This window comes from Hymenobacter jejuensis, from assembly GCF_006337165.1.
In the GTDB taxonomy this organism is placed as follows: Bacteria; Bacteroidota; Bacteroidia; order Cytophagales; family Hymenobacteraceae; genus Hymenobacter; species Hymenobacter jejuensis.
On sequence record NZ_CP040896.1, the window covers coordinates 3,167,342 to 3,225,012 of the forward strand.

The following is a 57,671-nucleotide window of genomic DNA, read 5'->3' on the forward strand; positions in this document are numbered from 1 at the left end:
GCTTTGCAGATATTCGAGCAAATTAGTAAGTAATTGACTGTAAAGCACATAGAAAAAGCCCCGGCTGGATGGTCGGGGCTTTTTCTATGTGCTTGATGCAGAAATGCCGGGCGTTATTCGCCGCTGGTGTTCCAGATGTCGCGCTGAATTTTCCAGTCGTTGCCTTCCTTCTTCCACATCACGATGTACTTGCCGTAGTCCATTTGTTGGCCTTCGGCGCCGTTGAGGCGGTATTGGCCCAGCTCAATGGCCGTATCGCCGAAACTTTCTACCTCCATCGAGTGCAACCGCACCTGCTTGATGCCCATGTCCATACCGCCCTTCCAGAAGGACGCAATGGCCTCGCTACCCGTAATCGGGCCGCTGCCGGGGGGCAGCAGCGAGCCTTCTTTGGTGTAGAGGCTGGCAATGGCGACCACGTCGCCGCGGTCGAAAGAGTTTTCGAACTGGTCGTTGGCGTGACGGATTTCGTCAAGCAGGGTGTCGATGATTTCCATGGGCAGGCTGGCGGTTAAGAGGGTGGAAGTAAAAGATGTGGGTCTGGCTAAACCTACTCTTTTTTCGCTTGCCTATCAAGGCGTTAGCTTGGCTTGCGGGAGATGATTTTCGACGCCTTTGTTAGTGATGCACCGTGACCATGCGGAAGCTGATGCCTTGTTTATATTCGAGCTGAAGCACGTACAGGCCATCCGGAATCTTGGTCGTGTCGAAATTGATTTCGGCCAGATTGGACAGGGGCTGGAGCGCATGCGACGCCACTGCACGGCCCTGATACGAGTACAACGTGGCTTGCAGGGCCTCCACCTTTTCGCTGCTGGCGAGCTGGAGCGTAAACCGGCTCTGCACGGGATTGGGGAAAATGCTGACCGTAACCGAAGGCGGCGTGCTGACCTGCGACACGGATTTGATGCTGTAGCGCCCGATGTAGCCTTGCGTGTGCACGCTTTTCAGCGAAACCGGACCAAATCCGCAGCTTCCCGTGAAGGCGCCGGTCGTGTAGAGGTTGTGCTTGGAATCGATGGCCAGCTTGCCCGCCGAACTGGTGCCCGGCCCACTGACGAGCTCGGCAAACTCCTTCTGTCCATCGGGATTGAGCTGCGCCAGAAACGATTGATTAGTAGAGTTATAGGTAAAGTTCATCATGCCCGTCGCAAACACCTTCCCCGACTGCTGATCGACGGCAATGTCGCTGATGTAGTCGCTTTCGGGGCCGCCCAGTGCAGTAGCCCATTTTACGTTTCCCTGCGGGTTGAAGCGAGCCACAAACCCGTCGGTGTTGCCAGCGCTGGTGAGCGTAGTGGTACCGATGGTGGTGGTGCCGGAGAAGTTGCTGGCAATGTATATGTTACCTTTTCGGTCGGTGGCGATGCTGCGGCCGTCGCCGTACGGCAGCTGCCCTTTGGCCCATACCAGTCGCCCTTGCCGAGCGTTAAATTTGGCCAAGAAAACGCTGCCACCCTCGCTGGTCACCGTGGTGCCATCGAGCGTCCAGCCCGCGGTGAAGTTGCCACTTACGTAGCAGCTGCCCGCATTGTCTACGGCCACGCCGCCGCCCTGGCATACGCCATTGTCGCTCTGACTTGACCACACCCGCGCCCACCGCAACGCCCCCTGTGGGGAATAGCTGGCCACAAAGGCCTGCCGGCCGAAGTGCTGGGGAAAGGTGAGCGATTCGAAAGCAATGTTTTCGCCAGATACTGAGCCGGTTACGTAGCTGTTGCCGGCCAGGTCAACCGATACGCCCCAGCCGGAGCTGGAGCCGCTGGGGCTGCCTCCTTGGTTGCCGGCCTGCTTGATCCAGCGCGCCACGCCGTTGGCGCCGCACTTCAGAACAAAAATATCGCTGCCAGACACCGACGTTACCGACCCGGACTTCGGGCCGGTGGCGTAGCTCAGGGTGCCCGAAAAGCTGCCCGTGAGATAGCTGTTGCCTGCTTTGTCGACGGCAATGCTGGTGGGTAACGCATCGCCGGAAGCTGCCAGTTGAATGACCTTGGCTACTTGGCCGTTGGGTTTGCACTTGGCAATGTACACGCACAGGCCCGAACTAGTCAACTGCGTGCCACCCAAGGACATAGAGCCCGTGAAGCGACCGGTAACGTAGAAGTTGTTATCGGCATCCGTTGCCACGTCCATTGCGCCGTTTAGGTCGCTAATGGGGTAGGCAAACGTCCACGCCGATTGAGCGCTGGCCGTAAGTGAGACCAACCAAAAAAGAACCGAGAAGAAGTGTTTCATAACAAAAAGCTCAGGGTATAGAAATTGAGAAAAGGGCCTGTATCAAGGCGCTGAGCGGTACTACAAGACAGATACGCTACTCTGTTTTTGCGTCGGCATCATCCGACATAGCTTCTACACACTCCTCCGCCACACGTTGCTGCCGATGCGCTATTTACCAACAGTCAGTCTCCATCCCGCCTAAAGCGGCTCCATGAACCTCAGCTATAAGGTCCGCGGATTTGATTTACAATTTTAATAATTAAAGTCATAATAAAAATTGATATAATTATATAATATAAAAATGTCCAACTATGATGTGATCATGGTTAGCCTTTAGCAATTTTAAATAAGGGCAGGCGCTCATGTACCGCTTAAACGAAACCGGCCCGCTGGAAGAGCGGGCCGGTTTGAGGTATTTATAAAATGGTAGCTGCGTCGAAAGCGTTTTGCTGGGCGACGGAACTCGGTAGCTGGGTTCGGCGCAGCAGGGTGGCAATGTCCTTGGGCAGCTCCGCCACGGTAAGCGGGCGCTGGGGACGGGCCACTAGGTAGTACCGCGTATCAGCCCGGTCGTGGAGGCGGGTTTTGGTAAAGGAAAACAGACCGCGGCGGGCGTAGCGTGCAAATCCTTGGTAGCTGCCTTCGTCGGCTCTGGCTTCCGCTTCTGTTACCACCGGCGAATCGGCTTCTGGCAGCGTCAGGAAATACTGATGAAGCTCCAGCAGTGCTTCCTGCGAAGTGGCAACTGATTCGGGCAATATCCCGCCGCCAGAGGCAACGTGTAGAATACAGCCGTTGCTGTCCGTAGCGAACCAGTCGATATCCGCGTCTTCTTGGTCTATTTCGTCGATGCGCATTATTAGGCTTCTTGTTGCTCCGTCAGCTTCTTGAGTATCTCCTGCGCGGCTACAGCAATCACAGTCCCTGGCCCGTACACGCCGGCCACGCCCGCATCATACAAAAACTGATAATCCTGGGCCGGAATAACGCCGCCTGCAATCACCAGAATATCAGCACGATCCAGTTTCTTTAACTCCTCAATCAGCTGCGGAATCAAGGTTTTGTGGCCGGCGGCGAGGCTGCTCACGCCCACTACGTGCACGTCGTTTTCGGCGGCTTGGCGGGCTACTTCATCGGGAGTTTGAAACAGCGGCGCAATGTCTACGTCGAAGCCCACATCGGCGAAGGAAGTGGCGATGACTTTGGAGCCGCGGTCGTGGCCGTCTTGGCCCATTTTGGCCACCATGATGCGCGGGCGCCGACCTTCGCGGGCGGCGAAGTCGTCGGTCATCTGCTTGGTGCGGGCAAACTCTTCGTCGTAGTTCATCTCCGAGGAATATACGCCCGAAATGGCGCGAATTGTGGCTTGGTGACGGGTGTATACTTTCTCCAGCGCGTCGGAAATTTCCCCCAGCGTGGCACGCACGCGGGCAGCTTGCACGGCTAGTTCCAGTAGATTGCTGTTGCCGGAGCGGGCGGCTTCGGTCAGGGCGTCGAGGGCTTGCTGCACGGCTTCGGAGTTGCGCTCCGCCTTGATTTGGTTGAGGCGCGCAATCTGCGATTCGCGCACGGCGGCGTTGTCGATGCTGAGTACATCGATTTTCTGCTCCTCGCTGGGGCGGTATTTGTTTACACCCACAATGATTTCCTTGCCCGAGTCGATGCGCGCCTGCTTGCGGGCCGCGGCTTCCTCGATGCGCATTTTGGGCAATCCGGTTTCGATGGCTTTGGCCATGCCGCCGAGCGCTTCCACCTCCTGAATCAGTGCCCATGCCTTGTCGGCGAGCTGGTGGGTGAGGCTTTCGACGTAGTACGAGCCACCCCACGGATCGACGACGCGCGTGATATCGGTTTCATGCTGAAGGTAGAGCTGAGTGTTGCGGGCGATGCGCGCCGAGAAGTCGGTGGGCAGGGCCATGGCTTCATCCAGCGCGTTGGTATGCAGGCTCTGGGTGCCGCCCAGCGCCGCTGCCAGCGCCTCGATGCAGGTGCGGGCCACGTTGTTGAAGGGGTCCTGCTCGGTGAGCGAGTAACCCGACGTCTGGCAATGGGTGCGCAGCGCCAACGACTTGGGCTTCTGGGGGTTAAACTGCTTCATGAGCTTGGCCCACAACAGGCGTCCGGCGCGCATTTTGGCAATCTCCATGAAGTGGTTCATGCCAATGGCCCAGAAGAAGGAGAGGCGCGGCGCAAACTGATCGACATCCATGCCCACGGCTAAGCCAGCGCGTACGTATTCGAGGCCATCGGCCAAGGTGTAAGCCAGCTCCAGATCGGCGGTAGCGCCGGCTTCCTGCATGTGGTAGCCGCTGATGCTGATGGAGTTGAAGCGCGGCATGTGCTTGGCCGTGTAAGCAAAAATATCGGCGATGATGCGCATGCTCGGCTCAGGCGGGTAGATGTAGGTGTTGCGCACCATGAACTCTTTCAGGATGTCGTTCTGAATGGTGCCCGCCAGCTTTTCCGGCGTTACGCCCTGCTCTTCGGCCGCCACAATATAAAAGGCCATAATGGGCAGCACCGCCCCGTTCATGGTCATCGATACCGACATCTGATCCAGCGGAATCTGGTCGAAGAGGATTTTCATATCCTCCACGGTATCAATGGCTACGCCGGCCTTGCCCACGTCGCCCACCACGCGCGGGTGGTCGGAGTCGTAACCGCGGTGCGTGGCCAAGTCAAACGCCACCGACAAGCCTTTTTGCCCGCCCGCGAGGTTGCGCCGATAGAAGGCATTCGACTCTTCCGCCGTTGAAAAGCCCGCGTATTGCCGAATTGTCCAGGGGTTCTGCACGTACATCGTGGCATAGGGCCCGCGCAGATACGGCGCCACGCCCGCCCCAAAACCCAAGTGGTCGAGGCCGGCCACATCGGCGGCCGTGTAGTAGCTTTTTAGCGGAATCTGCTCAGCAGTAGCGGCTTCGGTGGCTTCGGCAGGGGCCGGGGGCAGGGGCGAGGCGTTATAGGCAATGCGGGAAAAGTCGGGCTTCATGGCGGTGGATTGTGAGCTTTATTGTTATTTATAAATTATTGATAATCAACTACTTATGATAATTTCTTTGGTGATTATTAGCAGTGAATAATTTTTGAAGACCGTTTAGCGGCCCTGCAAACGGGCGAGCACGTCTTCGGTGCTGTAGCCTTGCACCGTAAATTCTTCAAACCCAAACAGGGCGATGGCTTCCTGCATGGTGGCCATGTCGGCGGTAAGCAGGTGCGGCGGAATAAAATCGTGGTCTTCCTTCGAGACGTGGCACACGACGCGGGCAAACAGGCCAAACTGATCGGGCGTCGCGTACATCAGCGTCGCAGCTTCGGGTGAGGAAAACAACACTGACAGCTTGCCATCTGGCGTGCGAGCGTCCAGCGCGGCCCGTTCCTCGGCTGGCAACAGCCGCAGAAACGACTCCAGAATCATCTGGTTGGTGTGCGGGCCCAGCAGCACGACTGCCGCCCGCTTATGCTTTTTTTCGCGGCGCTGAAAATGCAGGGCTGTTGCCAAGCGTAAGACTTCGGTAGGGTACGCGGCCCGGGTGGCGTCGAACTCGCGGCTGCGCAACAGCTTTTTGGGGTTGTAATCGAAGGTTTCGTTGGGGTCCTGAAAGCGGTTGGTCCCGACCACTACCTTTTCGCCGGTGGCAATATCTTTAAACTGCTGCTGCGCGACCACCAGCAGCTCTTGCATCATCAGGCCCAGCGCGCTCGGCATTCCGCCTTGCGCTTCGATGCGTTGGAACAAAGCCCACGCTTCCTGCGCCAACTGATCGGTAAGGGTTTCTAAATAATAAGAGCCCGCCGCCGGATCGGTAACCAGATCAAGGTGCGATTCTTCGCGCAGAATGACCGACAGGTTACGGGCCAAACGGTCGGAGAAATCATTGGGCTCGTGAAACAGCTTGTCGAAAGGCGCCACGCTTACGGCATCGGCGCCGCCCAGCACGGCAGCCATGGTTTCGGTCGTGACGCGCAGCAGGTTGGTGTACGGGTCGAGTGTCGTCTGGGACCAAGTAGCGGAACTGGCAAAGATGCGCAGCTGGCCAGCGGCTTCCACGGGCAGCCCGTAGGCGCAAAGTAGTGTGGCCCAGAGCTTTCGAAAGGCCCGCAGCTTCGCGATTTCCAGAAAATAGCTGGGGTTGACGGCTACATTTACTTGCATGGCCGCTGCTACCTCAGCCACGGAGAGCGCGCCGGTCGGTAGGCTGCTTAGGTAAGCCGAAGCCGCCGCCAATGCAAAGGCTATCTGCTGCGTAGCCGTGCCGCCCCGGTTGCCGAAAAACGCGCCGTTTAGCGCCAGGCTGCGAAACTCGGGCATGTCGTGGGTGAGGGAAATGGCTTCCCGCAGCTCCGCCAGCTGATGGTGCAGGTCGGGCGCATGGTTGGTGACGGGGTCGCAGCGCAAAAAGCCGCGCAACACCGTGGCACCGGTAGCCAGCAGGCGTTTCACAAAAGCCCCCGGTGCCGTACGGATGGTATAGCCTACGTAAGCAGTGTCCAGTGGCAGGCGCTCGTGCAGGTATGTTAGGTCGAAGGCCGTGGCGTCCGTCAGCTCGAAATGGGCGCCGTCGGCACCGTTCGCGATTGCTTCCGCTGCCCGATCTATGAATGCACGTCCCGTATCGGATGCCCCTACGAAATGCGTGGGCACGTTCAGCCACGCATTGCCGGCAGCCCCAGTGCGTATTTGGGGCAGCGGCGAGGTGCCTAGGGCTTCCAGGGCTTCGCGGTGGTAGAAAGGCTGCACGATGAGGCCATCCGGCAGTCGCCATTCCAACTCCGCCGGATCAGCGCCTTTCAGGTCGCGGCGGATGCGCTCCTGCCAGGCCGCGGTCGTCACGGGTTCGAACTCAGAAAAAGAAACGGGCACGGTGGGCGGCGTATCAGCCATAGCGATAGGGGGTGGAAACCTAGCAAATCGAAGAACAGACTGCCCTAAAGATACCAGATTGGCCTTAGACAGCCGAAACGGGCTTGCTGATTCGAAACGCAGGCAGCAATTCCGCGCCGACTTTTGCATCCAACGCACCAGTTCTGAACCAAATAATCTGAGCTGGGCTTACCTTTGCCAACTACCCAGCCCGTTTTTCAATGCAATTCTTTCGTACCCGCGTCGCAGCTCTGAGCTTATTGGCTGCTGTAGCGCTCACCCCAGCCTGTCAGCGGGGTAGCTATGTAGCTAAGCCTGAGCTGGCTCCGGTTACGGCCCAGCCCGTCGGCAAATCCTACGCCGAGGACCCCAAAGTGGCCGCCGTCATCGAGCCCTATAAGCAGCGCGTAACCCAGCAGATGACCGAAGTAATCGGGACGGCACCCGTGGCCATCACCAAAAACAACGGCGAATCACCCTTGGCCAACTTTGTGGCGGACATTCAGCGCGAACGGGCTTCCAAAGCGCTGGGCCAGCCTGTTGACGTTGGCGTGATGACCAACGGCGGCCTGCGCGCGGCCTTGCCCGCCGGCAACATCACGTTGGGCTCAGTATTTGAGTTGATGCCGTTCGAAAATGAGTTGGTAGTCCTTGATACGCCCGGCCCGGTTATGCAGCAGCTTTTTGACTACGCGGCGCATCTCAAAATGGCGCTTTCCAACGTTACCTATAGCGTAGGCCCGGATGGCAAGCCGGTCAACGTTCGCGTGGGTGGCAAGCCCTTCGAGCCGGCCCGTACGTACACCGTCGCCATCTCCGATTACTTGGCCGGTGGCGGCGATAACATGGTGTTCTTCAAGGCGATAAAGCCCCGTAGCACTGGCGTATTGTTGCGCAATGCCATCGCTGACCACATCCGCAGCCTGACCAAGCAAGGCAAGCCGATCGAAGCCAAAGTGGAGGGCCGCGTGAAAGTTATGTAATCAGGTTTGGAAAGAAAGGATAATATTTTATAAATAATTGATTGTTAATAACTTATAAACTAATCTACTGAATACGAAACATTGGCTAACCGCCACCATTTCAACAACATGAACCGTCGCGACTTCCTTAAAAATACTGCTCTTGGTGCCGCCAGTGTAAGCCTGCTCGGGGTGAGCCTGCCCGCAATGGCCCGCGATTCCAAGGGCGCCCGGCTTACCATCCTGCACACCAACGACATGCACTCGCGCATCGAACCCTTCCCGGAGGGTAGCGGGCAGTGGGCGGGCTTGGGTGGCATGGCCCGACGTGCCGCGCTGATTGAGCAGATCCGGCAGCAGGAGCCAAACGTGCTACTGCTCGATTCGGGCGATATTTTTCAGGGCACGCCGTATTTCAACTTTTTCGGCGGCGAGCTGGAGTACAAACTCATGACCCAGATGGGCTACGACGCCAGTACCCTCGGCAACCACGATTTCGATAATGGTTTGGAGGGCTTGCAGAAGCAGCTGCCCAACGCCGGCTTTCCCTTTTTGATCGCCAACTACGATTTTTCTCAAACTATTTTGGCCGGCCGTTTTCAGCCCTACAAAGTATTTGAGAAAGCCGGGCATCGCATCGGTGTGTTCGGCCTCGGCATTGAGATGGCAGGCCTGGTATCCGACCGCAACTTTGGCGCTACCAAATACCTTGATCCTGTGGCCACGGCCACGGACATGGTAGCCAAGCTTCGCGGCCCAGAGCGCTGTGACATGGTTATTTGCCTTTCGCACCTCGGCTACAAGTACGAAAGCGCCAAGATCGACGACCGCAAACTGGCGGCACAGGTAAGCGGCATCGACCTGATTTTGGGTGGTCACACCCATACTTTTATGGATGCGCCCGAGCCCATAGTCGGCCCCAATGCGCATCGCACGCTCATCAACCAAGTGGGCTGGTCGGGAATTAACCTGGGCCGTTTGGATTATTCTTTTGCCCATGGCACCCGGCAACCGACTGTAGCAAGCTCAGCAGTCATGCCCGTGCGCGCCGCCTGACAAAAGCAAGCAATAGGGGGTTTTTTTCTCTCCTGACTTTTCCACATTTTTGTCTCCCTCCTGAAAAAACGGGCGCCTAAACGTCCGTGCCCGAACCCTTTTTCCCGCCCCAAGCACCTGTTGCTTTTGCACCTAATTGATTGATGCTGAAGGATTGCCGAACCGTATGGGCCAACTGTCTTCGCGTCATCAAGGCAAATATTGGTGAGCAGAGCTACCGTACGTGGTTCGAGCCAATTGTGCCCGTACAGCTCCACAATAACGTTTTAATCATTCAGGTGCCCAGCCAATTTTTTTATGAATGGCTGGAAGAGCACTATGTGGACGTACTCAAGAAGGGCATCTACCAGGAGCTGGGCCCGGAAGGTCGGCTGGAGTACTCGATTGTTGTAGACCAAGGCAATAGCCAGAACAAGCCCCGCACAGTCAACATTCCGACTTCGCGCAAGACTGCGGCGCCTTCGCCGGTGGCCAGCCAGGCCGCTGCCGTTGCGGCCGGCGCCATGACGGCTTCGGCCCGTAACGTGGCCGCCGCTGCCGCCGCTCCTGCCAAAGACAACACCACGCTGCGGAATCCTTTTGAGGCGGTCAAGTCTATCGACCGGAATTACCTTAATTCGCAGCTCAACAATACGTATTCCTTCGAAAACTACATTGAAGGCGACTGCAATCGTTTGGCGCGCTCGGCGGGCTTGGCGGTGGCCAACAAGCCGGGCACGACGAGCTTCAACCCGCTGATGATTTACGGCGGCGTCGGGCTAGGCAAAACGCATTTGGTGCAGGCCATCGGCAACCACATCAAGGCCACCACGCCCGATAAGTTTGTGCTCTATGTGTCGGCGGAAAAGTTTACGAATCAGTTCATTGAGAGCCTGCGCAACAACGGCGTGCAGGATTTTGCCAACTTTTACTTGTTGGTGGATATCCTGATTCTGGACGACGTGCAGTTTCTGTCGGGCAAGGACAAGACGCAGGAGATGTTCTTCCACATCTTCAACCACTTGCACCAAGCCGGTCGGCAAATCGTGATGACGTCGGACCGGCCTCCCCGCGACCTCAACGGCTTGGAAGATCGCCTGCTGTCGCGCTTTAAATGGGGTTTGACGGCCGATTTGCAAAGCCCTGATTTTGAGACGCGTATGGCCATCATCCAGAACAAAATGGAGCAGGATGGCATTGATATTCCGCCGCAAGTGGTAGAGTATCTAGCGCATTCCGTCAATACCAACGTGCGCGAGCTGGAAGGCGTGCTCATTTCTCTGGTTGCCCAATCGAGCCTCAACCGGCGCGAGATCGACCTGGAAATGGCCAAACAGGCACTGCGCCACATCATTGAAGAAGTAGAGGCGGAAGTAAACCTCGATTTCATTCAAAAAACTGTGGCAGAGTATTTTAGCATTTCAGTAGATCTGCTAAAAGCCAAGACTCGCAAGAAGGAAGTAGTAACGGCGCGGCAGGTGGCTATGTATTTTGCCAAAGAGCACACCAGCCATTCGCTCAAAAGCATTGGGCACAACTTCGGCGGCCGCGACCACAGCACGGTTATTCATTCCGTCCAGACGGTTTCGGACCTGATCGACAGCGACAAAAACTTCAAGCAGACCATTCAGGAGCTGCGCAAGAAATTTGCCGGTAAGTAGTTTGTAAATATTTGACAATCAAGCGATTACGAAAAAGGCCTGCTGAACAGCAGGCCTTTTTCGTAATCGCTTGATTAGGTACACCCTATTTCTTGGGCAGAGAATCGCGCAGCGGAATATTGTAGGTAGTAGCGAAAGAATGAATCTGGTCGCGCAGGCGGGCTTTGCGTTTGGTGCCTTTCACCTGGCGCAGGCTGAGCGCGTACACGTTGCCATCTTTGAGGCGCACGCGCAGTTGTTGGGCCACCATGTCCAGCGATTCCATGTCTTCGGCCGCGAATACTTGCTTGGCCCGAAACAAGCCATTTTTGTGTACGATGTAGCCTGGCGTAAACTCGAGGTAGCTTTGGGTGCCGAAAATAGGCGCGTTGTGCACCAACACGTATCCCACGTACACGAAGCTGAAAATGAGGAACGCGTAGTTGAGAAAGTAAAACGACTGCCGCATGCTGTCGTCGGCATCGTCGTGGGCCCACAGCGAAAACACGGTGTAGGCAATCCAAAGGCCTCCGATGATGAGCTGCCCCCAAAAGGGAATGCGCGAAGTATTGGCGGGCTGGAGGCGAATGCGGGTAGAGGTGGGGGGCATAGAAGCAAATAACGGCCGGATAAACGACAAAGTAAACGAAAAACCGGCAAGGCAGCGTGCTTTGCCGGTTCTAAGTCTTGGAGTCGAGTATCCGGGTTACAAAGTCAGCAACGGGCCGACCCCGTTACACAGATTGCGTCTGCTTCAGCGTGGCAGACGCCAGCTCCATTTCGGGTACAGCGCTAAGTAGCTGTGAGATAGGACAATGCGCTTTGGCATCTTCGGCAAACTGCCTGAACTCTTCTGCTGAGAGGCCGTCCACTTCGCCTTCGGTGGTCAGGCTGATTTTGACAACCTTCGGCACGTCGCCGGAAGTGTCGAGACTGACCTTCGATTCGGTGCGGATCTGCTTTACTTGTTTGCCCGCCTTGGTAAGCTGGCCGGTCAGGAACATGGTGTAGCAACCGGCGTGTGCCGCCCCAATAAGTTCTTCGGGGTTGGTGCCCTTTTGTCCTTCAAACCGCGCCCCTACCGAGTAAGGTGCGCTGACCGTCCCGCTTTGGGTGCTGATCGTGCCACTGCCTTTGATGTCGCCGTTCCAAACAGCGTTACCGCGTTGATTGATCATAATTGAGAAATTTGAAGCGAAAGAATAGACAAGTACCTAAGGCAATACCGTTCGTACTTACGTAAGGTTGCAACGACGGAAGGCGGCTCCCCAATAAGGCCGGCTACCGTTGTGCTACATTTGCCTCTTCTGGTTTTTTCTTTTTCCGTTTATGGGCCTCAAATCTGCCTTGAGCCGTCCGCTGGCCGCCTTTGTGCACCATCGCTACCAACAGTGGATGCGGCAGCCCGTAGCTACCCAGCAGCGGGTGCTGACCAGCATCACGTCCGAGGCCGATCGCACGGCCTTTGGGCGCGACCATGATTTTCCGTCCATTGCGTCCCACGCCGATTTGGTGCGGCAGGTGCCCATTCGTGATTACGAAGCCTTGGTTCCGTACTTCAACCGGGTGAAAGCCGGTGAAGCCGACGTGCTGTGGCCCGGCCGGCCGCTGTATCTGGCCAAAACTTCGGGTACAACCTCCGGCGCCAAATACATTCCCATCACGAGCGCCAGCATCCCCAACCACATCAACGGTGCCCGCGATGCGCTGCTTCACTATGTGCACGAAACTGGCAAAAGTCAGTTTCTGGATGGCAAGCTGATTTTCCTGTCCGGCAGCCCGGAACTTGAAAAGGTGAACGGCGTGCCCACTGGGCGCCTTTCTGGCATCGCCAACCACCACGTGCCCACCTATCTGCGCCGTAATCAAATGCCGAGCTATGCTACTAATTGCATCGAGGATTGGGAGGCCAAGCTGGAATGCATTGTAGATGAGACACTTACCGAAAGAATGACCCTGATATCGGGGATTCCGCCGTGGGTGCAGATGTATTTCGACCGCATTCGCGAGCGTACAGGCAAGCTGGTGAAAGACGTCTTTCCCGACTTCAACCTGTTCGTATATGGCGGCGTCAACTTCGAGCCGTATCGTGCCAAGCTATTCGAAAGCATCGGCCGCCCCGTCGATAGCATTGAGTTGTTTCCGGCTTCGGAAGGCTTTTTTGCTTTTCAGGATCAGCCCGGGAATCCCGGTTTGCTGCTGCTGCTGGATGCGGGGATTTATTACGAATTCATCCCAATTGAGCAGTTTTTTGAGCTTAATCCGCCGCGTCTGTCTCTGGCTGATGTGGAGCTGGACAAGCAATACGCGCTCATTATCAACAACAACGCAGGTCTTTGGGGCTACAGCATCGGCGACACAGTGCGCTTCGTGAGCAAAGATCCGTATCGCATTGTGGTATCGGGTCGCGTAAAGCACTTCCTGTCGGCGTTTGGAGAGCACGTCATCGGCGAGGAAGTAGAGCAGACCTTGCGCGAGGCGATGACACAATACCCTGAAGTAGAGGTAGTTGAGTTTACCGTTGCGCCGCGTATCAGCAACGATGCGTCCGAGCCTTCGCAGCACGAGTGGTTGGTGGAATTTGCCCGTCCGCCGCAAGATGCCGCCGCCTTCGCCGCGGCCTTAGACGCCGGCTTGCGCCGCCGCAACGTGTATTACGACGACTTGCTCAGAGGCAACATCCTGGCACCGCTCCGACTGACGGCCTTGCAACCCGGTGCTTTTCAACGCTATATGAAAAGCCAAGGAAAGTTAGGTGGGCAGAACAAAGTGCCGCGGCTGAGCAACGACCGACAACTGGCGGATGGGTTACTTATAGCAAGCTAAAAGCCGTAAATTGAGTTATGATTCAGTTCGATCGCACTACTACACGCAAAACTTCCTTACATCACGACCAGGATGCGGATGATGCCGCGTATTGGCGCACCAAAAGCGCGGAAGAGCGCATGGAGGCACTGGAATTTCTGCGTCGGCAAGTATATTCTTTTTATTTTCTCAGCAATGGCACAGGCCAACCAGCTTACGCAGGAATACAAAGAGTTTGTCGAATTATTAAACGCCAACAAGGTTGAGTATTTGGTAGTAGGTGCCTATGCCGTAGCCCGGTATGGCTACGTGCGGGCAACGGGCGATATCGACGTATGGGTCAATCCAACCAAAGAAAACGCCCAGCGCGTTGTGACGACGCTACAACTCTTTGGCTTAGGAGGATTAGGCTATACAATCGACGATTTCAGCACCCCCGATACAATCGTGCAATTAGGCGTGGCTCCTTTAAGAATCGATTTACTGACCTCCGTAGATGGAGTTGATTTTGAATCTTGCTACGCTCAACGTGAAACGAAAATATTGGACGAAGTGCCTATAAATTTCATCAGCTTGGCCGATTTGTGCCAAAACAAAGCCAGCACTGGTCGCCTAAAGGATCAGTTGGACTTACAAAACCTTAATAATGTAAACAAATGATTATTAGGGTATTACAGGTAGTGTTTCGACGGTATCCTGTTATAAGCACAATTCAAGTGGTATACTGGTTGTGTTGGATTAGCTTGTATCATTGGATACATATTGATCGACCCTATCTGGATAGCTGTGGTCGAGGGATGTTGATAGGGTATCCACTTGTATTTGGTTTAGCAGCATCCGCCGTTTATGGCTTGTCTATCTTGGGTTGCGCTGTATTTGGAAAAAATAGATTTTTTTACGTTGGCGCACTGCTCATAACTGTTATGTTACCTGTTATCTTGTTGAATACGTGGTAATTAAACGAATGAAAGTCCAGCGTGAATCTTAAACTCCAACTTTACGCCGCTTGCCAAGCCTACGTCCAGCAACGCATCGACGCGGCCCAGCACGCCATGCAAGCGGCCCAAGAATCGGCCAACTCCGAAACCAAGAGCAGCGCCGGCGACAAGTACGAAACTGGCCGCGCCATGGCCCATGAAGAGCGCAACCGTAATGCCGTGCAGCTGCAAGAAGCGCTAAAACTGCGCGCCGAATTGGAGCGCATCGATATCCAGAAGCCCTTCACCATGGCCCTGCCCGGTGCTTTGGTCATGACGACGCAGGGCAACTATTTTCTGAGCATCAGCGCGGGCAAGATATCCCTCGAAGGCACCGATTATTTTGCGGTTTCGCCAGCTTCTCCGATTGGGACGCAACTCAAAGGAGTGCATGCGAAGGACAAGGTGACATTCAACAACCGTTCCTTCACCATAACCAATATTCTGTAAGCCGGTTGCTTAGTATACCGCGCCGCTTCCGGGCAAATGGCTGTTACCTTTGTCTGGCAAATTCCCCCGTATGAACTCTCTTAAACGCGTCACGCTGCTCGGTTCTACCGGCTCCATCGGGACCCAGGCCCTTGACGTTATTCGTGCGCATCCCACCCGCTTTCAGGTCACGGCGTTGTCGGCGCACGCCAATGCCGACTTGCTGATCCGGCAAGCACTGGAGTTTCGGCCGGCCGCCGTGGTCATCGGCGACGAAAAAAAACGAGCCACGGTGCAAGCCGCTTTAAGCGGACAAGCCACGGAGGTGCTGGCCGGCGCTAAAGCCCTGGAAGAAGTGGCCTCCCGCCCCGACACCGACATAGTGCTGACCGCTATGGTCGGCTATGCGGGGCTGCTTCCGACGGTGCGCGCTATTCAGGCTGGCAAAACCATTGCGTTGGCCAACAAAGAAACGTTAGTCGTTGCAGGTCAGCTTATTACGCAGTTGGTCAAGAAGTACGGTGTAGGTTTATATCCTGTTGATTCTGAGCACTCTGCGATATTTCAGTGCTTGGTAGGCGAGGAGCGCAACCCAATCGAAAAAATCATCCTGACGGCATCGGGTGGCCCGTTTCGCGGACGCTCGGCCGAGCAATTGGCCAGCGTTACCAAAGCGCAGGCCCTGAAGCACCCAAACTGGGACATGGGCGCCAAAATCACCATCGATTCGGCGTCCTTGATGAACAAAGGCCTGGAAGTGATCGAGGCCAAATGGCTTTTCGGCCTGCGCAACGACCAGATCGACGTGGTAGTGCACCCGCAGAGCATCATTCACTCGTTGGTGCAGTTTCACGATGGTTCCTTGAAAGCCCAACTGGGCCTGCCCGACATGAAGCTACCGATTCAGTACGCGCTGGGCTACCCCGAGCGGCTGCCGTCAGAGTTTCCGCGCTTTTCCTTCCTCGATTACCCCCAGCTCACCTTCGAGCAGCCCGACCGTGCTACGTTCCGCAACCTGCCGTTGGCGTTTGAGGCCATGAGCCAGGGTGGCAACGCACCGTGCGTGCTCAACGCGGCCAACGAAATTGCCGTAGCTGCTTTTCTGCGCGACGAAATCGGTTTTTTGCAAATGCCCGATCTTGTCGAAAATTGCCTCTCGAAGGTTTCGTACCTTGCCGATCCGTCGCTGGACGACTACGTACAAACCGACCACGAAACCCGCCGCGTTGCGCAAGAACTGGTTGGGGCCTTGTAGGTGTTGTGCAGGCATCGGTTATCCTGAATTTGCGAAGGAACTTGCCACACCAATGCCAACTTTGCGGTTGGCTACATAAGGGCAGCTATTTCGTAAATATCTGATAATAAGATATTTAACTTTTTATTCTTAATTCAATCTCTTTTTTGCTTTGGAAGGATTAATCATGGCTGGCCAGATGCTGCTGGGCCTCTCCATCTTGGTGGGCCTGCACGAATTTGGTCACTTTGCCGCCGCCAAATACTTCAAAATCCGCGTCGATAAGTTTTACATCTTCTTCGATTTTCTGTTTCCCTTGCCCGGCGTGGCCAACTTCGCCCTGTTCAAGAAGAAAATCGGGGAGACGGAATACGGCTTGGGTTGGTTTCCGCTGGGTGGCTACGTGGCCATCCACGGCATGATCGACGAAACCACCGACGCCGATCAGCTTTCCGCTGAACCGCAGCCAAACGAGTTTCGGGCGAAGCCGGCCTGGCAGCGCCTCATCGTAATGCTAGGCGGCATCATCATGAACGTGATCACGGGCATCGTGATTTTCACCTTGATGACTTACGCCTACGGCGAGAGCTATTTGCCCGCGTCGGAAGCGCGTTACGGCGTGATTCCGAATGAGTTGGGGAAAGAAATCGGTTTCCGGAGTGGCGACAAAATCGTGAAAATCAACGGCCGTCCTTTCACAGAGTTCGACGACGTATACAACCCCGACGTGGTGCTGGGCAACCACAGCTACTACACCGTTGACCGCAGCGGCCAATTGGTGGATATCGCCGTGCCCGCCGACTTCATGGATCGCCTCTCCGACAAAGGCCAAACGGCTTTCGTTGAGCCGCTTAACCCATTTGTTGTCGATGAAGTGGTATCGGGCAGCGCGGCGGCCAAAGCAGGCCTCAAGCCGGGTGATCGCATCCTACGAGTAGCCCAACAATCGACGTTGTTCTTCCCAGAGTTGCAACAAGCCCTGAAAGCCAATGCTGGCAAACCTACTCCGCTGTTGGTGGAGCGAAACGGCGGTAATGTCACCCTGACTGCTAACGTGGAAGATGACGGCACCATCGGTTTCCGCCCCAAATCGTTGTTGCACCTGGCAACTCGACACTTCAGCTTTGCCGAATCGGTGCCGGCGGGTACCAAAAAGGCTTTCGGCATCGTCACGACCCAAATCAAGGCCTTCGGTAAGATCTTCCGCGGGGAGGCTTCGTTGCGCAAATCGTTGGGCGGACCTATCGAAATTGCCCAGCAGTACGGCGGCAAATGGGACTGGATTCGCTTCTGGACGCTCACCGGTATGCTTTCGATGGTGCTGGCTTTCATGAACTTACTGCCCATCCCGGCTCTCGACGGCGGTCACGTGCTGTTCCTGCTCTACGAGATGATTGCCGGCCGTAAGCCCTCCGATGCTTTCCTCGAAAATGCGCAAAAGGTAGGCATGGCCTTGATTCTGTGCCTGATGGTGTTTGTGCTGGGCAACGGCCTTTTCAAAACGCTGTTTTAAGCTAAGTAGCTCTAGACCTAGAGGCTGACTTTGGAACGAAGGGCCTTCCTTGCAGGGTTGCATAGTGGTTTCCGATACTTGGAACTACTATTGCAACCCTGCAGGGAAGGCCCTTTGCTTAGGTCTTTGCTCTGCTTTCTACCTCTGTTTTTCTGTATGCGTCGTTTATTTTTCCTGTTTTTTGCCCTGCTGATCAGTGTTGCTGCCTGGGCGCACGCCTATCATGCCAGCATCATGGACGTGCACTACAATGCCAAAAAGCAGCAGCTGGAAGTGGCTTTGAAAGTATTTACGGATGACTTTGAAAAAGCGCTCTCCACTGGGCAACCCGCTGCCATTAGCCTCGAGCAGTCGCCTAAGCCGCAGGTAACTGTGCTCACTACCAATCTGTTGCGTAAATCTTTGGCATTCGGTAGCAAGCCGGGCGAGGCATTGCCCATGCAATTTGTGGGCATTCAACGCGAAAACGACGCGCATTGGCTCTACTTTACCGTGAAACTTGCCAAGCCGCTAACTGGTATTTATCTGCGCAACAGCTTATTGCAGAGCACCTTCCCCGACCAGATGAATATCGTGAACGTCGACGCCGGAGGTAAAAAGGAAAGCGCCTTGTTCCGCGATGGGGAAGAAAGCCAGAAGTTAAGCTGGTAGAATTTGATATAAATGATTTATAGTCAGATACTTATATAATATATCTGCTATACGAACTGCGAAAGCACAAGTACTAGTGCAAAAGCAGCCACCGATAGCACTGTTTCCATTACGGTCCAGGTTTGCAGGGTTTCTTTCACGGTGAGGCCCAGGTATTCTTTCACCAGCCAAAATCCGGCATCGTTGACGTGCGATAAAATCAGGGAGCCAGCACCGGTGGCCAACACCATCAGCTCGGGACTGGTGCCCGGCACGCGGGCTACGATTGGTACCATCAAGCCGGCCGTGGTCGTGAGCGCGACCGTGGCCGATCCTGTCGCGACCCGCACCAGCGCCGCAATGGCATAGGCAACTACCAGCGGCGACCAGTTGGCGCGCACCGCGAGGTCGGCAATGGCTTTGCCCACGCCGCTTTCGATCAAAATGGCTTTAAAGCCTCCGCCCGCCCCGATGATCAGCAGCAGGCCGGCCAGTGGAAGCAGGCTTTCGGAAGTGCTCATGAGCAACCGGCCGGCACTCATCCCGCGTGCCAGCCCCAGTACTTGATACGCCAGTAGTACGGCTAATAATAAGGCAATCACGGGGTTGCCAATAAAAATTAGAACAGATCTGACCGCCGAACCGGGGGGTAACATTAACTGCGCCGCCGTAGCCATGAGCATCAAGGCAATGGGAAACAGTACGGTCAGGAGAGTAGCCGGCAAACTTGGCAAGGGATCGCTCGTTGCGGCAGTGGTTTGTGCGGCAGCCCCCGACCACGCCGGCCCGCTGGGCTGGATGCGCTTCGCGAGCCACGCCCCTAATAAGGGTCCTGCGACTACCCCGCTCGGCAATGCCACCAGCAAACCGTACAGGATAGTTAGGCCAATGTTGGCGTGGTAAGCATCTACTGCTATGAGGGCGCCGGGGTGGGGTGGCACGAGGCCATGGGTAATCGAGAGGCCCGCCAAAACCGGAATACCGATTGCCAGCATCGACTGCCGCGACTGACGTACCACCGTCAACAAGATGGGCAACAGGAGCACCACTCCGACTTCGAAAAATACGGTGACGCCGATCAGCAGGCCCAAAAACAGCATGGCCCACGGCAGTCGGCGCTGCCCAAACAGCCGAATTAGCCAGCTAGCCAGTTGATCGGCTCCGCCCGAATCGGCCAGAACCTTTCCCAGAATTGCGCCAAGCCCTAGAATACCAGCCAGATGGCCCAGCGTAGCGCCGACGCCTGTCTCGTAACTGCTAACCAGCTTGTTGGCTTCCATGCCGGTGGCCAAACCCAGAAAAAGGCTTGCCAGAAGAAGCGCCAAGAAGGCGTGCAAGCGCAACACAGCGACCAGCACAATTACAAGCACAATGGCCGCTGCCGCAAGCCCAATCAGGGTACTGCCACCCATAAGATTCTGGTAGTATGGAGCTGTAAGTTAGGATGTTGCTCCTTACCGCCACGTGGCAGTTGTCGAGTTTGGCAAAGAAATTTTATTTAATCGCTTGATTCGCACATGGCCTAAACGTGCCGCTCCGAAGCACTACTTGATAAGTTTCAGGGCCACAAGCCACAACGCAAAAGGACAAATACTTGCCGTCAGTTTTGCCCATGAAGGCTTCCTGAGAAAGAATACCTGGACTGCTAAGATGACGTACAGAGGCAGCAGAAAGACAAAAGCCCAAGGAATCAGAGATAAAAGCAAGCAAACCACCTCGGCAGCTATGTATCGCCAAAGATGGTATGTGTCTGATCTGTAAGGTATTAAGCTGGCAGCGGTTTACCAACCCGCGCCACTTGCTTCTTTCTTCTCGCTGCCATCGGGTTTGAGCAAGCGAAACTCTACGCGGCGGTTGATTTGGGCTTCGGCTTCGGAAACTTCGTCCTTCAGGGGTTGCGTACTGCCGTAGCCCATGCTGTCGATGCGGTTGGGCTTGAGTTTGCCCTTTTGCTCGATGTATTTGCGAATGGCCTCGGCCCGGTCCTGCGAAAGCACAAGGTTGTCGTCGGGGTTGCCGCTGCCGTCGGTGTGGCCTGAAATGCTGAGGCGGAATGTCGGGTGATCGACCATAAACAGCGCGATCCGGTCCAGCGTGGCGTGCATCGAAGGCAAGATATTCGACTTTCCTGCGTCAAACTCTATGTTCTTGAATATTAAGGGAATGCGATAGTTAATCGAATTCGTCATCAGCTTCATCACCGTATCGCCTTTTAGCGCGAAGCTTTTTTCGACGCTGAAAAAGTCGGGGCTCTGAATCAGCATGACGTAGTGCGAGCCTTCGATCAAATCGAAGTCGAAGCTGCCATCGGGCCGCAAGTATTTGCTGGCTACTTCAATGCCGTTGTCGGTGTCGATGACGCTCACTATGCCGTTGAGCGGCTTGCTGCTCACCGAATCCAGCAGACTGCCTTCCACGTGCGTCGTGGCCAACGGCTGCGCTTCCATGGGCAGCGGGAAGGAGTAGAGGTCCAGGTTTTTTAAGTCTTGGGCCTCAGAGCGAGCGTAATACAGATCCTTCGACTCGCTGTCGATGGTAAAGTAATACTCTGATCCTTTGCCGTTTACCAGCGGGCCAATGTTCTTGGGCTCCTGCCAGCGGCCGTTGGCGCGGTAAGTTTTGTAGATGTCGAAATCGCCAAAATTGAGCAGTTGGCCGCGCGAGCTGAAATACAGCACGTTGTAGAGCGGGTGGTAAAAAGGACTTACCTCGCTTTCGCGGGTATTCACCACCGGGCCCATGTTTTCGGCCTTGGCCCACTGCCCGTTTTTGAGCTTGTAGGTGTACCAGATGTCCGACAAGCCGAAGCCGCCCAAGCGATCGGAGGCGAAGTAAAGTGTGTCTTCGGTACGCGACAATGTAGGCTGCGAGTCCCAGGCGTTGGAATTGACAGTTGTGCCCAGGCTCTTGGGCACCGACCACTGGCCGTCTTTCAGCGACGAGACAAATAAGTCGCAGTTGCCGTGGCAATTGGGGCATTCGCACCGTGCGAAGTAGATGGTTTTGCCATCTTTGGTGATGCACGCCGAGCCTTCGTTGTAGGTGCTGTTGATGGGCTTGGGCAGCGGCTCGGCATCGGTCCAATAGTCGCCTTCTTTGCGGGAAGTGTACAGGTCTTCATCAATGACGCTGTTGATGCCGCGCATCTTGCGCTTCGAGGAAAAGATAAACAAGCCCGCTTCCGAGTTCAGCGTGGGGCCGTAGTCTTCAGCTTTGGAATTGATGGCCGCGCCCATGCTGGTGTACACCCCTTTGGGCGGGTGAAATGTAGCAATGCCCTTGCGGTATTCAACCAAGTCGTAGTACGTCTTGAGGGGCACGTACAGATCTGCTTCCTTCTGCTCGAGCGAGTCGTAGTAAAGCTGAATTTTGCGTACGTCGCGTCGGCGGTGCTTGAGGGCCAGTCGATAGTAAGCTTTGGCTTTTTCTTCGTTGCCGGCGCGGTCCCAGAGCTGGCCTAAGTGCCACAGTAACTGCGTGTCACGCGCAAAGTTGGCAATGCCAAACTTGCTCACGTAGGCTTCGAGCAGGTTGCGGGCCTGTACCCAGCTGCGGCGCTTTTCGGCGCGCTGAATTTCCTTTAGCTCTTTTTTATTCTGGTAGTAAGCAACGTGGTTGATGTTGGGGAAAGTTGGCGTGCCATCGTTACGGACCCGCAGCGTACGTCTGGCCTTAGCAGGCAACGGTCGAGGCCGAACCGGCGTATTGCCGGATTGTTGAGCTAGCGCCACACTGCCGCCTACAACCCAGATCAGCAGCAACAGAAAACAAAAAAAGCGGGGCATAATGAATTTTAGCGCGACTGCCGCCCCAAGTAGGCGCAGTAAAAGTCAAAAATAGGAATTTTTTGATGCCTTCTAATGTCCTAATGTCTGCCGGAGTGGCCGATAGATGTGTCTCCTTGTCGGAGCAAGGAGCTGTTTCTAGCGGCTGTAACTTCATGGCACACCGCTTGACAAAACCGTATCTTCGGAAGATCGCTGTTCCAGAGGCCCCCTCTACTGCGGTGGGTATGCCAATCTGGCACCGGCTTTCCATTACCCCGAACACAACCCATGAGTCAAGACCGTAATTCGCCAACATCCTTTCTTTCTCCTTTTATGCTGATGGCGGATGATCCGGCTGAGATGGTATCTATTGTAGCCGCTGATCCTGACCAATTGCTATCGGAGCAGGACGCGCCGGACACGCTGCCTTTGTTGCCTGTGCGCAACACGGTTCTATTTCCGGGAGTCGTGCTGCCCGTTACCGTCACGCGCAAGAAGAGTATTCGTTTGGTGCGCAAGGCGTACCGCGGCAATAAAATAGTAGGTGTTGTAGCGCAGAAGAATACCAGCAGCGACGATCCTACGCTGGCCGATCTGTTTGAGGTGGGCACCATGGCGCGCATCCTGAAGCTGCTGGTGCTGCCCGACGGCAATACCACCATCATCATTCAGGGCCAGAGCCGCTTCAAGATTGAAGAGGAAAAGCAAGCCACGCCGTACCTGACGGCGCGGGTGAGCTATTTTCCCGAAGCTTTCCCAAATAAAAATTCTAAAGAAGTGAAGGCTCTGGTAGCGTCGTTGAAAGATGCCGCCGCCAAGATGCTGAAACTCAACCCCGAGATTCCGCAGGAAGCACAGGTGGCGCTCGAAAACATCGACTCGCCCGCTTTCCTGACGCACTTCCTCTCTTCTAACATCAATGTGGAGGTGGGCGTGAAGCAGAAGCTGCTCGAAATCAACGACGGCGTGGAGCGCGGCACAAAGTTGCTGGAACTCATGCTGAAGGAAATTCAGTTGCTCGAGATCAAGCGCGAAATCCAAACCAAGGTCCACACCGACATCGACCAGCAGCAGCGCGATTACTTCCTGAGGCAACAGATCAAGGTGTTGCAGGATGAACTCGGCTTCGACGGTCCCGATCAGGAGGTGGAGAAGCTGCGCCTACGCGCCAAGGCCAAAAAGTGGCCCGAAGCCGTAGCCAAGCATTTCGACAAGGAGCTCGACAAGCTTAGCCGCGTCAACCCGGCCGCAGCCGAATACCCGGTGAGCGTCAATTACGTGGAGTTTCTCCTGGACTTGCCTTGGGCCGAATACACCAAGGACAACTTCAACCTGAAGCGCACCAAGAAAATACTGGACACCGACCACTACGGGTTGGAAAAAGTAAAGGAGCGCATCATCGAATACCTGGCGGTTCTGAAGCTGAAGCAGGACATGAAGGCACCCATTCTGTGCCTGTATGGCCCGCCCGGCGTTGGCAAAACATCGCTGGGGCGCTCTATAGCTAAGTCCTTGGGCCGCAAGTATGTACGTATGTCGTTGGGCGGCGTGCGCGACGAAGCCGAGATCCGGGGCCACCGCAAAACGTACGTGGGAGCAATGCCCGGCCGCATCATTTCGCAGATCAAAAAAGCCGGCGCTTCTAATCCGGTCATTATTCTGGATGAGATCGATAAGGTAGGTTCCGACTTCCGCGGCGATCCGTCGTCGGCGTTGCTGGAGGTCCTCGATCCCGAGCAGAACTCTACTTTCACCGACAACTACTTGGAGGTGGAGTACGATCTGTCGAAAGTGCTTTTCATCGCCACTGCCAACTCGCTCGATACCATTCATCCGGCCCTGCGCGACCGCATGGAAATCATCGACCTGACGGGGTACACGCTGGAAGAAAAAACCCAGATCGCCAAGAAGCACCTCTGGCCCAAATTACTCACGGAGCACGGCCTGACTCTGAAAGACGTGAATATCACGACCACTGCCTTGCAACGCGTCATTGATGATTACACGCGCGAATCGGGCGTTCGCAGCCTCGAGCGCAAGCTGGGCGGCGTTGTGCGCAACGTGGCCAAGAGCAAAGCGCTGAAAGAAAAGTTTCCGGAAACGCTGGAGCCCAAGGACATATCGCGCATTCTGGGCGCCGCTATTTTCGACCGCGATCAATACCAGGATAACGAAACCGCCGGCGTCGTGACGGGCTTAGCCTGGACTTCGGTAGGCGGCGATATCTTGTTCATTGAGAGCCTGTTAATTCGCGGGCGAGGCAAGCTGACGTTGTCTGGACAACTGGGTGATGTGATGAAGGAATCGGCAATTACGGCATTGTCGTACCTGCGCAGCCGCGCCGAGGAGCTGAACATCGACTATCGCCTTTTCGACCAATACGACCTGCACATTCACTTTCCCGAAGGTGCTGTACCCAAAGACGGTCCTTCGGCGGGCATTGCCATTTTCACGAGCATTGCGTCGGTCTTCACGCAGCGCAAGATCCGTTCGCATTTGGCCATGACCGGCGAAATCACCTTGCGCGGCAAAGTCTTGCCAGTGGGCGGCATCAAGGAAAAGATTCTGGCAGCTAAGCGTGCTGGTGTGCGCGACGTGATTCTGTGCGTGAAAAACCGCAAAGACATCCAGGAAATCCCGGCTGAATACCTCAAGGATTTGAACATTCACTACGCCGACCGCGTGGATGACGTGCTGAAAGTGGCGTTGCTGGACGAGTTGGTAGCCAACCCCCTAAAGCTAGTGGTGCGCGACGAACCCGTGCCCGCTTTGGCAGGGCCAAGCGTGGAAGTATCATGATGCAGCAAGCTCTTATTTACAACTTATTGACTGCCAATAAGTTGTAAATAAGAGCTTTTAGTCTTTTCAGAAGCTACAAAATCAGGTTCTGGGCGCCTTCCCATCACACTTCCGACTTATCTTGAGACGATGATTCGACTGCTACGGGGCCGCTTTCTGGGTATCATGGTCGCCGGGGGCATGGGGGTGCTGGCAACTCACACGGCGCAAGGGCAAATAGGGGGGCAACAGGCCTTTCCCTTTCTGAACCTGCCGACGAGTGCCAAACTAGCCGGAGTGGGCGGAGTGAATGTTTCGTCGCGCGACGCCGACCCGACCATGCTGTACGGCAATCCAGCGCTGCTAAACGCTGACATGGATGGCCGGTTGGCGCTTGGCTACGTCGATTACTTGGCTGATGTCAAGCAGAGTACGGCTGCATACGTGTTCAATACACAGCATGCAGGCCGTTTCGGCGTGGCCCTGACCTACCTGAACTACGGCAAGTTTGAGCAGTTCGACGCGGCGGGCAATAGTCTCGGCGATTTCTCGGTGAACGAGTACGCGGCAAGCGTGTCGGATGCCTACACGGCCGGCAACTTCACGTTGGCTGGCACCCTAAAGCTGGCTGTTTCGGGCATTGCAGGCAATCATTCGGTGGCTACTCTGGCCGATGTGGGCGCCTTGTTCAAGCACCCGGAGAAAGACTTCACAGTTGGCTTGGTGGTGCGCAATGCCGGTTACCAACTGAAACCGTATACTGGCTCTCAGCGAGAGCCGATGCCGTTGGATGTGCAGTTGGGCGCTTCCATCAAGCCCGAGCATATGCCGTTGCGGTTTTCCCTGACCGCGCATCATTTGCAGCAGCTCGACATCGTGTACCTCGATCCCAATCAACGCGGCCAACTCGACGAAAACGGCAATGAGATCAAGCCCAAAAAAACGTTGGGCGACCAAATTGCCCGCCATTTTGTGGTCGGTGCCGAGCTTATTCTGAGTAAAAATCTAAACGTAAGGGTGGGGTATAACCACTTGCAGCGCCGAGAGTTGCGCTTGGAGAATGCCTCGGGCGGCGCCGGTTTGAGTTTTGGGATGATGTTGCAAATCAGTCAGTTTCAGCTTGATTATACCCGGGCTTATTACCACGCTTCGGGAGCCGCCAACTACTTTACCATCGCCCGTAACCTAGATTCTCTTTTTAAAAAGAAAGAAATATAACTAATTGATAATCAATTGATTAATCTAAATTGATTTTTGATCTTTCATCGTTGGCTCTTCTGTCCATTACAGTTTTCCAACTGGGTCGTTCATCACCGGCGTCGGACACAGGAAACGGATTCTACTCAGCGGCTGAACAAAAACTACAGCGCCAGACAACGGTTTGCGTTACACCATTATCTGTTCTTCCAGGTAAGCGGGCTTTCCCATTCGCTTGCCTTAACTTCATCATCCTACCACAATGCTGGATTCTGCTAGCTTTTTGACCCCGGCCCAAATCGTGGCCGAACTCGACAAATACATCATTGGCCAGCACGATGCCAAGCGCCACGTGGCTATTGCCTTGCGCAACCGCTGGCGTCGGCTGCACGCACCGGCCGACATGCAGCGCGAAATCGTACCCAACAATATCCTGATGATTGGCTCCACGGGCGTCGGCAAAACCGAAATTGCGCGCCGGCTGGCCAGCATTTCCGGAGCGCCCTTCACCAAGGTAGAAGCGTCTAAGTTTACGGAAGTGGGCTACGTGGGCCGCGACGTCGAGAGCATGGTGCGCGACCTCGTGGAGCAGTCGGTAAATATGGTGCGGCAGCGTCGTAAGGACGAAGTGAAAGTGCAAGCGGCGCAAATCGTGGAAGACATCATTCTGGATGCCCTGATTCCACCAGTTTCCAGTAGCGTTGCTGCCAACCCGAAGCCCTCAATCGGTTATGGCGGTGGGAGCGAGGCGACCATGCCCGACAGCGACTACGAACTGAATGAGCGCACGCGCGAAAAATTTCGCCAGAAGATTCGGAACGGCGAGTTGGAAGACCGCAAGATCGACATCAAGATTCAGCAGAATAACACGCCCGGCATCGGCGTAGTGGGCGGCCCAGCGGGCCTGGACGAAGCTTCGCTTTCGGGTTTGCAGGACATGTTGGGCAGCATGCTGCCGAAGAAAACCCGCAAGCGCAAAGTGACCATCGCCGAAGCCCGCAAGATTCTGCTCGACGAGGAGGCTGCCAAGCTCATCGACATGGACGAGGTGAAAGACGAAGCCATTCGGCAAGCCGAGAATGCCGGCATCATTTTCATCGACGAAATAGATAAAGTAGCCAGCCGCGGCGGCAAAGGCGGAGGCGGCCCCGATGTGAGCCGCGAAGGCGTGCAGCGTGACCTGTTGCCCATTGTGGAGGGCAGCGCCGTAAGCACTAAATACGGCATCATCAACACCGACCACATCTTGTTTATTGCCGCCGGCGCCTTCCACGTAGCCAAGCCCAGCGACCTGATTCCGGAGCTGCAAGGGCGCTTTCCCATTCGGGTCGAGCTTCAGAGCCTGACCAAAGAAGATTTTTTCCGCATCCTCAAAGACCCTAAAAACGCGCTCACTAAGCAGTATGAAGCCTTGCTCAAGGCCGAGGATGTAGAGCTTTCATTTGACGACGCGGCACTGGAGCGAGTGGCTGAAATTGCCTCGGAGGTAAACGAAGAAGTAGAAAACATCGGCGCCCGGCGCCTGCACACGGTCATGAGTCGCTTGCTCAACGACATTCTGTTCGATGTGCCCGACGTGATCGGTGCCAATGCCCACATCCTGATCACGCGCGAACTGGTGGACGAGCGCCTGCGTGATATGGTTAAAAACCGCGACCTGTCGCAGTATATTCTGTAGCAGCTTTAGCAGCAGAGGCAACCAAACTCCTTTGGTTGTTGCGTATAAGAAAGACGGCCCCGGTGGTCGCCTTTCTTTTTATCCTAAAGCGATGCACTATTACATCATTACAGGCGCCAGCCGCGGCCTTGGCAAAGCGTTGGCCGAGAATATTTTACGTCAGCCAGATACGGTTGTGGTCGGCGTTTCGCGCCACGCTACCATCGAGCACGACCGCTACCACCACCAACCCCTAGACTTGTCCGATATCCTAGCGGTAGAGAACAACCTGCACAAGGTGTTTCCCCAAAGGCCTGATGCTACTAGTGTCACGCTCGTTAACAATGCGGCCGTAATCGGCGAGATAGGCTATATGGGCGAGTACGGTAACGATCAGTTCAATTTTGTGTTTGACGTGAATGTGATCGCGCCAGCGATGCTAATGAACACATTCATAAGTGCTTACGGGCAACTTAAATGTCCACGCACTATTCTCAACATCAGCAGCGGCGCTGCCCAACGGCCCATTGATGGCTGGGCGGCTTACTGTGCTTCCAAAGCAGCCCTGGATTCTTTGTCGCAAACCGCTCAGAAAGAGCAGGATCTGCGCGGTTCGGGTATACGCATCCGCAGCTTAGCACCCGGCGTGCTCGATACGAGCATGCAGGAGCACATCCGCACGGCCGAAGCGGAGAGCTTCAGCGAGGCTTCGCGCTTTGCTGCGTTGCATGAGCAAGGCAAGCTCGTTAAGACAGAAGACGTAGCGGCTAGTATCGTGGCGTGGCTGCAAAGGAGGGATGTGTCACAATCCGAGCAAGTAGTTGTTAGGATATCCGACTTGTAATCTGTTGGTTAATAAGCATAAAAAAACCCCGGCGTGAGCCGGGGCTTTTTCGTGGTAACTACACAAGCTGTATGTATGAATTAATACAGCGGGTTCTGTGCAATCAACCCGTTGGTAAGGCTAACCTCACGCAGCGGAATTGGGAACAGATTGCGGAACGTTTGTGTGTAGGTAGGTAAAGCAGTTTGTACCGTGTTGGTACGGCGCAAATCATACCAATACACTCCTTCGTAGGCAAGCTCCAAACGACGCTGCAACAGAATGTCCTTGATCAGGTCGGGGGCTGTGGTGGCTGTGGTAGGAGCCAAGCCTGCCCGTGTCCGGATGATGTTCAGCTGCGTGGTAGCCGTGGTAAGGTCACCGGTTTGCGCAGCTGCTTCCGCAACAGTAAGCACTACCTCTGCATAGCGGATCACGTTGAATGCATCATCACGCGTAGTAGTACGGAAATACTTCCGTGTGGTGCCGGGCTGCAAAGTGTACGGTGCGCCCGATACAGTAACGGAAGTTGCAGCTGTCACTACGTTAATTGGGAGCCGGAGATCGCCAGCAGGGTGAGCTGCTGCAATAGTCGAACCTGGGTTGAACTCGTCACGACCGCCGGGCGAGGGGTACCAGTAGAAAGCGTACTGACTCTGGTCGGTATTAGAGAAGAAGATCGACCAGAGTGCATCAGGAGCCGTAGTGCCGGTGGGCGCCGTAGTAGCAAAGTTGGCAACGGCTGGCACCTGCTTGGCAAAAGTCAGCGCATCAGTATAATTGCGCATACGAAGCTCAAAACGAGCCCGAAGTGCCAAAGCCGAGCTTTTGGTGATGCGGTTGCCCGTACCCGTTGCCAGGTTGGCAATTGCAAAATCCAGGTCCGACCGGATGGCAGCGGCAACTTCGGCTTCTGTAGCGCGTGGAATGAAGGCTGTTTCGGTGCCAATAGCAGTGGTAGGCGTAAGCCGTAAAGGCACCCCTAAACCACCAGTGTAACCATAGCCCTGAGGAGTACCACCCCACAAAGCCAGCAAGTTCATGTAGTGGAATGCCCGCAGAGCCCGCGCCTGTGCCTGCGTCGAGAGCTTAGCAGTGAAAGTAGGATCCGTGATCTTGTCGGTCTCTTGGAGCAGGTAATTTACCCGGTTGATGGCGTTGTAGATGATGTTCCAAGAGTTGCCGATCTGGATGTTATCGGGCAGCGCCTGGTTCTGACCTATTACCCCATAGGTAGTGGTGAAGGTACCCCGGAAGGTGATCTCTCCAGCGATCAAGTCAGAGATTGTGGGGAAAGCCAAGCCATAGTAATCGGATGATTGAACGGCATCGTACGCGCCCAGCAAGCCGGCGGCAGCATCTTCCTTGGTCGTAAAGCCGGTATCGGAGCTAACGCTGTTCGATGGCTCTACATTCACTGCATCATCACACGATCCTACTGTCAGTCCTAAGCTTAAAAGCAGTGCTGAGCGGATAGCAAGCTGACGAAAATTAAATATTTGCATGATTGTATTAAAGCAACAAGGTTAGAACCCTAGCGTAACACCACCAGTGATAGTGCGGGCTTGTGGGTAAGTGAAGAAATCGGTGCCCAGCGAAGTGTTGGTGCCGCTGAAGGTGTTCACTTCAGGGTCGAGGCCCGAGTAGTTGGTAAACGTCACCAAGTTTTGTGCCTGAGCGTAGATGCGCACGGTGCGTACGTGTGCCCGGCTTGCCAGCACAGCAGGTAACGTGTAACCTAACGTTACGCTTTTGAAACGTGCATACGAACCATCTTCCAAGAACCGGTCGGAGTTACGGGCGTTGGTATTGGGGTCGCCGTATACGGCACGCGGGATTTTGGTGTCCGTGTTGGTAGGAGTCCAACGATTCAGAACAACAGCATCCTGCCCGTAGGTCGTGCTCATGCCCTGGGTGTTACTAGCAGCTGAGTTATAAATCTTGTTGCCAACGCTAAACTGCAGCAGGGCGCTGAAGTCGAAGTTCATGAAGCGGAAGGTGTTAGTAAAGCCTCCGATGTACTTAGGCTGGGCGTTGCCGATAACTTCCTGGTCATCAGCCGTAATGCGGCCGTCTCCATTCAGATCCTTAAACATGATGTCACCGGGGCGTGTAGCCGTCGATTGGTAAGTGGCTGTGGTTGAACCACTTTTGACTTTAGCATTGGCGTCCAAAGCCGTAATTTCTTCCTGCGTCTGGAAGATGTGGTCTACGCGGTAGCCATAGAAAGCACCGAGTGGCTGTCCCACGAGCAGGCGGCTGGCAAAACCAGCCGCCGATCCCGTTGGGCTGGGGTCAGACAGCTTCGTTACTTTGTTACGGTTGAAGCTCAGGTTGAAGTTGCTTTCCCAGTTGAAGCCGGTTCCTTCATTGCGGAAGTTAATGGTCGTCAGGGCAAATTCGAGGCCTTTGTTTTCCATGTTGCCGATGTTGGCGCTGTAGCTTAGGAAGCCAGTGTCAGCACCAAGGCGCTGGGCCAGCAGCAGGTCATCCGTTTTGCGCTTGTAAATGTCGGCCGAAACGTAGAAGCGGTTCTGCAAGAAGCCGAAGTCCACACCCACGTTGGTCTGGCGCGTGCGTTCCCATTTCAGGTTAGGGTTAGCCAACTGGCTCAGGGCGAGGCCGCCTTGGTCTAGGTAGTTGTAGCCGGGGCTGATCAAGCCGCGCGAGCCAAAGTTGGCAGTCGGCTGGTTACCGGTTTCGCCGTAGCTACCGCGTAGCTTCAGTTCGCTCATCACATTCTGATCCTTGAAGAATTTCTCCTCAAGCACGCGCCAGCCAGCCGAAACAGCCGGGAAGTAACCTACTTGGTTGTCGGCACCGAAGCGCGAAGACTGGTCACGACGAACCGAAGCGCCGAGCAAGTAGCGGCCTTTGTAAGAGTAATCTACTTTGGCCAGCAAGCCAAACAGCGCGTTGCCGGTTGAGCTAGAAGTAGCAGCCGTTTTGGTAGCACCAGCCGAGAGTTCGCGGATAGCGTTGCTGGGGAAGCCGGTAGTTTGAGCATACGTGTCGCTATAGGCATCACGCTGATACTCACCTACAAACAGGGCGCTCAAGCTGTGAGCTTCAGCGAATGTCTTGTTGTAAGAGAATGCGCTGATGTGGTTGTAGTTCAGATCCTGCACAGTGGCAGCAGTCGCTTCACCACGTACAGCGGCGCCCGCATTCGTCAGGGTCGAGTAGAAGCGGTTGTCACGGCCATACGTGTAATCGATGCCAAACGTAGCCCGGTATTTCAGGTTCTTGATCAGCTCGAACTCCGTGTATTGACTGCCAATCAGACGGTTGTTAGTGCTCTTGATGTAAGGCTCTTTGGCCGCAGCCACTGGGTTTTCCAGCGAACCGTTCTTGTAGTAAGTGCCATCAGCGTTATAGATGGGCAGGTCAGTAGCATACAGCCGCGAGGTCGTCAGAACGCCGTAGATGCTGTTGTCGTTGTTGATGCGGTTGTTATTGCTCTGGGTTAAGCCAATGGATGCTCCCATGCGTACCTTTTCCGACAGCTTGTTGTCCAATGTCAGGCGGGCACTGCCACGCGTAAAGCCCGACCCAACGATGGTGCCTTGCTGGTCGAAGTAGTTCAGGGCTAGGCGGTAGCGGCTGGCATCTGAACCACCCGAGAAAGTAAGCCCGTAATTGCTGATTGGGGCCGTGCGCAAAACCTTGTCGCTCCAGTCGGTATTGGTAGCCGTGGTGGGGTCTTGGAACTGAGTCAGCGGACGAATTGGGTTGCCGGCAGGGGTAACGTAAGGCACAACACCGTTTACGGGAGCACCCACATCGCCAGGACCGTAGATGTAAGCAGCCAAGTCAGCCTTGCTGCGGAATACATAGCCAAAAGCGGGATAGTTGCCGTTGGTGTTAGCAGGGTAACGGTTAGCTGCAGCGTCCAGGAACAGCTCGGTTTGCTGCTGGCCGTTCAATATATCTGGGCGCTTCCATACCGTTTGCGACCCGGTATAGTAGTCCAAGTCGATGCGGGGCTTGCCTGATTTACCGCGTTTGGTAGTGATCAGTACTACGCCATTTGAAGCACGCGAACCGTAAATAGCTGCCGAAGCCGCATCTTTCAGTACTTCGATCGACTCAATGTCGTTAGGGTTAACGTCGTTCAGCCCGTTCGTGCCTTGGTTACCAGCGCTTAGCTGCGACGTGTTGCCTGTAGTAATCGGCAGACCGTCAACTACATACAGTGGCTCGTTGCTGGCTCCGATGGAAGCCGCGCCACGTACCCGAACCGTGATGCCCGAACCGGGAGTTCCCGAGTTCTGGATAACCTGTACGCCGGCTGCACGGCCCTGCAAGGCCTGGTCAACCCCGATAATGGGCTGGTCTTTGTAGGAGGCTGAGTTCACCGAGGCTACGGCTCCGGTTACTTCCCGACGCTCAAGCTGCTGACCGTAACCGGTTACAACAACTTCGCTAAGCTGTTTGGTATCAACTGCTAGCGTTATGTCAATACGGTTATCCGTGCCGATCTCGCGCTCGGTATTGAGGTACCCTACCGAAGTGATTTGCAGCGTGCCGCCCGAAGATGGAACGGACAGGGCAAAAGTGCCATCAGCATTGGTTGAAACCCCAGTGGTCGTGCCTTTTAATAAAACTGTAGCACCCGGCAGGCCCTCACCAGAAGTGCGATCAGTTACGCGCCCGGAGATATTCCGGGTTTGTGCCACTACCTGTTGTAGTAGCGTAATCATGAGCAAGAAACCCATGAGTAAGGATTTTTTCATGCAGAAATAGGTTGGTAGAAAAACGAAAAAGAAGCTTGTGATGAATCCTAAAAATAGGTAGGAAATTTATAATGCAAGTTGTTTTTGAAAAAATACTGGATAATTACTGTCAAAATAAAGGTTAACGGATATTATATTGTGTTTTTTGAATAAAGAATATGATAAAATTGCAGCAAATTTTTATCCATTTCACTGTTGCGTCCAATTCGATTAGTATATAGGTATATCGGGTTTATAAGGTCGTGTGTATCAGATTACTGCCAATTTACACCGGTCTGCGAGCGTAGGAATTTAAAAGGTGTGACAGTAATATGTAGTGCCTAGTTATATAGCATAAAGGCTATGAGATGTTTATTGTTCTGATTTATAAGATTGATAAACAGATGGTTATTATCAGCCAGCCTGCTTTCTTAGACAATAGTTTGGTGTGCGATAACTAGCTGTATGGGTTTCGCAAGCGCAAGTATTTCGGGAGCTGAGAGAAACGGCAAGTGCGAACGACGAAATAACATGACATATATCATTGTTTTAGAGGATATTAGTTCTGGTTTTGGAGGCAGGTTCAGCGGTACTTGGCTTCCGAAATCCTGTCGAGCTGGCAGCTGCTGTTGCATCTAAAACTACAGCTGCGAAGACGCTGGCTGCGAAGCCACTGTCGGTGATTGGGATGCTTTGCGAATGGAATACCCAATTCAGTAATACGTCTTATGAAACCTTCCTTTTTGGTGATCAGCGATCTGCTGGATGTCACGCAGCGCGCGGCAGCCTGGGCCGCTCGGCTGGCCGCCCCGGCTGGTGCTCAGTTGGTGTTGCTGCATGTTGAAACCATGCCCGTTATCGATCCTACCTCGGGCATGATGGTTACGCCGGTCATGTACCTGTCGCCCACGCAAGAGATTAATGACGCCCTCACGGAGCTGGCGCAGCAACTGCCCGTAGAAACGACGGTGGAAGTGTGGGGCGGCGTTCTGTCGGCGGTGTTGCCGGAAATGATTGCCCGATATCAACCCGAATTGCTGGTGCTGGGGCTGAACGAGGAGCACGATGTACTGGATCGGTTGCTGCTCAACCAAGCACTGCCCTCCTTGCGCGACACGCGACTGCCACTTCTGTTGGTGCCCGCGGCTACATCCAATCCCACCTTGCCGCACCGGGTAGCCTTGGCCGTAGACGGCGAACCTTTCCACCTAAGCAAACAAGCAGAGGCGTTGAAGCCAATCCTGAGCGCTTGGGCGGCCGAGTACTCAGTGATACACGTAGCGCGGGCCAGCTCCGCACCCGAAAAAGAGATGCGGCAGGCGCTGGCGAGTGTACAGATGAGCGGCCTGTTGCCGGCGGTGCCAAACGAATGCGCCCACGAAGTGCGGCATGCGTCGCCGGCTACCGGGGTGCTGCGCGCCGTGGCCGAAATGCAGGCCGATTTGCTGGTGCTCATTGCGCGGCCGCGCAGTTTTCTAAGCGCCCTTTTTCATCACAGCGTCACGGCAGAAGTGGCACGCCGCAGCTCGGTGCCGATGCTTGTGCTGCCTGTACTGGAAGAGCACAGTCCAATTGCCAAAACGCAGCCCAACCCGTCTGTTGATCTAAAGGCTTATTAAGTAAGTAGTTGTATCGTGTGTAATCGATTGTAAATCAGTGATATATGCAAGAGTTTGAAAACCAAGTAGTTATTATTACCGGTGCCTCGTCAGGCATTGGCAAGGCAGCCGCAGTGGCTTTTGCCCAAGCCGGAGCGCACGTAGTAGTGGCCGATGTAGTAGAAGAGGCCGGGCAAGCTTTGGCACAACAACTTAGCGCCTCCGGGCCGCGCAGCCTCTTTGTAGCCTGCGATGTGGCCTCCCCAGCCAGCGTGCAGCACTTGGTGCAGCAGACGCTCAGCACGTTCGGCCGCCTCGATGTAGCCATCAACAATGCTGGGGTGGGCGGTGCCTCCGCGCTGAGCGCCGATTATCCGGACGAAGAATGGCAGCGCGTGATCGGCATCAACTTGAGCGGCGTCTGGTACTGCCAGAAATACGAGTTGCAAGCCATGGTCGCGGCGGGCCGGGGTGTCATTATTAATATGGCTTCCATCTTGGGCAAAGTGGGATTTGCGGGCGCTTCGGCTTATGTGGCGGCTAAACACGGCCTCATTGGCCTGACCGAAACGGCTGCGCTTGAATATGGTCCGCAGGGCATTCGCATTAATGCTGTGTGCCCTGGGTTCATCGAAACGCCCATGCTTACCAAAGCCGGCATCGAAGACAACCAGCAACTGCACGATCAGATTGCGGCCAAACATGCCTTGCAGCGCATGGGCAAGCCGGAGGAAATCACGGGCGCGCTGCTCTGGTTGGCTTCCGATCAGGCATCCTTCGTGACGGGCCAAGCCATTGTGGTGGACGGAGGGTACTTGGCGCAGTAGCAGATGTGGCGCGCAGCCTTATTATGGCTAACGCAGTGGACTTTATCCTGAATAGGTATTTGACGATATTTACAACGTGTTGGATAATAGCTTGTTGTATCAGACAGGCGCGATGACGCGCTTCGCCGGCCGCTTCTTCCGGGAGGGGTTCCGGCCGCGCTATGAGCTGGCCGAATTGCTGTATCAATGCTACGTGATTGGCTACCAATCGCTGCCCTTGGTGGGAATTACGGGCTTTATTATGGGCATTGTGCTCACGTTGCAAAGCCGGCCGACCATGGCGCAATTCGGCGCTGAATCGTGGATTCCGACCATGGTTGGCCTGACCATCATCCGCGAAATGGGCCCCATCATCACCGCCCTGATTTTTGCTGGCAAAATCGGCTCCAGCATCGGGGCAGAGCTGGGCTCGATGCGTGTAACCGAGCAGATTGACGCCATGGAAGTATCGGGCACCAATCCGTTTAAGTACTTGGTAGTCACGCGTGTACTGGTTACCACACTTATGTTGCCCGTGCTCACGCTGCTGGCCGATGCCATCGCGCTGTACGCTTCTTACCTGGGGATTAACCTGAAGGGTGTGACGACCATCGCGCTGTTTGTCAACAACATTTTGAGCCGGCTCACCTTCGGCGATGTGTTGCCGGCCGTGATCAAAACTTTCTTCTTCGGGTTTGCCGTCGGGATAATCGGCTGCTACAAAGGGTATTACTCCGAGAAAGGAACCGAAGGTGTAGGCCAGGCTGCCAACTCGGCCGTGGTGGTGTCGTCGCTGGTGATCTTCATCCTCGACTTGCTGGCCGTGCAAGTGACGGGCATGCTGGGATTGAATTAAGAGGGAGGCGCCGCAAGACGTGCAGACCGACCGAATTTGAAAATCTATAAGTACTTGTCTATCAAATAGTTGTAAGATGATATGGCAAAGCTGCTAACCTTGGGCGTTATAAAAGCGGTCCATACGCTGATCTGGTTGTTTTTCAACGCCGTCATTTTCTATCTGCTCTACGCCGCCGTCAGCGGCCAAATCGGCGTGTGGGTGTGGCTCGGGTATGGCCTGATTGCGCTGGAAGGCTTGACGTTGCTGGCGTTCAACTTCTTTTGCCCCTTGACCCTCATGGCCCGGCGCTACTCCGATTCGGCCGCCGACAACTTTGATATTTATCTGCCTAACTGGCTGGCTAAGAATACCAAACGAATTTATACATCGCTGGTTCTCATTAGTGCGCTACTCACGGTCTACCAGTTGCTGAAGCCCTAAAGCCCCACCTTACCCACATCGAATTTGCTATACGCTCTACCGTTATGCTACCCGAGCCCCTTACCCAACCGGCCCCGCCCAGTGCATCCGGTGCCCGCGAAGCGGTGCTGACGGTTGCGCACGTCAGCAAGTCGTTTGGCGAAAACCACGTGTTGCAGGATTTCTCGCTCACGCTGCACAAGAGCGAAAATGTGGTGGTGTTGGGCAAATCGGGTTCCGGCAAGTCGGTGCTGATCAAGTGCATCATTGGGTTGCTGCCGGTTGATGCCGGCACCATCACGGTGCTGGGGCAGGAAGTAGCGCTGCTCGACCACGCGGCGCTCGATCAGCTGCGCGCCAAAGTCGGCTTTCTGTTTCAGAGCAATGCCCTCTACGACTCGATGAGCGTGCGCGAAAACCTGCTTTTTCCGTTGCGCCGCCACTGGCTGGCGCATCGTCGGGGCGAAGAAAACGAGCTGGTGCACCAAGCGCTCGACGACGTTGGGCTGGCGCAAACGGCCAATATGATGCCCGCTGAGCTTTCGGGTGGCATGCGCAAGCGCATTGCGCTGGCCCGCACGCTCATTCTGCGGCCCGAAATCATTCTCTACGACGAACCCACCACGGGACTCGATCCGGTAACGGCCCGCGAAATCGACGAGCTGATCCGGGAGGTGCAGCAGAAATACAACACTTCCGCCCTGATCATTTCGCACGACATGAATTGCGTGCGCCTCACAGCCGACCGCGTGGCCCTTCTTGAACAGGGCCGCTGCTACGCCGAAGGCACTTTTGCCGAGCTACAGCAGCGATCCGATCCGGTGGTACACAAGTTTTTCGAGTGAGATACTTCGGCTTATCGCTTCTTACTTTTTTAGCCCCGCAGACCATGCCTGAACGCAACGCCAGTAACCACATCCGCCTGGGCCTGTTCGTACTGGCTGGGCTGGGTTGTCTGATCGCCATTCTCTTTCTGCTCGGGCGCAAGCAGAACCTGTTTAGCTCGGCGCTGCAAGTGCAGGCCGACTTCCGAACCGTATCGGGTTTGCTTACCGGCAACAACGTACGCTTGGGCGGCATCGACGTGGGCACCGTGCACCGCATCCGGATTCTGAACGACAGTACGGTGCGAGTAGTCATGAACCTAAACCGCGAGGTGCGGCCGTTTGTGAAGAAAAACGCCGTGGCTTCCATCGGTACCGATGGGCTGGTGGGCAACACCATCATCAACCTGAACGCAGTGGCTGCCCCCGCGCCGCCCGTAGCGCCCGGAGATGTGCTGCGCACGTCCACGCCGCCCACCATCGATGCCATGCTCAGCACGCTCAACCTATCGAATAGAAACCTAGTGGGCATCACGCAGGACCTACGCCAGATTACCGGCAAGCTCAACGGCAGCAAAGCCCTCTGGCAACTCCTCGACGACCAGCAACTGGCCACCAATGCCCGCCAAAGCCTGCGCCACCTAGAAGCTACTACGGCTCAGTTGCAGGCGGCCGCGCGCGATGTGCAACAGCTTACCTTGGGCGTGCGCCAGGGCCGCGGGCCGGTCGGCTACTTGCTCACCGACACAGCCTTTGCCGGCCAGCTTCGGCATACCACGCGGCAGCTAGCGGGCGCCTCCGATACGCTGGCCAGCACCTTAGCTGGCTTGCAGCACCAGGTGCAAACCCAAGCAGGGCTGCTCAATACATTACTCACCGATACGGTCTTCAGCCGGCAGCTACGCCAGAGCATGCGCCACGTCGAGCAGGGCACGGCCGGTTTCAGTCGCAGCATGGATGCTTTGCAACATAATTTCTTGCTGCGCGGCTACTTTCGTCGTCAGCAAAAACAACAAGCGCGCGCCGCCAAATCAGTGGGCAGGTAAGATAACTTGTTGCTAGATAATGTTTTACAATAATGTGGCCGCTCTGGCGCCGAACAACTGGCGCCGCAAAAGCGCATCCCGACCATACACATCGGCGTAAAAGCGCGGCTTGCCACCCACAACGGCACACGTGGCATACCGAACGTGCAGCGGCAGCGGGCGCTTCAGATAAAAGGTGCGCGAGCGAGGATTGGCTTCGCATTCGCCGTCTTTGGGCAGTGCTGCCCGGGTGCTGTCGGGGCCCAGCAGGTAGGCCGCCAGCCGCATCGGGCGCTCCACGTGCATACATCCTTCGGCCAGCGCCCGGTACGTGCGCTCAAAATCTTTGTGTTCGGAGGTGTCGCTGATGTAGAGCCCGTAGGGGTTGGCAAATCGGAACACAATGTTACCCAGCAAGTTACTGCACCCCGGCTTTTGGCGAATGGCATAAGTAAAATTCTGCTCCGTGACCTGTAGCCAGTTGATGGTGCTTGGGTCCAGCTCCCGGCCCTGCGCATCGTAAAGGGCGTAGTTGTTGTCGGCTAGAAAATCGTGCTCCGAAGGAAATTTCGCGTTCTCCTGCAAATAGGGCAGGATTTGCTGCACGGCAACGCTGCGCGGCACCCGCCACTCAGGTGCCACCGTGAAAGACGCAAGCCGGCTGCTGAACGTAGGCGTGGGCGTGCTGGCGCGCCCAATAAGCAGGCGGTGCGTGTACACGACCCGGCCCCGCCGCACCACCTCCAGGCGGTAGGCAGGCAGGTTTACTACTATATAATCGGAATCGGGAATGGCAACCCAGCGCCAGCGCTCCAGGGTCAGGGCCATTTGCTGCTCTTGTCGCCGATGGGCCACCGGGTCGGGTCCTGTGGGCTGCTGTCGCCAGTTGGCCAGTGCCTGCTGCAACTGCTGGTACTCGCGGTGCTGAGGCTGGCAGCGCAGCAGGGCTGTAGTGAAGTCGGGGGCCATGAGTGCCCGTGCTACCCACGCCGCAGGCTCAAACGGCGCTTCGGGCTGCTCCAGGGGCGACGGGGTGAAGGCGTAGAGCTGGCCCCGGCGCAGGTGCCGCGCAAACCGCAGCACGCCGTCGGTGAGCAGTATCTCGAAGCGCGCCTGCTGCGCTACGTGGCGCGCCGGCGGCGAGGGCAACGCCAGCGAATCGGCTAAGGCCTGGAGCGCCGAGGCCTGGTAGCGACGAGGTTGAAGGCCGAAGTCTTCGGCCCGCGTCAGCAATGCCAACGCCGCCCGGCCTATTGTGCCGATTTCCAGGCCTGCGCTCCAGGCTGGCTGGTAATTGCGCAGCGCATAAAATGACTGATCGCCCTGCAATTCGGCCAGCGGCACGCGGCGCGGCGGCTTGTCGGCCGTGTCGAGCAACAGCAACTGAATATGGGCCGGCAACGAATTGGGCTTGGTTTGGAGCGGCCTTACGCGGCCTTGGCCACCCGCAGGGCGCTCGGGCAGCGTAGCAAATGCAGTCAGGAAGGCGACGAGCAACACGCACATTATTAAGCGCATAACCAAATAATGAATAAGGTTGGAAGAAAAACATGCGTTGGCTCGCCGCAACGGGTCAGCTTTGTGGCCGACGGCGGTGCGTGCTAATGCCCAACAGGGCATACAGCGGGCTGTAGCCGGCAACGCCCGTCGCCAGCAAGGCGAGCGGCAGGAGAAGCCAGGCCATGAGCATGGGCGTGCTCAGGTCCTGCCGCGAGATGATGCCGGTCAGGACGGTAGCCAGCAGAATGCGGATCACCCGATCGAAGGAACTTAGATTTTGATGCATGATTGACACAGCATTAGGGTCGAAAACGCATACCAAAACGGGCGGGCGTTGGCCGCTTTTTCAAGCCGCCAACGCCCGCTGCTGTTGTGCCAGATGTTCGGCGCGGGCGCGAATGCCGCGCAGCATCCGGGCTTCCATCAGTGCGTGCAAGGGCTCAACGGCCCCGCGCCACAGCAGGAAGTTGGGGAGCGTGGGTGGGTAACGAAAGCGCGACACGGCCACCAAGCGGGTGCGCATCCGGGAGAGCGGCCGCAGGTGAAACGACCACAAGTTTTCGGTGCCCGGCACCAGGCGCCCGAAGAAGACGAGGTGCTCGGCGTCGGGTTGGCGCGCCAAGCGCGGTCCGCCCATCGGGCCCAGCTGCAACACATCGCCGGGCTGCGGCTGCTGAAACTGCGGCAGCACCACATCGGCGCTGTGCACCGGCAGGCCAATGAGCCGTTCGAGCCAGTCGTAGCTATAAAATCCGCCTTTATCGACGCCTAGCTGCCGCAACCAGGGCATGATGGCGGCGGGTGGTGCCGCCACCGTAATCGCCCGGACAGTGGAGTAGGTGGGGTACGGCAACAGCTCGTCGCCGGGGTAAGCCAGCTGCACTTCCTCGGCGGTGGCACCCCAGCGGGCCAACCGCGGGCGGGCCAACCAAGCGTAAGCCGCCAAGGCGAACGTCATCCAGCCCAATGCCGTTGCAGCTTTCATGACATGGTATATAAATTATTGACAATCAAGTTATTGTGAAATAAACATTTGATGCTGAGCAAATCGGCTAATGCGGCACCCGAGGGCGGCGCTGCCACCGGCTCAGGGCCCACCCCAGAAGCTGCCCAAATACCAGCATGACAATCGCGGGGGCTACAATCAGGGTTAGCGCCAGGGAGTTTAGTTGCTGAATACCCAACAGCTCGCGCAGGCCCGGCAGGAAGTAGGAGAGCAGCAACAGCCCCGTGCACAGCGCCAGCGCCAGCCACACGTAGCGGTTGCGAAACACGTCGTTGTGCCGCAGTGGCGTACCGATGCCGGCCATGTTGAAAACGTGCAGCAGCTGGGCCGCGGCCAAGCCATAAAACAGTATGTTGTTGCTAACCGTAGTCGATAACCCGTATTGATAATGTGCTGTGAAATAACTGGTTAGCAAAGCCAGGGTCATGAGGGCGGCGTAGGCGGTGGCCAGCCGCCAGTCGCCGGGCCGCATGACAGGCGAGCGGGGCGAGCGCGGCGGATGCTGCATGACGCGGCCACTGCCCTCGCCAACCCCCAAGGCAAGGGCAGGGAATACGTCGGTCAGCAGGTTCAGAAACAGGATCTGCAAGGGCAGCAGCCCCAAGCCCACACCAACCAACCCAGCCGTCGTGACCACCAGCAGCTCGCTCAAATTGCAGGAAACCAGATACAGCACGAAGCGCCGGATGTTGGTGAAAATGATGCGTCCTTGCTCTACCGCCGCCACAATCGACGCAAACGAATCGTCGCGCAGCACCAGAGCGGCAGCTTCACTGGCCACCTGAGTGCCGCGCAAGCCCATGGCCACACCGATATCAGCTTTCTTGAGGGCGGGGGCATCATTAACGCCGTCGCCGGTCATGGCCACAATGTGTCCCTGCTGCTGATAAATGCTAACCAGATCGAGCTTTTGGGCCGGGCTCACGCGGGCGAATACGGTGGTTTGCAACAGCTGACGGCGACCGGCACCGTTGGGATGCGCCGTCAGGTTGAGCAGCTCCGCTCCGGTGAGTACGGTGGTGTGAGGGTCGGCGGAAAGGTGTACCTGCCGGGCCACGGTGAGGGCGGTGGCGGGGTGGTCGCCGGTAACCATAATCACCCTAATACCAGCATGTTGACAAGCGGCTAATGCCGGAATCACTTCTGCCCGGGGCGGATCGAGAAAGGCTACCAAACCCAGCCACACCAACTCGTGCGCCCAGTCCGGCTGGTCTTCGGAATCGAGCACGCGGTAAGCGAGCGCCAGCGTGCGCAAGCCACTCTGGGCCAGCTCTTCGGCGCGGTGTAGCCACAGCGCGGTTTCGGTTGCCGTGAGCGGCTGCGGCCCGTCGGCGGTCTGTACCTGGGCGCTGTGGTGCAACACTTCTTCGGCCGCGCCTTTCACGGCCACCCAGGCCGGCACGTGGGCGCTGGCGTGCAGCGTAGCCATCAGGCGGGTATCGGAGTTAAAGGGCTGCTCGGCCAGCCGCCGCGAAGCGGCTTGGGTGCCGGGCACATCGAAGCGGCTGGTGTGGGCCAGCGAGAGCAGCGCGACTTCCAACGGGTCGCCTAGGGTGGCATCGGCGTCGGCCGGCGAGAAGGTAGCGTTGTTGCAGAGCACGGCCACGCGCAGCAGGTACTGGTAGGCTTCGCTGCGCAGCAACGGGTTGGCATTAAACTCAATCTCCGTTTCGCCGGGCGTAAATTCTATCCGGCCTTCCGGCAGCCAGATGGTGTGCACAGCCATCTGATTTTGTGTAAGGGTGCCGGTTTTGTCGGTGAAAATAACGTCAGTGCCGCCCAGGGTTTCAACGGCTGCCAAGCGTTTTACCAGCACGTTGCGCCGCGCCAGCCGCAGCATGCCGTACGCTAAGGCCAACGTCGCCACGATGGACATACCTTCCGGAATAGCGGCCACGGCCAGCACAATTGCGGTTTTGAGCAGCAGATACGTCGATTTGCCCTCCAGCACGCCGGCTACTACAAACAGCGCCGCCAAGCCCACGGTAATGAACACCAGCTGCTGGGCCAGGCGGTCGAGCTTGGCCTCCAGTGGCGTCGCCGCGTGGCGGGCCTGCTGCACCATCTGCGTGATGGTACCGAGCTGAGTGGTGCCGCCCACGCCTGTCACGTAGGCTCGGCCAGTACCATTGACTACTGCGGTTCCTTTAAACAAGGTGTTGACTTGCTCGGCCAGCGGGGCGTCGGCAGGCACCTTGGTAAGTTGCTTGCTGACGGGCATGGATTCGCCGGTCAGGGCCGATTCGTTGACCTGAAGCTGTTGCGCTTCAAACAGCTCGGCGTCGGCGGCTACTACCTCGCCGGCTTCTACCAGCAGCACGTCGCCCACCGTCACCTGATCCGATGGGATGCCGCGTACCTGGCCTTCGCGCAGCACGCGGGCCGTGCTTACCCCCAACCGGCGCAAGGCCGCCATCGAGGCCTGCGCATTCCATTCCAGCCAGAAGCCGATCAGGGCATTGAGCAGAATGACGCCCACAATGGCGTAGCCCTCCGCTAGGTCGTGGAAAGCAAATGAAAAAATGGCCGCGCCCCCTAGCACGGCCACGATGAGGCTCCGAAACTGCCGCGCCAGCACCCGCAGCCAGCTTTCATCGGCCACGGTTTCCACTGCATTAGGACCGTAGGAGGCGAGTCGCCGCGCGGCTTCGGCGTCGCTGAGACCCGTAACAGCGGCGGGAGCGATGACGGGTGGGGCTTCGACAGAAACGGGCATAGCCAGTAGCAATGAACGGTGAAAGGAACTTTGCGCTACCGGTCGCGGCGGCGCGACAAGGACGGGCAGAAGAGCAGGTAGGTTAGTTGGAAAACGGCGCCTACACTTCCGGCCAAAGCATGCCGTCGTCGGCCGACAGGTGTAGCGGTTTGCGCCGTGGCGCCGATGGCTCGCTTACCGGCAGGACCAGCACCGGAACCGGACTCTGCGCAATAACCCGGGCCGTGACGCTGCGGTGAAACAACTCACCGAGGTAGCTGTGCGGGCGGGCCAGCACCACCACAAGGTCGGCGGCTTGCTCGCCGATGGCTTCCAGCAAGCCGCCGGTCGGGCTTTTGTGTTGGTAGCCCCGCAAATCGACGGAGCGCACGGCGGCGGTCAGGCCGCTGCGCTGCACGGCCCGCAAGGCGCGAGCGCAGGTTTCATCGTCGTCCAGGGGTGACACGTGCACAACGGTCAGCTCTGGCGCCAAGGCCCGAAACAGCTCACTCACGGCGGCGCAGTCTTTCAAGGCAAAGTCGTCGCCGTCGGCCGCGATCAGTACCCGTTGGGGCAAGGCCGATGCGGCCGTCGCGACGGGCACCAGCAGCATGGGCAGCTGGGCAGACCGCAGCAAGTCGAGGGCGGCTGTGCTCAGCAGCTCCGAGGAAGCACGCTCGGTGGCCGGCAGACCCAGCACAAACAACGCCGGCTGGTGCCGTGAAGCAAGGTCGAAGGCTACTTCGGGCAGCAGGTCGGTGGTTAGCTCAACCGTGGTGGGCGCCCGCAGTCTGCCCACCAGTTGCGCCAGTAGCGCGCTGGTATCTTTCTCATAATCAAGCTCTTCGCGTCGCATGGTTTCGCCCACGAAAACGTACGGGTCGAAGAGAGAAGCGCGCTTAACGTGCAGCAGCACCAGGCGGCCGCCCAAAGCACTGGCCAGGGAGTCGGCATATTGCACCGCCCGTTGCGCGGCCTGAAAAAAGCCGCTGAGCACCACCAGCGAAAAGCGCATCATAATCGGGAGTTAAGAAAGCAGGAGACAAAAGCAACGACTATCGAGCACGCGGCCTCACTCAGTCCAGTGCGGGCAAAAGCAGCACCGGAATGGGGCTTTCGCTGATGAGCTGGGCCGTAACGCTGCGGTGAAACAAGCTGCTAAGCAGGCTGTGGCGACGGGCAACCACGACCAGCAAGTCAGCCTTCACTTCGACGGCACCTTGCAAAATGCCTTCGGCCGGTTTGGGGTGGTAGACTATCCGCACGTGTTCGGGCGTCAGCGCGGTGGCCACCCCGCTTTGCTGGGCCGTGTGCATGGCCCGGTGGTAGGCTTCGGCCCCCGGATCGTGCTGATCGACTACGTGAATGACGTCCAGCGTGCCCTGTAAGGCTTGCAGTAAGTCGCTCACAATGTGTTGGTTATCATACAGGGAGAACGAGTCGCCGTCGACGGCTAGCGCTAGGCGGCGGGGCGGAAACGTGTCCCAGCCCACGGTAGGCACAATCAGCAGCGGGAAAGGCACATGGCGCAGCACGTCGAGGGCGGCGCTGGTCACTACCTCCACGGGCGTAGTGGCCGTGCCGGGGCGACCTAGCACAAGCAACTGGGGCTGGTGATGGCGCACCGCCTCGGCCACGGCATCGGGCAGAAACGCCTCGGAAATCTCGACCTGCGTGGGCACCGGTTGGCCTTCGGCCAGCGCGTAGAGGGCCTGCTGGGTTTGCCGGGCGTTGCGCTCCGCGTGGCGGTCAGCGTATTCTTCGGGTGAAAGCAAGCCGTCGTGGCGCACGTGCAGCAGCACCAGATGCGACTGAAGCGGCACGGCCAGCCCTGCCGCGTACGACAAAGCTCGGTTAGACACGGCAAAAAAATCGGTCAGCACAACAATGGCGGGAGTCGTCATGGCGCGGTAGGGATGAAGATTTAGAAAGAGCCGGCGTAGCGGCCGGTAACGAAACGGTTGCGGGCCAGCCCTTCCGCTTCCGTCAGCGTGTCGCTGAGCGGGCGGTATTCTGGCGGCATATGATAACTCGGGTTGGCATGCGTACGCGAGCGACTACGGTGGCCCCGGTGTTGCTCCGAAACCTCACTGTCGGGAACAGAGGTCGGGAACCGTTGATACTTCTTCGGAAGGCGATGGTGCATAACTATTTGATAGTTAGGTTTATATACATAACAGTGTGTCGTAGGCCAAACGTTGGCTTAGCCAGACTAGCCCGAAAACTCAGGCCGCACCGCGCAGGTGCAGGTGGTTATTCACGTCGCGGGCGCCGCAGGCGTAGGCTTCGGTCGCCGCGGTTTTGCGGTCGAGCAAGGAATCGACGGTGCCGGTGAGGGTCACGCGCCCGTCCCGAATCAGCAGGTTGATGTCCTGGTCGTGCAGGCGCGCCGACCAATAGTAGTGGTTGCGTAGGCGCTTTTCCAGCACGTGGTCGGGCTCGATGTTTTCCAGGTGAATCGGCACGTCGCCTTCCCCGATGGCGGCTACCGCGGGTGTAAAATGCTCAGCAGCAAATACCTGCAAGTGATTGTCTACCTCAATGACGCCGTTGACGCCCGCGGCTACGTCTTCGGCCCGCTCCTGATCGGAGTGCGAATGCACGGTGCCGTAGAGCTGCGCCTTGCCGTTGCTGACGTTCACCGTAAAACCGTAGTGGCCCACAAAAGCATCGCGGGCCAGCGCAGCTTTGATGTTGCGCTGAATGGCCGCGTCGGGCGACGGGTAGTAGGCGCGCACTTGCAGCAGGTTACGCACGTCGAACACGCCCACCACATTGGCCGCATCTTCGCCGGCGGCGCGTTTGGCAGCTAGGCTGCTGACTACGCCGCTCAGCGTTGCCACGCCATCGTGCACGCTCACGTGGGTGCCGGGCTCGAAGGCCCGCACCCGCGGGTCGTAGCCAAACATGTCGCGGATGGCCTGGGCTATGTCCTCATCGGCTTTGGGAGCGAATTTCTGGTTGCGCAGTTCCTTGTCCAGTGCCCAGTAGGCCACAAACAGGTCGCGGGCCTCAACGCGGCTAGCGCCGGCCAGGTAAGCCAGCGCAATCACGTGGTCGCGCTCAACGGCGGTGCCCACCGTGCCCGCCAGATGCACCACTCCGTGATCGGTACGGACGGTAACCAGGGTGCTTTTTACCCGAATATCCCACTCCAGCAACGCCCGGATCTGGGCCGTGATTTCGTCGTCGGAATTGGTAAGTTCGCCGCCCCGGATGTGAAGATGATTTTTGATCTGGCGCACGCCATGCACGCTTTTTAGCACTTGCAGCACGAGCTGCTGTTCGGCCCACGATTGCACGGTGCCTTCTGTCAGCACGGTGCCGTCGTGGACGAAGCAGCGTACGTTGTAGTCGGCTGTGGCGGGATCTTGGGCCAGCGCTTTCTCGACGTTGCTCAGCAAGTCGGCATCGGGCACGACGGGCGTGCGCACCAGCAGCTCGTTGATTACGCCGCGCACGCCGCGCACGGCTTTGGCAATCTCCTCGGCCCGTTCGCGCGAGAGCAGGCTGGTAGTCGAGCCGGTCAGCTTGACAAGGCCGCGGTCGGTGGCCACGTGGATGAAATGCGCGCTAACGCCTTTTTTCATCCGAAAAAGCAGTTCGATGGCCGCTGTGATGTCGGCGTCGGCGAGGCGCTCTTCGGGCGCGAGGGTGGCAGACGAGGGGTTCATGGCTAAGGCTTGCGTGTAACGGAAAGGATATCAAGCAATTGACAATTGCAAGGTAGCGCAGCCGCCAAACGGCGAAAATGACGATTGCCAGACCAAAACCTGACATAGATCAGGTGCGTCGGCAACTCGATTTTCTTTAATAACGATCAGTACATCAATCAATTGACTAGCGAAGGCGCTTGTTGGCCCTTCGCCCCACACGCCCGGCACGTAGTTCGTGCTCACGGGCACCGTCGAGAAAGCGGCGCGCGAGGATTTGGGCGCCGCCCAAAATCAAAGCAACATCCACGCTCCTAACTATCGAAGCGTCAGGTAATTGGTACTAAGCAGCCTGCAGCGTTTCGGTGACGCGGCGAATCGTGTGCGACCCCAGCTGGCGGCTTTGGCGAGCGAACTGCCAATGCGCCAGCATGGTGGCAAAGTTGCGCAGCAGTCCGCGAGCCTCAGTTGCCTGCGGCCCGTGAAAGTGTTGGTGTAGCGTGGCGTCCAGCAGGTGGCACCACTGGGCAAAATGCTGCCCGGTGAGGGGCAACTGGTGGGCCTCCGGAGTCAGGCGTCCTGTGTAGCATTTGCCGGCTAGCGCTTGTTCCCACCATGCACATTCGGCGCGCGATACGCGATGGCCCACGACGGAAAGCTCCCCGGCAAATGCAGGTCCCAGCAGCCGATCGGCGGCCACGCGCGCGGCAAACAGGTGCACAAACCGCCGGCGCTGCGCCGGGGTAACCAGGTCGGGAAGGAAGCGAGTGTTCATGGGAATGGGCCTAACAGAGTGGGCTTTACCCCGCAGCAGAATTGTCGCGGGCCGACTGATAAAGGTGCCAACCAAAGCTTGCCAGCGTCAGCAGCAACAGCGAAAACCAAAAGGTGGGAGCAATCATGGCAGTGGACCGTTTAGATGAAAGAACACCGCCCGCATACTGTAAGCGGCTACACTATAAAGATACAGCCAAACGATGCCGATCGCAATGACTATAATCACGGAAGTGCTTGATTTTGATCATGTTTGATGAGCTTCCGTGGCCCGACATTCAACTGCATTCGGCAGTTGCAGCCGCCTAAAAAATCAGCCCTAGGCAGGTGCTGATCGCGCTTTTGGCGTTCACATTCACTTGTTTCTCATGGCACAGCGACTTCCCGATACGCTGCCCGCCGGCCTGGCTTCGGCGGAAGTACTACAACAGCGGCAAAAATTCGGCTCCAACACGCTAGCCCAGCCCAGCCGCAACGGCCTCCTGACCAGCCTGCGCCACGTCGTCGCGGAGCCCATGTTTGTGCTGCTCGTGCTCACGGCAGGGCTGTATCTGCTCATCGGCAGCCGGGCCGAAGCCTACGTGCTGCTGGGTGCCACGGCCTTGGTGGCGGGCATTTCGCTGTACCAAGAGGCGCGCAGCGACCGGGCGTTGCAGGCGTTGCAGGCCCTCACGCAGCCCCGCGCCCGCGTGCGCCGGGCCGGTGAATGGGCGGAGGTAGCGGCCTCCGAAATCGTGGTAAACGACATACTGGTGGTGGCCGAAGGCGAACAAGTAGCCGCCGACGGTGTGTTGGTGCAAGCCCATGATCTGCTGACCGACGAGTCGTTTCTGACGGGCGAGTCGATGCCGGTGGCCAAAACAGCCGACGGCAAGCAGCAAGTGTTTGCAGGCTCGGCCGTAACCCGCGGCGAAGCGGTTGCCCGCGTCACGGCCGTCGGCGACCGCACCCGCCTGGGTCGCATTGGAGGGCTTATTCGGGAAGTAGAAGCGCCCGCCACGCCCTTGCAGCGGCAGATTTCTGGCTTCGTGCGCCGGATGGCCCTGGTGGGAGCCGGGGCTTTTGTGGTAGTGTGGGGCTACAATTGGTGGGAATCGGGCAGCTTGGTGCACGGCCTGCTTCACGGCCTGACGCTGGCCATGGCCGTGCTGCCCGAAGAGATTCCGGTGGCGCTTTCGGCGTTTATGGCCCTGGGCGCGTGGCGTCTCATGCGCCAGGGCATTCTGACCAAGCAGCCGCAAACTGTAGAAACGCTGGGCTCAGCCACCGTCATCGGGGTAGATAAAACCGGGACCATCACGCAGAATCGCATGACGCTGAGCCAGTTGTATTGCCCTGGTGCGGAGGGCGCACAGGTTTTCGAAGCAAGCTCAGCGCCTCTAACCCCTGCCCAGACGGAGCTGCTGGCCGCCGCCATGTGGGCCAGCGAGCCCCAGCCCTTCGACCCGATGGAGCAGGCCCTGCACCAAGCCTACGCCGCCACCGCTACTCCCGACGCCCGGCCCGCGTACCAGCTCGTGCACGAATACCCGCTCGGCGGTCAGCCGCCCATGATGACGCACGTTTTTGCCGACGTCGCTGGCCACCGGATTGTGGCCGCCAAAGGCGCTCCAGAAGGGATTATCGCCCGATGTCAGCTTGCGGCGCCAGAACAGGCTGCCGCTTTGGCTGCGCTCCAGGCCATGGCCGTGGCCGGCTTGCGGGTATTGGGTGTTTGTGTAAGCACTTGTAAAGCAAATAGTTATCCATCTACTCAAGAAGGCTTTGCTTGGCAGTTTGTAGGCTTGGTTGGGTTCAGCGATCCGCCCAAAGCCAGCTCGGCGGCGGTGTTGCGGCAGTTTTACGAGGCGGGAGTTGCGGTGAAGATGATCACCGGCGACAACGCCGTTACGGCCGCTGCCATTGCCCAACAGGTGGGCCTGCACCGTCCCGAGCCTGTGCTCACCGGCACCGACGTCATGGATCTGGACGAGCCTACGCTCCGGCGCCGCGTGGGCGAAGTCAACCTGTTTGCCCGCATGTTTCCCGAAGCCAAGCTGCGCGTGATCGAGGCCCTGAAGACCAACGGGGAGGTAGTCGCCATGACCGGCGACGGCGTCAACGACGCGCCGGCCCTGAAAGCCGCTCATATCGGCGTGGCCATGGGCCGCCGCGGCACCGAGCTGGCCCGCCAGGCCGCGGCGCTGGTGCTCCTCGACGACGAGCTGACGGGCATGGTCACGGCCATTGGGTTTGGCCGCAAGATCTACCACAACCTCACCAAAGCCGTGCAGTACATCATCGCCATCCACATCCCGCTGATTTTGGCGGTGCTGGTGCCGTCGGTGCTTTCGTGGCGGTTTCCGGTGCTGCTGGGACCGGTGCACGTTATTTTTCTGGAATTATTGATGGGCCCAACCTGCTCGATAGTGTTTGAAAACGAGCCCATGGAACCCGGCACGCTGCAAGAGCCCCCGCGTCCGGTCAATGCCACATTCTTGTCTTTCCAGGAGCTCAGTGGGAGCTTGGCGCAGGGCCTTGTGGTGGCTGTAGGCGTTATTGGTTTGGGCTATTATGCACAAAATCAGGGCTATAGCGAAGTGCTTGTCCGCACGTTGGTTTTCACCACTCTGGTACTGGCCAACGCCCTACTGACGCTCGTCAGCCGGTCCCGCACCCTCACGCTGCGCACGACGTGGCGTTACACCAATCCGTTGCTGCCTGCTGTGGTGGGTTTCACGCTGGTGCTGCTAGCCCTGTGCCTGTTGGTGCCCGCCCTGCAGCATCTATTTGATTTGCAGTCGCTTACGTGGCGTCAGCTGGCGGTGTGCGCGGCTGTGGCTGCCGCGAGCACAGGTTGGTTTGAAGTGTACAAAGCCTTTAAGAAATGAGAATTGATTCTTAAGAGTGCTTTAGGTTGTAAAGTGTTGATTTGCAATAGATTGATTATCAAATAAATAGCCTGCGGGCCCATGAACTGGTATCGGTTCATGGGCCCGCAGGCTATTGGGTTAAAGCCGCGCTGGTTTGCTCAGGAGTCGGTGGTGGGCAGCACGAGCATCGGTACGGGGCAAGTGCTCAGCAGCCGGTTGGTCACGCTGCGGTGAAACATCGCGCCCAGAAAGCTGCGCCGGCGAGCCAGCAGCACGACCATTTCGGCTCCCGTTTGGGTTACGGCTTTGAGGATGCCGTGCACCGGAAATGCGTGTTTTACCACTTCCAGCGTGGTGTGGCTGGCCGCATCGGCGAGGCCGTTGACCTTCACTTGGTGCAGCGCGGCTGCGCAGACTTCGTCGTCTTCCACCATCGACACGGTTACGACCGTCATCCGCGGCTCGATTTCCTTGAGCAGCTGCAAAGCGGCCTTGGGCTTGTCCAGCGTAAACGGCTCGCCGTCGGCGGCTACCAGCACCTGCTTCGGCGTAGCGGCACCGTGGTACGTTTCCGGCACCAGCAACAACGGGAACTGCCCGGTGCGCAGCACTTCCAGCACGGCCGTGTTCACCAAGCCTTCCTCAGCAGATTCCTCGGTGCGACCCAGCACAAACAGGGCCGGAGCGTAGCGCTTGGCAAGGGCCGCCGCCGTGGAGAACTGCAAATCCGGCACCAGCTCGATGCTGGCGGGCTTGTAGAGTTCGTCGGCCAGCGTCTGAACGGCCATGCGCAGCTCGCCCTCACGTTCGGGGTCATGCGGCAGCAGTTCGCCTTCGAGTTCCGAAACCTCGCGCACGTGCAGGAGCACCACTTGCGCCCCGATGGGGGTGGCCAGCTCGGCCGCGTAGCGAATGGCCCGGTGCGCAGCCGGCATAAAGTTGGTCAGCACTATCAAAGAGAGGACGGGCTTGTCTTCGGCGGGCACGGCCGAGGGCATGGTCTGGGCCAGGTTCTGGGTCATAGTTGAAAGGCGTTAAGTAAAATCGGCAAAGCGCATCGCCCCGAAAGGTCAGAGGGGCTTTTTCGGTTGGCTACAGTTCAAAAATACCACAGCCCTTCTTTCACAGCAATGATTGATGTCATGTAATAACCTTTTGTTAATCATGAAATTACATAGGTTTGCCTACGGGCTCCGAAAGCCCAGCTACAGCTTAGGCGCAGCGGCAAAAAGGGCTTGGCGTAGCCCGGCATCGAGGCGGTAGACGTCGTTGTAAAATCGGAGTTTTCCGCCTTCCGCCGCGCAGGTGAAATACCGAATGTGCAGCGGCATGGGCTGCCGCAGGCGCACGTCTTGGGGGCGGGGCTGGAGCGCGCATTCGGCTTCGCTGGGCAAGTTCACGGCGCGGCCCTCGCGCTGCAGCAGGTAAGCCGCCAGCTGCATAGGCTGCTCCACCCGAATGCACCCGTGGCTGAGGGCGCGGACGGGCTGCGCAAATAACTGTCGCACGGGAGTGTCGTGCAGATACACCGAGTAGGGATTAGCAAACCGAAACACAATGTTACCCAAGGCGTTGTCGCAGCCCGCCGATTGGCGGATGGTGTAGGCAAAGCTGGCCGGGGTGACTTGCCGCCAGTTGATCTGGTAAGGGTCCAGAGGCCGGCCGCGCATATCGTAGAGGGCGTAGTTGTTGCGGGCCAAGTAGCCCGCATCGGCTTGCAGGCGCGGCAGAATTTCTTTGGTGGCAATGGAGCGCGGTACGTGCCAGTCGGGCGCCAGGGTGAAGTAGCTGATGGCACTGCTGAGCGTGGGCGAGGGCGTCTGGGGCTTGCCAATGATGATGCGGTGCCGACGCAGCACACTGTCGCCGCTTACCACATACAGCTCGTAGGCCGGCAGGTTGATCAGCACATAGTCTGGGGCCGCAAAAGCTTCCCAGCGCCAGCGTTCCAGGTTAAGTGCAGCTTGTTCATAATGAGACTGTTGCTGGTAAGCTGAGTCGGGGGCTACCGGCTCGCGTAGCCACTGCGCCAGTGCCTTTTGCAGGCGTTGGTACTCGTGGGTGGGGGGCTGACAGGCCAACACCGCCGCTACCACGCGCCGGGCGGCCAGGGCTTCCCGCAACGTATCGGCGGGCTGGAACACGCGCTTCGTGGCTTTTTCCAGCGGCGATGGGGTGTACATCCGCAGCCGGCCCCGGTGCAGATCCAGCATGAAGCGCAACACGGCGTCGCTCAAAGCCACGTCGAAGCGGGCCTGCCGGGCGTTGCGACCCGCCGAAGCCGCAAAGCGCAGGGAGTCGCGCAAGGACGACAGGTGCAGAATCGCATAGTTTTCGGGCTGCAACCCATAGGATTTGGCCTGGGCCAGCAGCGTCAGCGCGGCAGTTGCCTCGGTCGTGATGCTGTCGGTGCCCGCCGTCCAGGCGGGAGCCGGTTCGGCGCCGTAAAACGTGTGCACGTAGGAGCCAGCTTGCAAGGCCGGACGGGCACCGGGAGCGGTGCGGCTGAGGGCGGAAGTGTCCAGCATCGCCCTAATCAATTGGCTGACAGTCGCTTCCGTTGGGGTAGTCGCCAAGGCGGTCGGGTGGGCTGGGGTAGTCAGGGCTGGGTGTTGCTGCTCAGTGCATTGCAGTAAGCTAAGCAGGGTGCTGGTTACCAGCAGGACAATTCGGTGTAGCACGCGGGCGGCTGGAAGAAATAATAGGGATTCGGGTAGGGTTGTTCGAAAAAGCGAGTGCTGAAAACAGAACTGCGCATGGCCGAGCGTCAGACCTTAGCGGGCGTGGACGAAGCCTCCAGACGCGCCAGGATATCGTTCATCATTTCCACCTGAATGCGCTGAATCTCAAGCAGATCCTGCTGCTGGTGCAGAATCAGGTGATCGAGCTTCTCGTGCAGCATCCGGATTTCAAGCTCCGACTTCAGGTTGATCATGTAGTCTTTTTTGGCCCGTTGACGATCCTTGTCCTCCTGTCGGTTCTGGCTCATCATAATGACCGGGGCCTGCATAGCCGCGAGGCAGGAAAGCAGCAAGTTCAGCAGTATAAACGGATAGGGGTCGAAGCCGCCATTGCGTAACCACCAGGCATTCAGCACGATCCAAAATAGCAGGACACCGAAAAAGCTCAGAATAAACGTCCAGCTACCCCCAAACGCGGCAATGCGGTCGGCCAAGCGTTGGCCTAGGGTCAGGGGTTCTACCTCTTCTTCGAGCTTATCGGTGAGGGTGCTGTGGCCCTCGATGTGGTCGAGCACGGTTTGCTCCAGGTCCGAAAGTTCCCCGACCTCCCGCAGCAGATAGTTTTGAATGTACTGGCGGCGATAGGTGTTTAACTCGCTTATTGCTAAGTAGTTATCACGGGTAAAATCGGGGTGGTCCTGCTGAATCAGGGTGAGTAGGGTCGGGCGCAGCGTGTGGCCATCGACTTGCTCGCTCACCGGAAATTCGCGGCCTGAGCAAGCACTGATAAACGTGGCAGGGATGGGTTGGGCGGGCATAGACGGCGCTTAAATACCCGTGAACAGCACATCCGACTCCAGGTACTCCGGCACGATCACCGACGACCAACCCCGGTCGTGGCGCAAGGCTTGGGCTAGGCTTTCAGCCGCCAGCGGCTCGCCGTGCACTACAAACGTGCGCTTGGGCGCCTGGGAAAAACCGCGCAGCCAACGCAGAAGCTCGGAGCGGTCGGCGTGGGCCGAAAAGCCGTCGAGCTCCGTTACGTGACAACGCACCGGTACCCACTCACCGAACATCTTGATTTGCTTTTCGCCGTCTTGGAGGCTGCGGCCGCGGGTGCCTTCGGCCTGATAACCCACCAGCAACAGCGTATCCTGGGGGCGGGGGAGGCGGTTGTGCAGGTGGTGCACGATGCGGCCGCCCGTGCACATGCCGCTGGCCGAAATGATGATGGCCGGACCCGTTAGCCGGTTCAGTGCTTTAGACTGCTGCTGGTCGCTGACGAAATGCAAGCCCGAAAAATCGAACGGGTTGTTCAGCCCCAAGCGGTGTGCCGTGGGGTGCTGACGAAACAGCGAAGTTACCCGAATGCCCATCGGGCTGTCTACGTACACCGGTATCTGAGGCACGCGGCCTTCCTGCCGCAGCTTTTTGAGGTAGTAGAGCAAGGTTTGGGTGCGCCCCACGGCAAAGGCCGCGATAAGCAGCACGCCGCCCCGCTCTACGGCTTCGTTGATGAGTCGGGCCAGCTCTGCTTCCGGGTCTTCAATGCGCGTATCGCGGTCGCCGTACGTAGATTCTACCAGCAGCACGTCAGCCTCATTTACAGGCGTTGGGTCGAACAGCACGGGGTTGTTGTAGCGGCCCAAGTCGCCGGAAAACACGAGCTTCTTGCTTTGTCGGGCGCCCTGTAAGGTCATCTCCACAATGGCAGACCCCAGAATATGACCGGCATCCCGAAAGATAACCTGCACTTGATCAGCGACTTGCAATGTCTGATTGTAGGGCGCAGTTTCCAGTAGCGTGAGCACCTGCTCGGCGTCGGCTACGGTATAAAGCGGCTCCGCGGGATGGTGCTTCGAATAGCCTTCGGCGTTGGCAAAAGCCGCTTCTTCCTCTTGCAGCTTGGCCGAGTCGAGCAGCAAAATCTTGAGCAGGTCGGCCGTGGCGTCGGTGCAGAAAATAGGGCCCTGAAAGCCGTCTTTTACCAGCTTGGGCAAGTAGCCGCTGTGGTCGATGTGGGCGTGGGTAAGCACTACCGCCTCTAGGTCGGCCGCGACCAGCGGAAGCGGCTCGTGGTTGCGCATGCGCAATTCTTTCAGGCCCTGAAACAACCCGCAATCAACCAGCAGCTGGTGCCGGTTGCGGCCGCGCTCCAGCGTCAGCACATATTTTGAGCCCGTTACGCAGTGCGCTGCCCCCAGAAAGGTCAGGCTTACGTCGAGGGGCAGCGGCTCGGCGGCGGCCCATTCTACCGCGATCGGCTGCGCGGTGGCCGCAACCGGGCGCGTTGCGGGTTGGGTAGAAGAGGACTTCGGCAGCCAGACAAAAGGCAGCGGTGCGGAAGGAAGGCGAACTGTTCGATTCATAGCGAAGGGCAGAAAAGCGTGGGTCGTCGACCAAAGTACGGATGCCCGGCCCGAGCTACACAGGCCGGAAAGGACAAGTATAGAGCATATTCCCAGCCCATAACATGATATATGTCATTGGTAAAGAGAATATTGCTTCTTTCCGAAACTGTCGCTTTATGCCGAGAAAACGCTGCTTTCTGCCCTAAGTATCAAGTTCTGCACCAGCCTCAGCTACGAATGCGCCGGGACCAGATTGGCGGGCCGGGTCTCGGAATGGTTATCGGCGGAGAGGCCCATGCGCTCGGCGCAGCGTTCGCAGCAGGCGACGGTGGTCTGGCGTGGGGTCTGCTGCAGCACGAGCACCGGAATTTGGGTGTGGTAGGCGCGCGTTTTGGTGTAGCACACGTCGAAGTAGCGCAGGAGCTGGTCTTTGCTGACCGGCGCAATGATGAGTAGTTGCGCCTGCGTGCGGGCACAAAACTCGCTGATGCCTTCCAGGGGCTCGTCGTCTTCCAGCAGCTGCGTGCTGGCCACGGGCCACGTGAGCTGCGACGCCGCTTTTTCGGCGGCTTTTTTCAAAACTAGCCGCAGCCCCCGATCAGCGGGTGCGTAAAACTGCACCAAATCCAGTTGCGCCGGGAAGGCCGCTTGCAGGGCCGAAAGCCGCGGTAAGGTGTTCAGGTCGAGGGTGTTAAAATTAGCCGAAAAAACCATGCGCGTGGGCAGTGATCGCCGGCCGGGCGGCACCACCAGCACCGGACACGTCACGAGCTCCGTGATGGAGGCTGCGTGGTTGCCGGGCGTCTCTACCCGGCCGCAGTCGATGTGCTCTAGGCCCATTACCAGCAAGTCGGCCGCGCACTGGGCTGCTTCGTCGCGGATGTGGTCGTGCAGGCAACCGGCCAGCACGCGGTAGCGGTACAGAATCCGGCGCCCATCTTGGCGAGTAAGCTGCTGATAGCGAAGGCGTTCGGCAAGGCTACGCAGCCGATGCTCCTGTGCCAGGGCGTCGGCGTCGGTCAGCGTGGCGCCGAAGTGGCAGTACAATAACACAATTTCGGCCGGCCAGCGCACGGCCAACTTGTTGGCAAAAGCCAGCGTGGCTTCGGCCGAAGCGGTAAGGTCGATGGGAACGAGGATGGTTTTCATGATCGGGGCTGAAAGGAAGGCAAGGGAAAGGCGTCAGGTAGCAGAAAACCAACAGCCCTTTACTGACAGTAGTGTATGGTAAGTGGCTGTTTGACAAATATTTGTGTGGTAGAGGAGCTGAGTTGCGGGCTCAGGTAAGGAATGCCCAGGCCCAACCCGCGCAGGATGAAAAGCACAGCCATCAGCGACGCGACGTACGGCACCGCCTGCCGCATCCGCACGCGCCACACCAACGGCACCAAACGGCCCGTGA

At 57.4% G+C, this 57,671-nt stretch carries 47 protein-coding genes (2 of these 47 running past the window's edge); 21 read left to right on the forward strand and 26 right to left on the reverse strand.

Features of this window, described 5'->3' with window-relative positions:
- Positions 1–33 carry the 3' end of an ankyrin repeat domain-containing protein gene (locus FHG12_RS13215; protein ID WP_139516178.1) on the forward strand. 462 nt of this gene lie to the left of the window's left edge, so 33 of the gene's 495 nt are visible here — the last part of the coding sequence; its start codon lies off the left edge, out of view; the stop codon is at positions 31–33.
- An 80-nt stretch (positions 34–113) separates the two neighbouring features.
- Here the strand turns inward: FHG12_RS13215 and FHG12_RS13220 are convergent, their stop codons facing one another.
- The 5 genes from FHG12_RS13220 to FHG12_RS13240 all read right to left on the reverse strand — a co-directional run bounded on the left by FHG12_RS13220 (position 114) and on the right by FHG12_RS13240 (position 7,105).
- On the reverse strand, positions 114–497 hold the full coding sequence (locus FHG12_RS13220; protein WP_139516179.1) for a YybH family protein: 384 nt from the start codon (positions 495–497) through the stop codon (positions 114–116).
- Positions 498–618: 121 nt separating this feature from the next.
- Complete coding sequence (locus FHG12_RS13225; protein ID WP_139516180.1) at positions 619–2,238, reverse strand: SBBP repeat-containing protein; 1,620 nt, start codon at positions 2,236–2,238, stop codon at positions 619–621.
- Between the two features lie 398 nt (positions 2,239–2,636).
- A complete protein-coding gene (locus FHG12_RS13230; RefSeq protein ID WP_139516181.1) occupies positions 2,637–3,077 on the reverse strand; it encodes a hypothetical protein in 441 nt (146 codons plus the stop codon).
- Between the two features lie 2 nt (positions 3,078–3,079).
- A complete protein-coding gene (gene scpA, locus FHG12_RS13235; protein ID WP_139516182.1) occupies positions 3,080–5,212 on the reverse strand; it encodes a methylmalonyl-CoA mutase in 2,133 nt (710 codons plus the stop codon).
- 105 nt (positions 5,213–5,317) lie between these two features.
- A complete protein-coding gene (locus FHG12_RS13240) occupies positions 5,318–7,105 on the reverse strand; it encodes a methylmalonyl-CoA mutase family protein (RefSeq protein WP_165699398.1) in 1,788 nt (595 codons plus the stop codon).
- A gap of 200 nt (positions 7,106–7,305) precedes the next feature.
- Here FHG12_RS13240 and FHG12_RS13245 point away from each other — a divergent pair, with 200 nt between their 5' ends.
- The 3 genes from FHG12_RS13245 to dnaA all read left to right on the forward strand — a co-directional run bounded on the left by FHG12_RS13245 (position 7,306) and on the right by dnaA (position 10,742).
- Positions 7,306–8,067 (forward strand): 5'-nucleotidase C-terminal domain-containing protein, encoded by a 762-nt coding sequence (locus FHG12_RS13245; protein ID WP_139516184.1) that lies wholly within the window; start codon positions 7,306–7,308, stop codon positions 8,065–8,067.
- A 108-nt stretch (positions 8,068–8,175) separates the two neighbouring features.
- Positions 8,176–9,102 (forward strand): bifunctional metallophosphatase/5'-nucleotidase, encoded by a 927-nt coding sequence (locus tag FHG12_RS13250; protein WP_139516185.1) that lies wholly within the window; start codon positions 8,176–8,178, stop codon positions 9,100–9,102.
- A 143-nt stretch (positions 9,103–9,245) separates the two neighbouring features.
- The gene (dnaA, locus tag FHG12_RS13255; RefSeq protein WP_139516186.1) at positions 9,246–10,742 is read left to right on the forward strand and encodes a chromosomal replication initiator protein DnaA; all 1,497 of its coding nucleotides are present in this window, start codon (positions 9,246–9,248) and stop codon (positions 10,740–10,742) included.
- Positions 10,743–10,827: 85 nt separating this feature from the next.
- On the opposite strand, the gene FHG12_RS13260 is transcribed toward dnaA, so the two are convergent.
- Both FHG12_RS13260 and FHG12_RS13265 read right to left on the reverse strand, forming a co-directional pair.
- On the reverse strand, positions 10,828–11,331 hold the full coding sequence (locus FHG12_RS13260; RefSeq protein WP_139516187.1) for a hypothetical protein: 504 nt from the start codon (positions 11,329–11,331) through the stop codon (positions 10,828–10,830).
- A 124-nt stretch (positions 11,332–11,455) separates the two neighbouring features.
- The gene (locus tag FHG12_RS13265) at positions 11,456–11,899 is read right to left on the reverse strand and encodes an OsmC family peroxiredoxin (RefSeq protein WP_139516188.1); all 444 of its coding nucleotides are present in this window, start codon (positions 11,897–11,899) and stop codon (positions 11,456–11,458) included.
- Between the two features lie 151 nt (positions 11,900–12,050).
- Here FHG12_RS13265 and FHG12_RS13270 point away from each other — a divergent pair, with 151 nt between their 5' ends.
- The 6 genes from FHG12_RS13270 (at position 12,051) to FHG12_RS13295 (ending at position 18,330) form a co-directional block, all read left to right on the forward strand.
- Complete coding sequence (locus FHG12_RS13270) at positions 12,051–13,547, forward strand: GH3 auxin-responsive promoter family protein (RefSeq protein WP_139516189.1); 1,497 nt, start codon at positions 12,051–12,053, stop codon at positions 13,545–13,547.
- A 78-nt stretch (positions 13,548–13,625) separates the two neighbouring features.
- Positions 13,626–14,186 carry a nucleotidyltransferase gene (locus FHG12_RS13275; protein WP_230471116.1) on the forward strand — a complete coding sequence of 187 codons (561 nt, stop codon included), beginning with the start codon at positions 13,626–13,628 and terminating at the stop codon, positions 14,184–14,186.
- A gap of 317 nt (positions 14,187–14,503) precedes the next feature.
- Positions 14,504–14,953 (forward strand): 3-oxoacyl-ACP synthase, encoded by a 450-nt coding sequence (locus FHG12_RS13280; RefSeq protein ID WP_139516190.1) that lies wholly within the window; start codon positions 14,504–14,506, stop codon positions 14,951–14,953.
- A 70-nt stretch (positions 14,954–15,023) separates the two neighbouring features.
- Positions 15,024–16,187, forward strand: coding sequence for a 1-deoxy-D-xylulose-5-phosphate reductoisomerase (locus FHG12_RS13285; protein WP_139516191.1), 1,164 nt, complete (start codon positions 15,024–15,026; stop codon positions 16,185–16,187).
- Between the two features lie 151 nt (positions 16,188–16,338).
- The gene (gene rseP, locus FHG12_RS13290) at positions 16,339–17,679 is read left to right on the forward strand and encodes an RIP metalloprotease RseP (RefSeq protein ID WP_139516192.1); all 1,341 of its coding nucleotides are present in this window, start codon (positions 16,339–16,341) and stop codon (positions 17,677–17,679) included.
- A 156-nt stretch (positions 17,680–17,835) separates the two neighbouring features.
- Entirely contained in the window at positions 17,836–18,330 is a 495-nt protein-coding gene (locus FHG12_RS13295) for a DUF6702 family protein (RefSeq protein ID WP_139516193.1), read from the forward strand.
- Positions 18,331–18,377: 47 nt separating this feature from the next.
- Here the strand turns inward: FHG12_RS13295 and FHG12_RS13300 are convergent, their stop codons facing one another.
- Both FHG12_RS13300 and FHG12_RS13305 read right to left on the reverse strand, forming a co-directional pair.
- Complete coding sequence (locus FHG12_RS13300; RefSeq protein ID WP_139516194.1) at positions 18,378–19,721, reverse strand: GntT/GntP/DsdX family permease; 1,344 nt, start codon at positions 19,719–19,721, stop codon at positions 18,378–18,380.
- Between the two features lie 369 nt (positions 19,722–20,090).
- Positions 20,091–22,094, reverse strand: a complete 2,004-nt coding sequence (locus FHG12_RS13305) for an OmpA family protein (RefSeq protein ID WP_230471117.1) — start codon at positions 22,092–22,094, stop codon at positions 20,091–20,093.
- 270 nt (positions 22,095–22,364) lie between these two features.
- Between FHG12_RS13305 and lon the strand changes: the two genes are divergently transcribed.
- The 4 genes from lon to FHG12_RS13325 all read left to right on the forward strand — a co-directional run bounded on the left by lon (position 22,365) and on the right by FHG12_RS13325 (position 28,552).
- Positions 22,365–24,875, forward strand: a complete 2,511-nt coding sequence (lon, locus tag FHG12_RS13310) for an endopeptidase La (protein ID WP_394348417.1) — start codon at positions 22,365–22,367, stop codon at positions 24,873–24,875.
- 129 nt (positions 24,876–25,004) lie between these two features.
- A complete protein-coding gene (porQ, locus tag FHG12_RS13315; protein WP_230471118.1) occupies positions 25,005–26,072 on the forward strand; it encodes a type IX secretion system protein PorQ in 1,068 nt (355 codons plus the stop codon).
- Positions 26,073–26,313: 241 nt separating this feature from the next.
- Positions 26,314–27,729 carry an ATP-dependent protease ATPase subunit HslU gene (gene hslU, locus FHG12_RS13320; protein WP_139516195.1) on the forward strand — a complete coding sequence of 472 codons (1,416 nt, stop codon included), beginning with the start codon at positions 26,314–26,316 and terminating at the stop codon, positions 27,727–27,729.
- A 91-nt stretch (positions 27,730–27,820) separates the two neighbouring features.
- Entirely contained in the window at positions 27,821–28,552 is a 732-nt protein-coding gene (locus FHG12_RS13325) for an SDR family NAD(P)-dependent oxidoreductase (protein WP_139516196.1), read from the forward strand.
- Positions 28,553–28,632: 80 nt separating this feature from the next.
- Here FHG12_RS13325 and FHG12_RS13330 read toward each other — a convergent pair whose 3' ends face one another.
- Both FHG12_RS13330 and FHG12_RS13335 read right to left on the reverse strand, forming a co-directional pair.
- Entirely contained in the window at positions 28,633–29,949 is a 1,317-nt protein-coding gene (locus FHG12_RS13330) for a RagB/SusD family nutrient uptake outer membrane protein (protein WP_165699399.1), read from the reverse strand.
- A gap of 108 nt (positions 29,950–30,057) precedes the next feature.
- Positions 30,058–33,267, reverse strand: coding sequence for a SusC/RagA family TonB-linked outer membrane protein (locus FHG12_RS13335; RefSeq protein ID WP_139516198.1), 3,210 nt, complete (start codon positions 33,265–33,267; stop codon positions 30,058–30,060).
- A gap of 707 nt (positions 33,268–33,974) precedes the next feature.
- On the opposite strand from FHG12_RS13335, the gene FHG12_RS13340 reads away from it, so the two are divergent.
- From FHG12_RS13340 to FHG12_RS13365, 6 genes are all read left to right on the forward strand, one after another.
- Complete coding sequence (locus FHG12_RS13340; protein ID WP_139516199.1) at positions 33,975–34,865, forward strand: universal stress protein; 891 nt, start codon at positions 33,975–33,977, stop codon at positions 34,863–34,865.
- Positions 34,866–34,909: 44 nt separating this feature from the next.
- Complete coding sequence (locus FHG12_RS13345) at positions 34,910–35,671, forward strand: SDR family NAD(P)-dependent oxidoreductase (RefSeq protein WP_139516200.1); 762 nt, start codon at positions 34,910–34,912, stop codon at positions 35,669–35,671.
- Positions 35,672–35,783: 112 nt separating this feature from the next.
- Positions 35,784–36,506: an MlaE family ABC transporter permease gene (locus FHG12_RS13350; protein WP_139516201.1), complete on the forward strand. Its 723-nt coding sequence runs from the start codon at positions 35,784–35,786 to the stop codon at positions 36,504–36,506.
- Between the two features lie 81 nt (positions 36,507–36,587).
- Positions 36,588–36,929 (forward strand): hypothetical protein, encoded by a 342-nt coding sequence (locus tag FHG12_RS13355; protein ID WP_139516202.1) that lies wholly within the window; start codon positions 36,588–36,590, stop codon positions 36,927–36,929.
- Between the two features lie 44 nt (positions 36,930–36,973).
- A complete protein-coding gene (locus tag FHG12_RS13360; RefSeq protein WP_139516203.1) occupies positions 36,974–37,753 on the forward strand; it encodes an ABC transporter ATP-binding protein in 780 nt (259 codons plus the stop codon).
- 44 nt (positions 37,754–37,797) lie between these two features.
- Positions 37,798–38,778 carry an MlaD family protein gene (locus FHG12_RS13365; protein ID WP_139516204.1) on the forward strand — a complete coding sequence of 327 codons (981 nt, stop codon included), beginning with the start codon at positions 37,798–37,800 and terminating at the stop codon, positions 38,776–38,778.
- Between the two features lie 24 nt (positions 38,779–38,802).
- Here the strand turns inward: FHG12_RS13365 and FHG12_RS13370 are convergent, their stop codons facing one another.
- The 9 genes from FHG12_RS13370 to FHG12_RS13410 all read right to left on the reverse strand — a co-directional run bounded on the left by FHG12_RS13370 (position 38,803) and on the right by FHG12_RS13410 (position 48,386).
- Positions 38,803–40,275, reverse strand: coding sequence for a L,D-transpeptidase scaffold domain-containing protein (locus FHG12_RS13370; RefSeq protein WP_165699400.1), 1,473 nt, complete (start codon positions 40,273–40,275; stop codon positions 38,803–38,805).
- 55 nt (positions 40,276–40,330) lie between these two features.
- Positions 40,331–40,543, reverse strand: coding sequence for a YgaP family membrane protein (locus FHG12_RS13375; RefSeq protein ID WP_139516206.1), 213 nt, complete (start codon positions 40,541–40,543; stop codon positions 40,331–40,333).
- A gap of 60 nt (positions 40,544–40,603) precedes the next feature.
- A complete protein-coding gene (locus tag FHG12_RS13380) occupies positions 40,604–41,242 on the reverse strand; it encodes an SRPBCC family protein (RefSeq protein WP_139516207.1) in 639 nt (212 codons plus the stop codon).
- Between the two features lie 67 nt (positions 41,243–41,309).
- On the reverse strand, positions 41,310–43,979 hold the full coding sequence (locus FHG12_RS13385) for a cation-translocating P-type ATPase (protein ID WP_139516208.1): 2,670 nt from the start codon (positions 43,977–43,979) through the stop codon (positions 41,310–41,312).
- Positions 43,980–44,079: 100 nt separating this feature from the next.
- Complete coding sequence (locus tag FHG12_RS13390) at positions 44,080–44,976, reverse strand: universal stress protein (RefSeq protein WP_139516209.1); 897 nt, start codon at positions 44,974–44,976, stop codon at positions 44,080–44,082.
- Positions 44,977–45,034: 58 nt separating this feature from the next.
- Positions 45,035–45,862 (reverse strand): universal stress protein, encoded by an 828-nt coding sequence (locus FHG12_RS13395; RefSeq protein ID WP_139516210.1) that lies wholly within the window; start codon positions 45,860–45,862, stop codon positions 45,035–45,037.
- Positions 45,863–45,882: 20 nt separating this feature from the next.
- Positions 45,883–46,104, reverse strand: a complete 222-nt coding sequence (locus FHG12_RS13400; RefSeq protein WP_139516211.1) for a hypothetical protein — start codon at positions 46,102–46,104, stop codon at positions 45,883–45,885.
- Positions 46,105–46,183: 79 nt separating this feature from the next.
- Positions 46,184–47,632: a BON domain-containing protein gene (locus tag FHG12_RS13405; RefSeq protein WP_139516212.1), complete on the reverse strand. Its 1,449-nt coding sequence runs from the start codon at positions 47,630–47,632 to the stop codon at positions 46,184–46,186.
- Positions 47,633–47,954: 322 nt separating this feature from the next.
- Positions 47,955–48,386: a globin family protein gene (locus FHG12_RS13410; RefSeq protein ID WP_139516213.1), complete on the reverse strand. Its 432-nt coding sequence runs from the start codon at positions 48,384–48,386 to the stop codon at positions 47,955–47,957.
- A 367-nt stretch (positions 48,387–48,753) separates the two neighbouring features.
- Between FHG12_RS13410 and FHG12_RS13415 the strand changes: the two genes are divergently transcribed.
- Positions 48,754–51,255 (forward strand): cation-translocating P-type ATPase, encoded by a 2,502-nt coding sequence (locus FHG12_RS13415; protein WP_139516214.1) that lies wholly within the window; start codon positions 48,754–48,756, stop codon positions 51,253–51,255.
- A 140-nt stretch (positions 51,256–51,395) separates the two neighbouring features.
- Here FHG12_RS13415 and FHG12_RS13420 read toward each other — a convergent pair whose 3' ends face one another.
- From FHG12_RS13420 to FHG12_RS13445, 6 genes are all read right to left on the reverse strand, one after another.
- Complete coding sequence (locus FHG12_RS13420; RefSeq protein ID WP_139516215.1) at positions 51,396–52,259, reverse strand: universal stress protein; 864 nt, start codon at positions 52,257–52,259, stop codon at positions 51,396–51,398.
- Between the two features lie 183 nt (positions 52,260–52,442).
- A complete protein-coding gene (locus FHG12_RS13425; RefSeq protein ID WP_139516216.1) occupies positions 52,443–53,918 on the reverse strand; it encodes a L,D-transpeptidase scaffold domain-containing protein in 1,476 nt (491 codons plus the stop codon).
- Positions 53,919–54,004: 86 nt separating this feature from the next.
- Positions 54,005–54,736: a DUF1003 domain-containing protein gene (locus FHG12_RS13430; RefSeq protein ID WP_139516217.1), complete on the reverse strand. Its 732-nt coding sequence runs from the start codon at positions 54,734–54,736 to the stop codon at positions 54,005–54,007.
- A 9-nt stretch (positions 54,737–54,745) separates the two neighbouring features.
- Positions 54,746–56,287, reverse strand: coding sequence for an MBL fold metallo-hydrolase RNA specificity domain-containing protein (locus tag FHG12_RS13435; protein WP_139516218.1), 1,542 nt, complete (start codon positions 56,285–56,287; stop codon positions 54,746–54,748).
- Between the two features lie 213 nt (positions 56,288–56,500).
- Positions 56,501–57,418 (reverse strand): universal stress protein, encoded by a 918-nt coding sequence (locus FHG12_RS13440; protein WP_139516219.1) that lies wholly within the window; start codon positions 57,416–57,418, stop codon positions 56,501–56,503.
- Positions 57,419–57,477: 59 nt separating this feature from the next.
- Positions 57,478–57,671, reverse strand: partial view of a sulfite exporter TauE/SafE family protein gene (locus tag FHG12_RS13445; RefSeq protein ID WP_139516220.1) — the 3' portion only. The gene runs 538 nt beyond the window's last position; the window shows 194 of its 732 coding nt (coding positions 539–732); its start codon lies beyond the right edge, outside the window; the stop codon is at positions 57,478–57,480.

What these genes read in the sequence shown, in the direction of transcription:
- FHG12_RS13220 (WP_139516179.1), bottom strand. Translation starts at nt 497, where the DNA reads ATGGAAATCATCGACACCCTGCTTGACGAAATCCGTCACGCCAACGAC.
- FHG12_RS13225 (WP_139516180.1), bottom strand. Translation starts at nt 2,238, where the DNA reads ATGAAACACTTCTTCTCGGTTCTTTTTTGGTTGGTCTCACTTACGGCC.
- FHG12_RS13230 (WP_139516181.1), bottom strand. Translation starts at nt 3,077, where the DNA reads ATGCGCATCGACGAAATAGACCAAGAAGACGCGGATATCGACTGGTTC.
- scpA (WP_139516182.1), bottom strand. Translation starts at nt 5,212, where the DNA reads ATGAAGCCCGACTTTTCCCGCATTGCCTATAACGCCTCGCCCCTGCCC.
- FHG12_RS13240 (WP_165699398.1), bottom strand. Translation starts at nt 7,105, where the DNA reads ATGGCTGATACGCCGCCCACCGTGCCCGTTTCTTTTTCTGAGTTCGAA.
- FHG12_RS13245 (WP_139516184.1), top strand. Translation starts at nt 7,306, where the DNA reads ATGCAATTCTTTCGTACCCGCGTCGCAGCTCTGAGCTTATTGGCTGCT.
- FHG12_RS13250 (WP_139516185.1), top strand. Translation starts at nt 8,176, where the DNA reads ATGAACCGTCGCGACTTCCTTAAAAATACTGCTCTTGGTGCCGCCAGT.
- dnaA (WP_139516186.1), top strand. Translation starts at nt 9,246, where the DNA reads ATGCTGAAGGATTGCCGAACCGTATGGGCCAACTGTCTTCGCGTCATC.
- FHG12_RS13260 (WP_139516187.1), bottom strand. Translation starts at nt 11,331, where the DNA reads ATGCCCCCCACCTCTACCCGCATTCGCCTCCAGCCCGCCAATACTTCG.
- FHG12_RS13265 (WP_139516188.1), bottom strand. Translation starts at nt 11,899, where the DNA reads ATGATCAATCAACGCGGTAACGCTGTTTGGAACGGCGACATCAAAGGC.
- FHG12_RS13270 (WP_139516189.1), top strand. Translation starts at nt 12,051, where the DNA reads ATGGGCCTCAAATCTGCCTTGAGCCGTCCGCTGGCCGCCTTTGTGCAC.
- FHG12_RS13275 (WP_230471116.1), top strand. Translation starts at nt 13,626, where the DNA reads ATGATGCCGCGTATTGGCGCACCAAAAGCGCGGAAGAGCGCATGGAGG.
- FHG12_RS13285 (WP_139516191.1), top strand. Translation starts at nt 15,024, where the DNA reads ATGAACTCTCTTAAACGCGTCACGCTGCTCGGTTCTACCGGCTCCATC.
- FHG12_RS13295 (WP_139516193.1), top strand. Translation starts at nt 17,836, where the DNA reads ATGCGTCGTTTATTTTTCCTGTTTTTTGCCCTGCTGATCAGTGTTGCT.
- FHG12_RS13300 (WP_139516194.1), bottom strand. Translation starts at nt 19,721, where the DNA reads ATGGGTGGCAGTACCCTGATTGGGCTTGCGGCAGCGGCCATTGTGCTT.
- FHG12_RS13305 (WP_230471117.1), bottom strand. Translation starts at nt 22,094, where the DNA reads ATGCCCCGCTTTTTTTGTTTTCTGTTGCTGCTGATCTGGGTTGTAGGC.
- lon (WP_394348417.1), top strand. Translation starts at nt 22,365, where the DNA reads ATGAGTCAAGACCGTAATTCGCCAACATCCTTTCTTTCTCCTTTTATG.
- porQ (WP_230471118.1), top strand. Translation starts at nt 25,005, where the DNA reads ATGATTCGACTGCTACGGGGCCGCTTTCTGGGTATCATGGTCGCCGGG.
- hslU (WP_139516195.1), top strand. Translation starts at nt 26,314, where the DNA reads ATGCTGGATTCTGCTAGCTTTTTGACCCCGGCCCAAATCGTGGCCGAA.
- FHG12_RS13325 (WP_139516196.1), top strand. Translation starts at nt 27,821, where the DNA reads ATGCACTATTACATCATTACAGGCGCCAGCCGCGGCCTTGGCAAAGCG.
- FHG12_RS13335 (WP_139516198.1), bottom strand. Translation starts at nt 33,267, where the DNA reads ATGAAAAAATCCTTACTCATGGGTTTCTTGCTCATGATTACGCTACTA.
- FHG12_RS13340 (WP_139516199.1), top strand. Translation starts at nt 33,975, where the DNA reads ATGAAACCTTCCTTTTTGGTGATCAGCGATCTGCTGGATGTCACGCAG.
- FHG12_RS13345 (WP_139516200.1), top strand. Translation starts at nt 34,910, where the DNA reads ATGCAAGAGTTTGAAAACCAAGTAGTTATTATTACCGGTGCCTCGTCA.
- FHG12_RS13350 (WP_139516201.1), top strand. Translation starts at nt 35,784, where the DNA reads ATGACGCGCTTCGCCGGCCGCTTCTTCCGGGAGGGGTTCCGGCCGCGC.
- FHG12_RS13355 (WP_139516202.1), top strand. Translation starts at nt 36,588, where the DNA reads ATGGCAAAGCTGCTAACCTTGGGCGTTATAAAAGCGGTCCATACGCTG.
- FHG12_RS13360 (WP_139516203.1), top strand. Translation starts at nt 36,974, where the DNA reads ATGCTACCCGAGCCCCTTACCCAACCGGCCCCGCCCAGTGCATCCGGT.
- FHG12_RS13365 (WP_139516204.1), top strand. Translation starts at nt 37,798, where the DNA reads ATGCCTGAACGCAACGCCAGTAACCACATCCGCCTGGGCCTGTTCGTA.
- FHG12_RS13370 (WP_165699400.1), bottom strand. Translation starts at nt 40,275, where the DNA reads ATGCGCTTAATAATGTGCGTGTTGCTCGTCGCCTTCCTGACTGCATTT.
- FHG12_RS13375 (WP_139516206.1), bottom strand. Translation starts at nt 40,543, where the DNA reads ATGCATCAAAATCTAAGTTCCTTCGATCGGGTGATCCGCATTCTGCTG.
- FHG12_RS13380 (WP_139516207.1), bottom strand. Translation starts at nt 41,242, where the DNA reads ATGAAAGCTGCAACGGCATTGGGCTGGATGACGTTCGCCTTGGCGGCT.
- FHG12_RS13385 (WP_139516208.1), bottom strand. Translation starts at nt 43,979, where the DNA reads ATGCCCGTTTCTGTCGAAGCCCCACCCGTCATCGCTCCCGCCGCTGTT.
- FHG12_RS13390 (WP_139516209.1), bottom strand. Translation starts at nt 44,976, where the DNA reads ATGATGCGCTTTTCGCTGGTGGTGCTCAGCGGCTTTTTTCAGGCCGCG.
- FHG12_RS13395 (WP_139516210.1), bottom strand. Translation starts at nt 45,862, where the DNA reads ATGACGACTCCCGCCATTGTTGTGCTGACCGATTTTTTTGCCGTGTCT.
- FHG12_RS13400 (WP_139516211.1), bottom strand. Translation starts at nt 46,104, where the DNA reads ATGCACCATCGCCTTCCGAAGAAGTATCAACGGTTCCCGACCTCTGTT.
- FHG12_RS13405 (WP_139516212.1), bottom strand. Translation starts at nt 47,632, where the DNA reads ATGAACCCCTCGTCTGCCACCCTCGCGCCCGAAGAGCGCCTCGCCGAC.
- FHG12_RS13410 (WP_139516213.1), bottom strand. Translation starts at nt 48,386, where the DNA reads ATGAACACTCGCTTCCTTCCCGACCTGGTTACCCCGGCGCAGCGCCGG.
- FHG12_RS13415 (WP_139516214.1), top strand. Translation starts at nt 48,754, where the DNA reads ATGGCACAGCGACTTCCCGATACGCTGCCCGCCGGCCTGGCTTCGGCG.
- FHG12_RS13420 (WP_139516215.1), bottom strand. Translation starts at nt 52,259, where the DNA reads ATGACCCAGAACCTGGCCCAGACCATGCCCTCGGCCGTGCCCGCCGAA.
- FHG12_RS13430 (WP_139516217.1), bottom strand. Translation starts at nt 54,736, where the DNA reads ATGCCCGCCCAACCCATCCCTGCCACGTTTATCAGTGCTTGCTCAGGC.
- FHG12_RS13435 (WP_139516218.1), bottom strand. Translation starts at nt 56,287, where the DNA reads ATGAATCGAACAGTTCGCCTTCCTTCCGCACCGCTGCCTTTTGTCTGG.
- FHG12_RS13440 (WP_139516219.1), bottom strand. Translation starts at nt 57,418, where the DNA reads ATGAAAACCATCCTCGTTCCCATCGACCTTACCGCTTCGGCCGAAGCC.